General features: G+C 72.7%; 49 protein-coding genes (1 of these 49 only partly in view). 28 read left to right on the top strand and 21 right to left on the bottom strand.

Features of this window, described 5'->3' with window-relative positions:
- Positions 1–23: 23 nt before the first annotated feature.
- The gene (locus tag ACIPSE_RS23740; protein ID WP_401665349.1) at positions 24–1,253 is read right to left on the bottom strand and encodes a PP2C family protein-serine/threonine phosphatase; all 1,230 of its coding nucleotides are present in this window, start codon (positions 1,251–1,253) and stop codon (positions 24–26) included.
- A 138-nt stretch (positions 1,254–1,391) separates the two neighbouring features.
- Between ACIPSE_RS23740 and ACIPSE_RS23735 the strand changes: the two genes are divergently transcribed.
- The 5 genes from ACIPSE_RS23735 to ACIPSE_RS23715 all read left to right on the top strand — a co-directional run bounded on the left by ACIPSE_RS23735 (position 1,392) and on the right by ACIPSE_RS23715 (position 10,366).
- Positions 1,392–2,486, top strand: coding sequence for a serine hydrolase domain-containing protein (locus tag ACIPSE_RS23735; protein ID WP_401665347.1), 1,095 nt, complete (start codon positions 1,392–1,394; stop codon positions 2,484–2,486).
- Between the two features lie 107 nt (positions 2,487–2,593).
- The gene (locus ACIPSE_RS23730; protein ID WP_401665344.1) at positions 2,594–5,026 is read left to right on the top strand and encodes a PP2C family protein-serine/threonine phosphatase; all 2,433 of its coding nucleotides are present in this window, start codon (positions 2,594–2,596) and stop codon (positions 5,024–5,026) included.
- A 128-nt stretch (positions 5,027–5,154) separates the two neighbouring features.
- Positions 5,155–7,833, top strand: a complete 2,679-nt coding sequence (locus ACIPSE_RS23725) for a SpoIIE family protein phosphatase (protein ID WP_401665341.1) — start codon at positions 5,155–5,157, stop codon at positions 7,831–7,833.
- A 163-nt stretch (positions 7,834–7,996) separates the two neighbouring features.
- Positions 7,997–8,809 (top strand): chitosanase, encoded by an 813-nt coding sequence (locus tag ACIPSE_RS23720; protein WP_401665339.1) that lies wholly within the window; start codon positions 7,997–7,999, stop codon positions 8,807–8,809.
- Positions 8,810–9,001: 192 nt separating this feature from the next.
- Entirely contained in the window at positions 9,002–10,366 is a 1,365-nt protein-coding gene (locus tag ACIPSE_RS23715) for an FAD-dependent oxidoreductase (RefSeq protein ID WP_401665337.1), read from the top strand.
- A gap of 269 nt (positions 10,367–10,635) precedes the next feature.
- Here the strand turns inward: ACIPSE_RS23715 and ACIPSE_RS23710 are convergent, their stop codons facing one another.
- Positions 10,636–11,265: a GNAT family N-acetyltransferase gene (locus ACIPSE_RS23710; RefSeq protein ID WP_401665334.1), complete on the bottom strand. Its 630-nt coding sequence runs from the start codon at positions 11,263–11,265 to the stop codon at positions 10,636–10,638.
- A 110-nt stretch (positions 11,266–11,375) separates the two neighbouring features.
- On the opposite strand from ACIPSE_RS23710, the gene ACIPSE_RS23705 reads away from it, so the two are divergent.
- Together ACIPSE_RS23705 and ACIPSE_RS23700 are read left to right on the top strand one after the other, a co-directional pair.
- Positions 11,376–12,341 carry a DUF1152 domain-containing protein gene (locus tag ACIPSE_RS23705; RefSeq protein ID WP_401665332.1) on the top strand — a complete coding sequence of 322 codons (966 nt, stop codon included), beginning with the start codon at positions 11,376–11,378 and terminating at the stop codon, positions 12,339–12,341.
- Between the two features lie 102 nt (positions 12,342–12,443).
- Positions 12,444–12,938 carry a lamin tail domain-containing protein gene (locus ACIPSE_RS23700; RefSeq protein WP_401665329.1) on the top strand — a complete coding sequence of 165 codons (495 nt, stop codon included), beginning with the start codon at positions 12,444–12,446 and terminating at the stop codon, positions 12,936–12,938.
- Here the strand turns inward: ACIPSE_RS23700 and ACIPSE_RS23695 are convergent.
- A complete protein-coding gene (locus ACIPSE_RS23695) occupies positions 12,922–13,947 on the bottom strand; it encodes a hypothetical protein (protein WP_401665327.1) in 1,026 nt (341 codons plus the stop codon). The genes ACIPSE_RS23700 and ACIPSE_RS23695 overlap by 17 nt on opposite strands.
- The gene (locus ACIPSE_RS23690; RefSeq protein ID WP_401666070.1) at positions 13,944–14,306 is read right to left on the bottom strand and encodes a PadR family transcriptional regulator; all 363 of its coding nucleotides are present in this window, start codon (positions 14,304–14,306) and stop codon (positions 13,944–13,946) included. The genes ACIPSE_RS23695 and ACIPSE_RS23690 overlap by 4 nt, the downstream gene beginning before the upstream one ends.
- 136 nt (positions 14,307–14,442) lie before the next feature.
- Here ACIPSE_RS23690 and ACIPSE_RS23685 point away from each other — a divergent pair, with 136 nt between their 5' ends.
- Together ACIPSE_RS23685 and ACIPSE_RS23680 are read left to right on the top strand one after the other, a co-directional pair.
- Complete coding sequence (locus tag ACIPSE_RS23685) at positions 14,443–16,023, top strand: serine hydrolase (RefSeq protein ID WP_401665325.1); 1,581 nt, start codon at positions 14,443–14,445, stop codon at positions 16,021–16,023.
- 181 nt (positions 16,024–16,204) lie between these two features.
- Positions 16,205–18,592: an ATP-binding cassette domain-containing protein gene (locus ACIPSE_RS23680; RefSeq protein WP_401665323.1), complete on the top strand. Its 2,388-nt coding sequence runs from the start codon at positions 16,205–16,207 to the stop codon at positions 18,590–18,592.
- Between the two features lie 53 nt (positions 18,593–18,645).
- Here ACIPSE_RS23680 and ACIPSE_RS23675 read toward each other — a convergent pair whose 3' ends face one another.
- Positions 18,646–19,311: an SDR family NAD(P)-dependent oxidoreductase gene (locus tag ACIPSE_RS23675; RefSeq protein ID WP_401665321.1), complete on the bottom strand. Its 666-nt coding sequence runs from the start codon at positions 19,309–19,311 to the stop codon at positions 18,646–18,648.
- A gap of 217 nt (positions 19,312–19,528) precedes the next feature.
- Between ACIPSE_RS23675 and ACIPSE_RS23670 the strand changes: the two genes are divergently transcribed.
- From ACIPSE_RS23670 to tgmB, 4 genes are all read left to right on the top strand, one after another.
- Positions 19,529–20,575: a hypothetical protein gene (locus ACIPSE_RS23670; RefSeq protein WP_401665318.1), complete on the top strand. Its 1,047-nt coding sequence runs from the start codon at positions 19,529–19,531 to the stop codon at positions 20,573–20,575.
- A gap of 162 nt (positions 20,576–20,737) precedes the next feature.
- A complete protein-coding gene (locus ACIPSE_RS23665) occupies positions 20,738–21,025 on the top strand; it encodes a DUF1232 domain-containing protein (RefSeq protein WP_401665316.1) in 288 nt (95 codons plus the stop codon).
- Between the two features lie 177 nt (positions 21,026–21,202).
- On the top strand, positions 21,203–21,394 hold the full coding sequence (gene tgmA, locus ACIPSE_RS23660) for a putative ATP-grasp-modified RiPP (RefSeq protein WP_401665313.1): 192 nt from the start codon (positions 21,203–21,205) through the stop codon (positions 21,392–21,394).
- A gap of 16 nt (positions 21,395–21,410) precedes the next feature.
- Positions 21,411–22,394 carry an ATP-grasp ribosomal peptide maturase gene (gene tgmB / locus ACIPSE_RS23655; RefSeq protein ID WP_401665311.1) on the top strand — a complete coding sequence of 328 codons (984 nt, stop codon included), beginning with the start codon at positions 21,411–21,413 and terminating at the stop codon, positions 22,392–22,394.
- Positions 22,395–22,397: 3 nt separating this feature from the next.
- Here tgmB and ACIPSE_RS23650 read toward each other — a convergent pair whose 3' ends face one another.
- Together ACIPSE_RS23650 and ACIPSE_RS23645 are read right to left on the bottom strand one after the other, a co-directional pair.
- Positions 22,398–22,622 carry a hypothetical protein gene (locus ACIPSE_RS23650; RefSeq protein WP_401665308.1) on the bottom strand — a complete coding sequence of 75 codons (225 nt, stop codon included), beginning with the start codon at positions 22,620–22,622 and terminating at the stop codon, positions 22,398–22,400.
- 102 nt (positions 22,623–22,724) lie between these two features.
- Positions 22,725–23,180: a hypothetical protein gene (locus tag ACIPSE_RS23645; protein WP_401665305.1), complete on the bottom strand. Its 456-nt coding sequence runs from the start codon at positions 23,178–23,180 to the stop codon at positions 22,725–22,727.
- 213 nt (positions 23,181–23,393) lie between these two features.
- On the opposite strand from ACIPSE_RS23645, the gene ACIPSE_RS23640 reads away from it, so the two are divergent.
- Complete coding sequence (locus ACIPSE_RS23640; protein WP_401665303.1) at positions 23,394–24,359, top strand: GlxA family transcriptional regulator; 966 nt, start codon at positions 23,394–23,396, stop codon at positions 24,357–24,359.
- Here ACIPSE_RS23640 and ACIPSE_RS23635 read toward each other — a convergent pair.
- Positions 24,356–24,544 carry a DUF5133 domain-containing protein gene (locus ACIPSE_RS23635; protein WP_401665300.1) on the bottom strand — a complete coding sequence of 63 codons (189 nt, stop codon included), beginning with the start codon at positions 24,542–24,544 and terminating at the stop codon, positions 24,356–24,358. The two genes, ACIPSE_RS23640 and ACIPSE_RS23635, sit on opposite strands and share 4 nt — an antisense overlap.
- 239 nt (positions 24,545–24,783) lie before the next feature.
- On the opposite strand from ACIPSE_RS23635, the gene ACIPSE_RS23630 reads away from it, so the two are divergent.
- A complete protein-coding gene (locus ACIPSE_RS23630; RefSeq protein ID WP_401665297.1) occupies positions 24,784–25,140 on the top strand; it encodes a hypothetical protein in 357 nt (118 codons plus the stop codon).
- A 115-nt stretch (positions 25,141–25,255) separates the two neighbouring features.
- On the top strand, positions 25,256–26,134 hold the full coding sequence (locus ACIPSE_RS23625; RefSeq protein WP_401665295.1) for a Gfo/Idh/MocA family protein: 879 nt from the start codon (positions 25,256–25,258) through the stop codon (positions 26,132–26,134).
- Between the two features lie 28 nt (positions 26,135–26,162).
- Here the strand turns inward: ACIPSE_RS23625 and ACIPSE_RS23620 are convergent, their stop codons facing one another.
- Positions 26,163–26,489 carry a hypothetical protein gene (locus tag ACIPSE_RS23620; RefSeq protein WP_401665293.1) on the bottom strand — a complete coding sequence of 109 codons (327 nt, stop codon included), beginning with the start codon at positions 26,487–26,489 and terminating at the stop codon, positions 26,163–26,165.
- Between the two features lie 66 nt (positions 26,490–26,555).
- A complete protein-coding gene (locus tag ACIPSE_RS23615; protein ID WP_401665291.1) occupies positions 26,556–27,458 on the bottom strand; it encodes a GNAT family N-acetyltransferase in 903 nt (300 codons plus the stop codon).
- A 238-nt stretch (positions 27,459–27,696) separates the two neighbouring features.
- Here ACIPSE_RS23615 and ACIPSE_RS23610 point away from each other — a divergent pair, with 238 nt between their 5' ends.
- Positions 27,697–28,791, top strand: coding sequence for a PP2C family protein-serine/threonine phosphatase (locus ACIPSE_RS23610; RefSeq protein WP_401665288.1), 1,095 nt, complete (start codon positions 27,697–27,699; stop codon positions 28,789–28,791).
- 37 nt (positions 28,792–28,828) lie between these two features.
- On the opposite strand, the gene ACIPSE_RS23605 is transcribed toward ACIPSE_RS23610, so the two are convergent.
- Entirely contained in the window at positions 28,829–31,108 is a 2,280-nt protein-coding gene (locus ACIPSE_RS23605) for an MMPL family transporter (protein ID WP_401665285.1), read from the bottom strand.
- Between the two features lie 213 nt (positions 31,109–31,321).
- Between ACIPSE_RS23605 and ACIPSE_RS23600 the strand changes: the two genes are divergently transcribed.
- A complete protein-coding gene (locus ACIPSE_RS23600; RefSeq protein WP_401665283.1) occupies positions 31,322–31,528 on the top strand; it encodes a hypothetical protein in 207 nt (68 codons plus the stop codon).
- Here the strand turns inward: ACIPSE_RS23600 and ACIPSE_RS23595 are convergent.
- Entirely contained in the window at positions 31,525–32,658 is a 1,134-nt protein-coding gene (locus tag ACIPSE_RS23595; RefSeq protein ID WP_401665281.1) for a sulfite oxidase, read from the bottom strand. The two genes, ACIPSE_RS23600 and ACIPSE_RS23595, sit on opposite strands and share 4 nt — an antisense overlap.
- Positions 32,659–32,804: 146 nt before the next feature.
- Between ACIPSE_RS23595 and sthA the strand changes: the two genes are divergently transcribed.
- The 3 genes from sthA (at position 32,805) to ACIPSE_RS23580 (ending at position 36,939) form a co-directional block, all read left to right on the top strand.
- Positions 32,805–34,193, top strand: a complete 1,389-nt coding sequence (sthA, locus tag ACIPSE_RS23590) for a Si-specific NAD(P)(+) transhydrogenase (RefSeq protein WP_401666068.1) — start codon at positions 32,805–32,807, stop codon at positions 34,191–34,193.
- A 302-nt stretch (positions 34,194–34,495) separates the two neighbouring features.
- Positions 34,496–35,968 carry an APC family permease gene (locus ACIPSE_RS23585; RefSeq protein ID WP_401665278.1) on the top strand — a complete coding sequence of 491 codons (1,473 nt, stop codon included), beginning with the start codon at positions 34,496–34,498 and terminating at the stop codon, positions 35,966–35,968.
- A gap of 11 nt (positions 35,969–35,979) precedes the next feature.
- Entirely contained in the window at positions 35,980–36,939 is a 960-nt protein-coding gene (locus ACIPSE_RS23580; protein ID WP_401665276.1) for a hypothetical protein, read from the top strand.
- A 6-nt stretch (positions 36,940–36,945) separates the two neighbouring features.
- Here ACIPSE_RS23580 and ACIPSE_RS23575 read toward each other — a convergent pair whose 3' ends face one another.
- The 4 genes from ACIPSE_RS23575 to ACIPSE_RS23560 form a co-directional block, all read right to left on the bottom strand.
- On the bottom strand, positions 36,946–38,115 hold the full coding sequence (locus tag ACIPSE_RS23575) for a HoxN/HupN/NixA family nickel/cobalt transporter (RefSeq protein WP_401665274.1): 1,170 nt from the start codon (positions 38,113–38,115) through the stop codon (positions 36,946–36,948).
- Positions 38,116–38,245: 130 nt separating this feature from the next.
- Positions 38,246–39,100 carry a proteasome subunit beta gene (gene prcB, locus ACIPSE_RS23570; protein ID WP_401665272.1) on the bottom strand — a complete coding sequence of 285 codons (855 nt, stop codon included), beginning with the start codon at positions 39,098–39,100 and terminating at the stop codon, positions 38,246–38,248.
- A 96-nt stretch (positions 39,101–39,196) separates the two neighbouring features.
- Positions 39,197–40,135, bottom strand: a complete 939-nt coding sequence (locus ACIPSE_RS23565) for a lysylphosphatidylglycerol synthase domain-containing protein (protein WP_401665270.1) — start codon at positions 40,133–40,135, stop codon at positions 39,197–39,199.
- Between the two features lie 140 nt (positions 40,136–40,275).
- Positions 40,276–40,671 carry a YybH family protein gene (locus tag ACIPSE_RS23560; protein ID WP_401665268.1) on the bottom strand — a complete coding sequence of 132 codons (396 nt, stop codon included), beginning with the start codon at positions 40,669–40,671 and terminating at the stop codon, positions 40,276–40,278.
- Positions 40,672–40,763: 92 nt separating this feature from the next.
- Between ACIPSE_RS23560 and ACIPSE_RS23555 the strand changes: the two genes are divergently transcribed.
- Positions 40,764–41,414 carry a nucleoside/nucleotide kinase family protein gene (locus ACIPSE_RS23555; RefSeq protein ID WP_401665267.1) on the top strand — a complete coding sequence of 217 codons (651 nt, stop codon included), beginning with the start codon at positions 40,764–40,766 and terminating at the stop codon, positions 41,412–41,414.
- A gap of 108 nt (positions 41,415–41,522) precedes the next feature.
- Here the strand turns inward: ACIPSE_RS23555 and ACIPSE_RS23550 are convergent, their stop codons facing one another.
- The 5 genes from ACIPSE_RS23550 to ACIPSE_RS23530 form a co-directional block, all read right to left on the bottom strand.
- On the bottom strand, positions 41,523–43,235 hold the full coding sequence (locus tag ACIPSE_RS23550) for a hypothetical protein (protein WP_401665265.1): 1,713 nt from the start codon (positions 43,233–43,235) through the stop codon (positions 41,523–41,525).
- 2 nt (positions 43,236–43,237) lie between these two features.
- Positions 43,238–44,134, bottom strand: coding sequence for a carbohydrate ABC transporter permease (locus tag ACIPSE_RS23545; protein ID WP_401665263.1), 897 nt, complete (start codon positions 44,132–44,134; stop codon positions 43,238–43,240).
- Positions 44,131–45,048 (bottom strand): carbohydrate ABC transporter permease, encoded by a 918-nt coding sequence (locus tag ACIPSE_RS23540; protein ID WP_401665262.1) that lies wholly within the window; start codon positions 45,046–45,048, stop codon positions 44,131–44,133. The genes ACIPSE_RS23545 and ACIPSE_RS23540 overlap by 4 nt, the downstream gene beginning before the upstream one ends.
- A gap of 124 nt (positions 45,049–45,172) precedes the next feature.
- On the bottom strand, positions 45,173–46,495 hold the full coding sequence (locus tag ACIPSE_RS23535) for an ABC transporter substrate-binding protein (RefSeq protein WP_401665261.1): 1,323 nt from the start codon (positions 46,493–46,495) through the stop codon (positions 45,173–45,175).
- A gap of 276 nt (positions 46,496–46,771) precedes the next feature.
- Positions 46,772–47,932, bottom strand: a complete 1,161-nt coding sequence (locus ACIPSE_RS23530) for an ROK family protein (protein WP_401665260.1) — start codon at positions 47,930–47,932, stop codon at positions 46,772–46,774.
- Positions 47,933–48,206: 274 nt separating this feature from the next.
- On the opposite strand from ACIPSE_RS23530, the gene ACIPSE_RS23525 reads away from it, so the two are divergent.
- The 6 genes from ACIPSE_RS23525 to ACIPSE_RS23500 form a co-directional block, all read left to right on the top strand.
- Positions 48,207–49,106, top strand: coding sequence for an N-acetylglucosamine kinase (locus tag ACIPSE_RS23525; RefSeq protein WP_401665258.1), 900 nt, complete (start codon positions 48,207–48,209; stop codon positions 49,104–49,106).
- Positions 49,107–49,211: 105 nt separating this feature from the next.
- Positions 49,212–51,143, top strand: coding sequence for a phosphatase PAP2 family protein (locus tag ACIPSE_RS23520; RefSeq protein ID WP_401665257.1), 1,932 nt, complete (start codon positions 49,212–49,214; stop codon positions 51,141–51,143).
- 92 nt (positions 51,144–51,235) lie between these two features.
- Positions 51,236–52,936 carry an ArnT family glycosyltransferase gene (locus ACIPSE_RS23515; RefSeq protein ID WP_401665256.1) on the top strand — a complete coding sequence of 567 codons (1,701 nt, stop codon included), beginning with the start codon at positions 51,236–51,238 and terminating at the stop codon, positions 52,934–52,936.
- 84 nt (positions 52,937–53,020) lie between these two features.
- The gene (locus ACIPSE_RS23510; protein WP_401665255.1) at positions 53,021–53,977 is read left to right on the top strand and encodes a MurR/RpiR family transcriptional regulator; all 957 of its coding nucleotides are present in this window, start codon (positions 53,021–53,023) and stop codon (positions 53,975–53,977) included.
- Between the two features lie 436 nt (positions 53,978–54,413).
- Positions 54,414–54,788, top strand: a complete 375-nt coding sequence (locus ACIPSE_RS23505) for a hypothetical protein (protein ID WP_401665254.1) — start codon at positions 54,414–54,416, stop codon at positions 54,786–54,788.
- 85 nt (positions 54,789–54,873) lie between these two features.
- On the top strand, positions 54,874–56,832 hold the 5' portion of the coding sequence (locus ACIPSE_RS23500) for a SpoIIE family protein phosphatase (protein WP_401665253.1). 411 nt of this gene lie beyond the right edge of the window; the window shows 1,959 of its 2,370 coding nt (coding positions 1–1,959); it begins with the start codon at positions 54,874–54,876; the stop codon falls past the right edge of the window.

Genomic DNA, 56,832 nt, shown 5'->3' with positions numbered 1-56,832 from the left:
GACCGCAGTCGAGGACGGCGGGATCACAGCCGCACGATGATCAGCGCCGTGTCGTCCGTCGCCCCCTCCGGCGGCAGCAGCTCCAGCAGCACGGCGTCCGCGAGGGCCTCCGGTTCCGCGGCCCGGTGCCGGGCGAGGGAGTCGGCGAGGCGGGCGAGCCCGGAGTCGAGGTCCTCGCCCCGGCGCTCCACCAGCCCGTCCGTGTACAGCACCAGCTTGGCGCCCTCGGTGAACCCCGTCACCGCCTCCGGCCGCGCCACCGGGTCGGGGCTGGCGTCGAGCGGGGGGTCGGTCGCCTCGTCGAGGAACCGGACGGTGCCGTCGGCCTCGACGAGCGCGGGCGGCAGGTGCCCGGCGCTGCTGTAGGTGATGGAGCGGGCGTCGAAGTCGACGAAGGTGGTGACGGCGGTGGCGGACTCGGCGCCGGGCACGACCCGCGCGTACCGGCCGAGGACGTCGAGCGCCTGGGCCGGTCCGGCGGCGACCCGGGAGGCGGCGCTGAGCGCGCTGCGCAGCTGGCCCATCACACAGGCCGCCGCGAGACCGTGCCCGACGACGTCGCCGACGGCCACGCAGATCCGGTCGCCGCCGATCCGCTCGACGAGGTCGTACCAGTCGCCGCAGACGTTCAGCGCGCCCACGGCGGGCCGGTAGCGCACGGCGGCCCGGTGGTCGCGTACCTGGAGCAGCGCCGGGAGCATCGCGCTCTGGAGGGCGAGCGCCACCTCGCGCTCGCGGGCATGGGCCTTCCTGAGCCGTTCGTTGACCTCCTGGAGCTCCCGGGCCCGCAGATACAGCTCCGCCTCCAGGGCGCGCGCCCGGGTGCCGACCGGGCCGCCACGGGCCCGGACGAACTCGGTGACCTCCTCGACCCGGTGGACCAGCAGCGCGACCTTCCCGTCAGGACCGAACACCGGGGCGTTGACCGGGCTCCAGTAGCGCTCGTCCCAGCACCCCGGCTGCTCCAGCGACTGCACGTCGTAGCGCTGCACGGCCATGGTGTCGCGTTCGCCGGTGGCCAGGACGCGGTGCAGGGAGGCCGCGAGGTTGCGCATGCCGCTGGCGGCCGGGTCGTCGGGGTTGTCCGGGAAGACGTCGAAGAGGTAGTTGCCGACGAGCTGCTCCCGGCTGCGCCCGGACATCCGGACGAACTCCTCGTTGGCATCCACGTACACCAGCTCGGGAGTGAGCACCGCGACCATGCCGGGGAACGCCTGGAACACGCCCGCGTAGTCGATCCCGGGTTCCGCCATGGCTCAGCCGCCTCACTACCGTTATCGCATCACATCCCACGATATGAGGTGGCCGTCCGGAATCCACCCCGATCCCCTGATCCCCACCCGAAGGAAATCCGGTTGCCCCGGCCCTAGCGCGCGGTTTGGATGTGCCGCATGGCAGACATCCAGGGCTCGTACGACGATCTGTTCGTGGCGGTTCCGAACGTGCTGGCAGCGCTGCTGGACGCCGGGGACGCCGGTGGTTCGGTCGCGGTCCTCGTGGACGGCGAGCCCGTGGTGGACGTGTGGGGCGGCCATGCCGACGCCGCGCGCACGGTGCCCTGGGAGCGGTCCACGCTCACCTGCGTCCACTCGGTGACCAAGACGATGACCGCGCTCACCGCGCTGATCCTCGTGGACCGGGGCGAACTCGACCTGGACGCGCCCGTCGCCCGCTACTGGCCGGAGTTCGGCGCGGACAAGGTCGTCGTCCGGCACGTCCTGTCGCACACCGCAGGACTGCCCGACTTCGACGGACCGGTCGAGGAGCTGTACGACTGGCCGGCGGTCACCGCCCGGCTCGCCGCCCTGCGGCCGCAGTGGGAGCCGGGCACGGCCGCCGGGTACCACTCGCTGACCTTCGGGTTCCTGGTGGGCGAGGTGGTACGCCGGATCACCGGCCGCACGGTCGGCGAGTTCTTCGCCGAGGAGGTCGCCCGGCCGCTCGGAGCCGACTTCCACATCGGCCTGTCCCCCGCCGACGACCACCGCGTCGCGCTCGGCCTGCCGCCCCGGGGACAGGACGAGAACTACACCGCCCGCGCCGCCGGTGCACCGGGCCCAGGGGCCGGGACGGCGATCCGGCTGCGCGACGCCAACGGCATCCCCTGGCGGCGTTCCCAGATCCCCGCGGCGAGCGGCTACGGCAACGCCCGCTCGGTCGCCCTCGCCCAGTCGGTCCTCGCGTGCGGCGGAACCGTGGGCGGGGTACGGGTGCTGTCCGCCGACGCCGCGGAGCTCGCGCGGGAGCCGCAGTTCGACGGCGAGGACCGGGTGCTGGGCATCCCGGTCCGCTGGGGCCTCGGCTACGGCCTGTTCGGCGGCACCTTCGGCTGGGGCGGCTGGGGCGGCTCGCTCGTCATGGTCGATCCCGAGGCGCGCATGGCGGTGGCGTACGTGACGCACCAGATGCGGGAGCCCGAGAAGGACCAGCGGGGGCTGGAGATCGTGTCCGCCACCTACGAGGGCCTCCAGGGGCTGCGCGTCTGATCCCCCCGTCCCCGCCCGTCCGGGTGCGGGACCGGTGCCCCTGGGCGCATTCTTGCTGTGTCGCCCTCCGGCGGGCGGCCACGGGACGAGGCAGGGCCGATGGCTTGATGGCTGGAAGCGGCAGGGACGCGCACCACGCGCCGGGAAGGCTGGCCGCGCTGCTGATCGACGCCTCGACGGAGGCGATCGGCACGGCGGGCGGTCACGCGGGCGGGATCTACCTGCGCTCGCACACCCCGGGCCTGCTGAGGCTGGCGGTGCTGGCCGGGCTGCCGGGGCCGCTGTTCCGCCCCTGGTGGCGGATGCACAGCGACCGGCCGTTCCCGGTCGCCGACGCCTACCGGCTCGGGGTGCAGGTGGTGCTCCCGAACTCCACGGAGACCATGCGCCGCTATCCGCAGTTCGCGGCCGGGCTGCCGTTCCAGTTCGGGTCGCTGTACGTGCCGGTGACGGGCCCGTCGGGGACGTACGGGGTGCTGACGGTGCTGCGGCCCGCCGCCGCGGACACCGCCGAGCTGTCGCCCGCGCGCGAGCGGGTGGCCCGCGTGGCGGAAGAACTGGCCGCGCGCCTGGAGAACCTCCCGGAGGCCGTCGCCTGGGACGGCGAGCCGCTGTGCGTGCGCCCGCCGGCCGCGCATCCCTCCACCGGACGTCTCGGCCGGTTCGCCTGGGACCCGGCGGCCGGGGTGGTGACCGTCGACGCGCCCTTGCAGGCCCTGCTGGGGGTGGAGCTCGACGGCACCGTGGAGGCGCTGGCCGAGGCGGTGTCGCCCACCGACGCGGAACGGGTGCTGAGCGCGCTGCGGGGAGCGGCCGGGGACGAGCCGCCGTCGCTGCCGCTGTACGTGCGGGCGGCGGACGGCGGGCTGCGGCTGATGGAGTTCTGGACCCCGGACAGCGACCGCTCCGGCTCCGGCACCCGGCCCATCCGCGGGTTCGTCCTCGACCCCGGGCCGTCGTCGGCGGCCGACGCGGCGGCCGACCTCCTCCCGGAGGGCGTCTTCTGCCTCGACCGGCTCGGCCTGGTCGCCTACGCCAATCCGCGCGCCGCCCAGCTCCTGCGCCGCCCGCGCGACCTGCTCCTCGGACGCCCGCTGTGGGACGGCGTTCCGTGGCTGAACCAGCCAGACCTGGAGGACCATCTGCGCAGCGCCCTGCTGTCGCCGGAACCCGCCCATCTGGAGCTGCGGCATCCCACCGACGGCGACTGGCTGGCACTGTCGGTCTACCCGGGTCCGGACGTGCTGACCTGCACGGTCAAGCCGACGAGCCGCCTTGAGGAGGCCCCGGAGCCACCGGTCTCGGACACGTCGTCGCTCGCGCCCCTGTACCGTCCGATCGTCCTGGCCATCGCCCTGACCGAGGCGGTCACCGCCCGTCAGGTGTCCGAGGTGGTGATGCGGGAGCTGCTGCCCGCGTTCGGCGGCCGGCGGCTGGCCCTGTACCTGCTCCAGGACCGGCATCTGTACCTGGCGTGGGAGTCGGGCTTCCCTCCGGGGTTCCTCGCCCCGTTCGAGGGGGTGGGTCTGGACGAGCGGCTGCCCGGGGTCGAGACGCTCACCACCGGGCGCCCGCTGTTCTTCGACTCGATGGAGCAACTGGGCGCCGCCTACCCGGGCATGGACATGGACGCGACCGAGGGCGCCCGCGCCTTCCTGCCGCTGATCGCCTCGGGCCGTCCGGTCGGCTCGTGCATCCTCGGCTTCGACCGGCCCCGCGACTTCAGCGGCGAGGAACGCTCGGTGCTCACCGCGCTGGCCGGACTGATCGCCCACGCCATGGAGAAGGCGAAACGCTACGAGAGCGAGGCCACGCTCGCCCGCGGCCTCCAGCAGGCCCTGCTCCCGCGCCGGTTGACGGACCATCCGCTGCTGGAGACCGCCGGGCGCTATCTGCCCGGCACCCAGGGCATGGAGGTCGGCGGCGACTGGTACGACGTCGTCGAGTCGGGCGACGCGCTCGCCCTGGTCATCGGGGACGTCCAGGGCCACGGGGTGCAGGCGGCGGCGACCATGGGCCAACTCCGCAGCGCGGTAAGGGCCTTCGCGCTCGGCGACCATCCGCCGGACGAGGTGATGAGCGGCACGAACCATCTCCTCATCGACCTCGACCCGGGCCAGTTCGCGAGCTGCTGCTACATCCGCCTGGACCCCACGACCGGCCTCGCGAGGGCCGCACGCGCCGGGCATCCCCCGCCGCTGCTCCGCGAGCCCTCGGGCGGCACCCGCGTGCTGGAGCTGGCGGGCGGTGTCGTCCTCGGTGTGGACCCGCACGCCCGGTACCCCGTAACGGAGTTCACGGTCCATCCGGGCGCCATGCTGGCCCTGTACACCGACGGTCTGGTGGAACGGCCGGGGCAGGACATCGAGGACGGCATCGGCACCCTCCGGGTCGCCCTCACCCGGGCCGGCGGCCCCACCGGGCGGCTCGCGAGCGTCGCCGACCGGCTCACCACGACGGCCCGCAGCCTGGCCGACCGGCCCGACGACATCGCCCTGTTGCTGGCGACACGGCGGGCCAGGGCTCGGGGGAACGGGTGAGGGAGGGCGGGGCGGGGTGGGCGGGGGGTGGTGTCCGGGACGGGTGGGGCAGGTTACATCCGGCAGGTGACATGTTACTTTCCGTGACGCCTCTCGCCTCACGCCGCCGCGGAGTGTAGACATGGCACATGGCCCGACTCTCGCAGCGTGCAGCAGGTTCCGCGCGGCGCGGGCGGGGCGCCCGGGCGCGAGCGGCGCTGGGCGGACGCAGCGTGGCCGGACAGGTCTTCGTGCTCCAGGTCGTGATCGTGCTGCTGCTGGTGGTGGCCGCGGTCGTGGCCCTCGTGCTCCAGGTGCGGCGCGACATCACGACCGAGGCCCGCAACCGCTCGGTCGCCGTCGCCGAGGCCTTCGCCAACGCGCCGGGCACCGTGGCGGCCCTCGGCGCCGCCGACCCCACGGCCGTGCTGCAACCGCGCGCCGAGGCCGCGCGCAAGGCGACCGGCGTGGACTTCATCGTCGTCCTGAACACCGACGGCATCCGCTACACGCACCCCAAGCCCGACCGGATCGGCAAGAAGTTCGTCGGCGACATCGCGCCCGCGCTCGCCGGGAAGGTGGTCACCGAGCAGATCACCGGGACGATCGGGCCGCTGGTCCAGGCGACCGTGCCGATCAAGGACGACGGGAAGGTCGTCGGGCTGGTCTCCGCCGGCATCACCACCGAGCACGTCGGCGGCACCGCCGACGAGCAGATGCCCCTGCTGCTGGCCGCCGCGGCCTGTGCGCTGGCGCTGGCCACCGGCGGCACCGCGCTGGTCAGCAGACGGCTGCTGCGCCAGACGCACGGCCTGGGCCCGGGCGAGATGACCCGGATGTACGAGCACCACGACGCGGTCCTGCACGCCGTGCGCGAGGGCGTGATCATCGTCAGCGGGGAGGGCGCCCTGCTGCTCGCCAACGACGAGGCGCAGCGGCTGCTGCATCTGCCCGCGGACGCGGAGGGACAGCCCGTGGCCGGTCTCGGACTCCCCCAGGACATGGCCGATCTGCTGGCGTCCGGCCGGGTCGCCACGGACGAGGTGCATCTGGTGGGCGAGCGGCTCCTCGCCGTCAACCAGCGGGCCACCGAACTGGAGGGCGGCCCCTCGGGCACCGTGGCCACCCTGCGCGACTCGACGGAGCTGCGGGCCCTGTCCGGGCGCGCGGAGACGGCCCGTGAACGGCTGAACATGCTGTACGACGCGGGGGTCGGGATCGGCACCAGCCTGGACGTGACCCGCACCGCGGAGGAGCTGGCGGAGCTGGCCGTGCCGCGGTTCGCGGACTTCGTGACGGTGGACCTGTTCGACGCGGTGCTCGGCGGCGGCCAGCCGGAGGCCGGGGCGGATCTGCGGCGCACGGCGTCCAGCGGCATCCGCAAGGACGCGCCGTTGTACGCGGTGGGCGACAGGATCCGGCTGGTCGCCACCTCCCCGCAGACGCGCGCGCTGCGCACGGGCCGGGCGGCGCTGGAGACACGGCTCGCCGAGTCGCCGGGATGGCGGGCGCAGGATCTCGAACGCAGCGCGCAGGTGCTGGAGTTCGGCATCCACTCGCTGATCGCGGTGCCGTTGCGGGCGGGGGCGCTGGTGCTCGGCGTGGTCAACTTCTGGCGTTCGCAGAAGCCCGAGCCGTTCGACGCGGACGAGGTGGCGCTGGCGGAGGAGCTGGTGACCCGGGCCGCGGTCTCGATCGACAACGCCCGCCGCTACACGCGGGAGCACACGATGGCGGTCACGCTCCAGCGGAGTCTGCTGCCGCGCAGCCTGCCCGAGCAGAACGCCCTGGACATCGCGTACCGGTATCTGCCCGCGCAGGCCGGGGTGGGCGGCGACTGGTTCGACGTGCTGCCGCTGTCGGGGGCGCGGGTGGCCCTCGTCGTCGGCGACGTGGTCGGGCACGGGCTGCACGCGGCGGCCACGATGGGGCGGCTGCGGACGGCCGTGCACAACTTCTCGGCGCTGGACCTGCCGCCGGAGGAACTCCTGGCGCTGCTGGACGAGTCGGTGAGCCGGATCGACCAGGACGAGGTGCGGGACGGCGACAGCGCTCCGGTCACCGGGGCGACATGTCTGTACGCCGTGTACGACCCGGTCGCGCGGCGCTGCTCGGTGGCGCGGGCGGGGCATCCGCCGCCCGCGGTGATCCGCCCGGACGGGACGGTCGAGTTCCCGGAGGTGCCCGCGGGTCCGCCGCTGGGGCTGGGCGGGCTGCTGCCGTTCGAGGCGGCGGATCTGGAACTCGCCGAGGGCAGCAGGCTCGTGCTGTACACGGACGGGCTGGTCGAGGACCGGGAGCGGGACATCGACGTCGGTCTGGAGCTGCTGGCGGCGGCGCTGGCACGGGCCGGTGAGTCGCCGGAGGACACCTGCCGGGTGGTGCTGGACTCCCGGCTGACGGCGAGGCCGAGCGACGACATCGCGCTGATCGTGGCGCGCACACGGGCGCTGGACGCCGGGCAGGTGGCCGAGTGGCCGGTGCCGTCCGATCCGGCGGCGGTGGGCCGGGTCCGGGCCGCGGTGACCCGGCAGCTGGCCGCATGGGGCCTGGAGGAGCTGGAGTTCACCACCGAGCTGATCCTGAGCGAGCTGGTGACGAACGCGATCCGGTACGGCGGTGAGCCCATCCGGGTCCGGGTGCTGCGCGACCGCAGCCTGATCTGCGAGGTCTACGACAGCAGCAGCACCTCGCCGCATCTGCGGTACGCGGCGATGACCGACGAGGGCGGCCGGGGCCTGTTCCTGGTGGCGCAGCTCGCCGAGCGCTGGGGCACGCGGTACACGCCGGACGGCAAGGTCATCTGGGCGGAGCAGCCCCTGCCGTGACCGGGTTCGTGCGGAGATTTTGTGCATAGGTACGAACCTTTGACGCGGCCGGTGCTTTTCCTGAGCGCCATCTGATAGGAAACCTTCCTATCAGAGCGGGCGCCGTGCCCGCCCTGTGTCAGTACGGCCAACTCCCCACCCCCCACTCCCTTTTGGAGACGCCGTGAAACAGCCCACGCGCCGCACGCTGCTCACCCTGATAGGCGCGTCCCTGGCCTCGGCCCCCCTGCTCACCGCTTCGCACGCCTCCGCGGCCCGGGCCGCGGTGGGGCTCGACGACCCGGCGAAGAAGGAGATCGCCATGAAGCTGGTGTCGAGCGCGGAGAACTCCTCGCTCGACTGGAAGGCGCAGTACCAGTACATCGAGGACATCGGCGACGGCCGCGGGTACACCGCGGGCATCATCGGCTTCTGCTCCGGCACCGGCGACATGCTCGACCTGGTCGAGTTGTACACCGCCCGCAAGCCGGGCAACGTCCTCGCCTCCTACCTGCCGGCCCTGCGCCGGGTGGACGGCACCGACTCGCACTCCGGGCTCGACCCGAACTACCCGCGCGACTGGCGCCGGGCCGCCCAGGACACGGCGTTCCAGCAGGCACAGAACGACGAGCGCGACCGGGTGTACTTCAACCCGGCGGTCGCCCAGGGCAAGGCGGACGGGCTGCGCGTGCTGGGCCAGTTCGCGTACTACGACGCCCTCGTCATGCACGGCGACGGCGGCGACCCGACCAGCTTCCGCAACATCCGCAAGCGGGCCCTGAACACGGGCGCGAGGACCCCCGCCCAGGGCGGCAGCGAGGTCGCCTACCTCAACGCCTTCCTGGACGCCCGGGTCTGGGCGATGAAGCAGGAGGAGGCGCACAGCGACACCAGCAGGGTCGACACGGCCCAGCGGGTCTTCCTGCGCGCGGGCAACCTGGACCTGAACACCCCGCTCGACTGGAAGGTCTACGGGGACAGCTTCCACATCGGCTGACCCGCCCGGCAGGCGTCGGCCCGGGGGTGTGAGACAGTGCTCACGCGCCCCGGGCCGGCCCATAAGACGATCGACGCCCACTCATAAAGTCGCCTTATGAGCCCATAGACCGGACCCGCGTACCGACTTAGGCTTGCCTTAGCTTAGGCTTCCCGACGAGATCGTTTGTCATCGCTCGAAGGGAACCTGACCATGCCCCGCCCCCTGCGGGTAGCCATCGTCGGAGCCGGCCCGGCCGGGATCTACGCCGCCGACGCCCTGCTCAAGTCCGACGTGGCCGCCGAGCCCGGTGTGTCCATCGACCTCTTCGAGCGCATGCCGGCCCCGTTCGGCCTGATCCGTTACGGCGTCGCTCCCGACCACCCCCGCATCAAGGGCATCGTCACGGCCCTCCACCAGGTTCTCGACAAGCCGCAGGTCCGCCTCTTCGGCAATGTGAACTACGGCACGGACGTCCACCTGGACGACCTGCGCTCGTTCTACGACGCGGTGGTCTTCTCCACCGGCGCCATGTACGACCGCGAGCTGAAGATCCCCGGCGTCGAGCTGGAGGGCTCCTTCGGCGCCGCCGACTTCGCCTCCTGGTACGACGGCCACCCGGACGTCCCGCGCACCTGGCCGCTGGACGCGGAGAAGGTCGCCGTCCTCGGCGTGGGCAACGTGGCGCTCGACGTCTCCCGCATCCTGGCCAAGACGGCCGAGGAACTGCTCCCGACGGAGATCCCGGCCAACGTCCACGAGGGCCTGAAGGCCAACAAGGCCGTGGAGATCCACGTGTTCGGCCGCCGTGGCCCGGCGCAGGCGAAGTTCAGCCCGATGGAGCTGCGCGAGCTGGACCACTCGCCGAACATCGAGGTCATCGTCAACCCCGAGGACATCGACTACGACGACGGCTCGATCGAGCAGCGCCGCTCCAACAAGCAGGTCGACATGGTCGCCAAGACCCTGGAGAACTGGGCGATCCGCGACGTCGGCGACCGTCCGCACAAGCTGTTCCTGCACTTCTTCGAGTCCCCGGTGGAGATCCTCGGCGAGGACGGCAAGGTCGTCGGCCTGCGCACCGAGCGCACCGAACTGGACGGCACCGGCAACGTCAAGGGCACCGGCAGCTTCACGGACTGGGAGACCGGCGCCGTCTACCGCGCGGTCGGCTACCTCTCCGACAAGCTGCCCAAGCTCCCCTGGGACATCGACTCCGGCACCGTCCCCGACGAGGGCGGCCGGGTCATCCAGGAGAGCGGCGCGCACCTCCAGTCCGTGTACGTCACCGGCTGGATCCGGCGCGGCCCGGTCGGTCTCATCGGCCACACCAAGGGCGACGCGAACGAGACGGTCGCGAACCTCCTGGACGACTTCGCCAACGAGCGTCTCCAGGAGCCGGGTTCGCCCGAGCCGGAGTCCGTCGAGACGTTCCTCGCCGACCGCGGTGTGCGCTTCACCACCTGGGAGGGCTGGTACAAGCTCGACGCCGCCGAGAAGGCACTGGGCGAGCCGCAGGGCCGTGAGCGCGTGAAGATCGTCGAGCGCGAGGACATGCTGGACGCCAGCGGCGCGTGAGCGGATCCCGCCCTACGACGTGAGGGGCCCCGGGGTGTCTCCCCGGGGCCCCTTCGGCGTGTCCGCGAAGTCCCGCCGTCCGCCCGGAGAGCAGGCCCTGGAGCGTCCGGTGCACGCTCTCGGCACGCCGGGCACACGGCCCCGTACCGGACGCACTCGGGCCGGCGCCCGGTGCGGCCAGTGGGGGCACCTCCCACGCCCTTCGGGCAGGGGGGAACGTGCCGGGCGTCGCGGGCAGCCGGCACTTCACGGACACGACCTCGGCCGTCTCATCCCGCCGGGTCGGTCGAGCGGCCCAGACAGGCCACCGACCCGTCCATGTCGGGCACCTCGATCTCATGGAAGCCGAGCCGGTCGTAGAAGGCGCGGGCGGGGACATTGGCCCTGGCCATCACCAGGTGCACGGCCGGCACCCCGCGCACCGCGAGGGCCCGCCACAGCGTCCGCATCAACTTCCGCCCGTAGCCGCGCCCTTGCCAGTCGGGCAGCAGGTCGATGTGCAAGTGGGCCGGGTAGGCGGCGAGTTCGGCCACGATCATCCGCTCCGGGTCGTGCAGCAGCCGCCGCATCTCCGCGTCCGGGGTGCCCGGCACGCCGCCGCCCTCGGGGAAGCGGCCGATGACACGCGGGAGCCACTCGGCGCGGAACTCGGCGGCGAACCGGGGGGTGTCGGCGACGCCCACGACATAGCCGACGGCCTGCCCCCGTCCGTCGTCCAGGACGAAGGCCAGGTCCGGCTCCAGCGCGGCGTAGGGCTGCGCGAAGATCGCCGGGAGGATGCCGGGGTCGTCGTAGAACGGGCCCGCGTCCTTGCCGTTGTAGGCGGTGCGGACGCAGATGTCGTCGAGGGCGGCCCGGTCGTCGGGGCGGTACGGGCGGATCGTGGCCGGGAAGTTCATCACAGCATCCTGCACCGTTTGGGAGCGCTCCCACAAGGCGCGGGCCCAAGACGTCCGGGCAACCCGGGACGGCTGATCACGCACGGGAGTCCGCCTGTTAGGGTCCCGCGGTGTTCTCTCTCCACGAACCTCCCCTGTTCACCCGCCTGCGGACCGCGCGACGGGTGCTCGTCGCGGGCGCGGGCGGCGGCTTCGACATCTACGCCGGGCTGCCGCTGGCCCTGGCCCTGCGGTCGGCGGGCAAGGAGGTCCACCTGGCCAACCTGTCGTTCGCGGACCTGTACGGGCTCGACTCCGACGTGTGGCTGGACGGGGACGTGGCGGCCGTACGTCCCGACACCGCCGCCCGCGGCGACTACTTCCCCGAGCGCACCCTCGCCCGCTGGCTGGAGCGGCACGAACTGCCCTGCACCGTCTACGCGTTCCCCCGCACCGGGGTCCGCCCGCTGCGGGCCGCCTACCGTGCGCTCCTGGAGCGGCTGGGCCCGGTCGACGCGATCGTGCTGGTGGACGGCGGGACCGACATCCTGATGCGCGGTGACGAGCACGGGCTCGGCACACCGGAGGAGGACATGGCCTCGCTGGCGGCGGTGGCCGCGCTGGACGAGATACCCGAACGGCTCGTGGCCTGCCTGGGGTTCGGCGTCGACGCGTACCACGGCGTCAGCCACACGTTGGCCCTGGAGAACCTGGCCGCGCTGGACCGCGAGGGCGGCTACCTCGGCGCGTTCTCCGTACCGCGCGAAAGCAGGGAGGCCGCCCTGTATCTGGACGCGGTGGCCGACGCGCGGGATGCCACGCCGGACCATCCGAGCATCGTCAACGGGTCCGTGGCGGCGGCCGTGCGGGGCGAGTTCGGCGATGTGCGCTTCACCAGGCGCACCCGTGACGGGGAGTTGTTCATCAACCCGCTGATGGCCATGTACTTCTGCGTCGACGCCGTCGCGCTGGCCCGCCGCAACCTCTACCTCGACCGGCTGGAGAACACGGCGCTGATGCGCCAGATCAGTTCCCTCATCGAGGAGTTCCGCGACGAACTGCCCCGGCAGCGGCAACCCCGGGCGTATCCGCACTGAAACGTCCGGATGCCGACTTCTGGTGCGCTCGCACAGAACCGTCGTATACGCTCCAGCCTCTTCTTCACCTTTTCTTCAAGGTTTCTTCACAGGGGGGATTCTGTGCGTATACGCATCGCCGTCACCACGGCCGCGGCGGCGGGCACGCTCGTCGCACTCGGCGCGGTACCGGCCCAGGCGGCCGAGTACACGTCCGCGCTGAAGATCAAGGGCGTCCAGTACGACGCGCCCGGCAGCGACTCCAACAGCTGCTCCACGGGGAACACCGCGCATGAGTACCTGACGGTCAAGAACTACTCGAAGACCGCGACGGTGAACCTGAAGGGGTACGTCGTCAAGGACGCGGCCGGGAACACCTTCAAGTTCTCCGCGAACCACTACCTCCAGCCCGGCGACTACGTGAAGCTGCGCGGCGGGCACGGCAACGACTCCGACAAGAACAACGTCGCCTACCGGAACAACTGCAACTTCCTCTGGAACAACGACAAGGACACGATCTACGTGTACAAGCCGTCGGGCGCCCGGGCCGACGTCCACTCGTACACCAGGAGCGGCTCCGACCCGGACGGGAACGGCTACATCACCTACCACGGCTGAGCGGTGACGGCGCGGCCTCGTCGGAGGGGGCGAGGTCGCGCCGGGCCAGCAGGCCGAGGACCGGCACGAGGAGCGCGAGCGCGGCGGCCTGGACCACCGCGCCGGCCACGAGGTCCGCGGGCAGGCCGGCGCCGAGCCACGGGTACAGGGCCGCCACCCGCACGACGAGCAGCAGCAGACCGAGCGCCGCGAGCGCCAGGGCGTCGCCGTCGGCGCGGCGGGCGCGCGGCGCGAGCAGGACGAGCGCACCGAGGACGAAGCAGGCGGCGGGCGCCCACACGAGGTCGGCGGTACCGGGCAGAACCACGACGGCGGCGCCGGAGAGGACGCAGCAGGCCGCGAACACGGCGCCGGGGGTGCCGAAGGGCAGCGCGGCGGGCGGGGCGTCGCGGTGGTAGGCGGCGCACACGGCGAGGGCGGGCAGCCCGGCGAACAGCGCGTTGGCGAGGGCGAACCACGGGTCGGACGCCGTCCAGTCGATCACGAGCGGCGCGAGCAGCGGCCACAGCGTGGGCAGCGCCGCCAGCAGGACGGCGGTCCGCGCCAGTCGTCTGCGGTCGTGGACGAGGGCGAAGAAGCCGACGGTCCACAGCAGCGGCAGCACCCAACCGGCGATCTCGACCACACCGTTCAGGGCGCCCCGGCCGATGAACCCGGAGAGGAAGACCTCCCGCTCCCGTGCCCCGTGGGTGGCCGCCCAGGTCAGCCGCAGGATCTCGTCCGAGACGACGGCGGCGGCCTGGAGCAGCACCGCGTAGAGCGCGAAGCGGCGGGCGGCCGAGCCGAGCACCGCGTAGCGGCGGGGCGCGCCGGCGGCGGCCAGTCTGCTGCGGACGGCGAGGGCGGCGATGCTGGCCACCTCGCCGAGGGTGGGCCTGCTCTGGTCCTGGGTCTCCTGGTCGACGTCCCAGAGGTAGACCTCGACCATCTCCTCCTCACGGGCCCTGCGGTAGTAGGCGGGGAGCAGCCGCAGCACGGTGCGGTAGCGGGCTTCGAGCAGGGTCGTCATGCGAGACCTCCCGCGAGTCCGGGTCCGGTGACGGGCGGGGCGCCGGTGGCCCTGCGGCCCTCGGCGATCCGCCGCTTGGCGGCGACCGCGCCGGCCGCCATGCGTTCCGCTTCGGTGTCGAGGGCGCGCACGCCGTCGTCGGTGAGGCGGTAGTAGCGCCTGAGCCTGCCCTGCTGGACCTCCTCGCGGTCCAGGACGATCAGGCCGTCCGCGGTGAGCCGGTCGAGCACGCCGTACAGGGTGCCGACCCTCAACTGCACCTCGCCGTCGGAGAGTTCCTCTATCTCGCGGAGGATCCCGTAGCCGTGGCGCGGTTCGTCGGCCAGGGCGGTCAGGACGAAGAACGCCGCCGCTGTCATGTTCCTCGATGCCATGCGGCCAATATATATCGGCTGCCGATATATATCGCCTCACGAACACGCGGCGGTGCGTCCCCGCCAGGGCCCCGCACCGTGCCGACAGGACAGCCCGGCCGGTCAGGGCTTGAATGGGGACATGGGTGTTCGGAGCAGAACGGCACTCCACCGCTGGAACGCACTGGCCGTCGCGGCCGTCGCTCCGCTCCTTCTGTCGGGCGGTGTCCCGGCCGCCACCGCTCCCCCGCCCCAGCCTCCGGCGCAGCTCACCCGGCAGGACGTGGACGGGGCGCTCGGCAAGCTCGACGGTGTGGTGCGCGACGGGATGGACGAGACGGGCGTGCCCGGCGTCGCGGTCGCGGTGGTCTACAAGGACGAGGTCGTGTACCTGGAGGGCTTCGGCGAACGCGAGGTCGGCGAGCCGGGCGCGGTGGGGCCCGACACCGTCTTCGAGCTGGCCTCGCTGTCCAAACCGCTCGCGTCGACCGTCGTCGCCAAGGCGGTCGGGGACAAGACGATCGGCTGGGACGACCCGGTCGCCGGGCACCTGCCGCGCTTCGCGCTCAAGGACCCGTGGGTGACCCGGCACGTCACCGTGGCCGACCTGTTCGCGCACCGCAGCGGGCTGCCCGACCACGCCGGTGACCTCCTGGAGGACCTCGGCTACGACCGGACGTACATCCTGGAGCATCTGCGCTACGAACCGCTCACACCGTTCCGCGCGAGCTACGCGTACACGAACTACGGGGTGACCGCGGCGGGCGAGGCGGTCGCGGACGCGGCGGGCACGTCCTGGGAGAAGCTGTCCGAGGACACGCTCTACGGCCCGGCCGGCATGAACCACACCAGTTCGCGGTTCACCGACTACGACAAGGCCGGGAACAAGGCCGTCACCCACGTCCGTGACGCCGACGGGACGTGGGAGGCGAAGTACGTACGGGACGCCGACGCGCAGTCGCCCGCGGGCGGAGCGTCCTCCACGGCCCGGGACATGGCGCGCTGGCTGCGGCTCCAGCTCGCCGACGGCGAGCTGGACGGGAAGCGGATCGTCCCGGCCGCCCCGCTCGAACGCACCCACCTCCCCGAGATCGTCTCCCAGCCCCCGCCCGCGCCCGCGGGCCGCACCGGCTTCTACGGCCTCGGCTGGAACGTGAGCTACGACGACCTGGGCCGGCTACGGCTGAACCACTCGGGCGCCTTCGCGCTCGGCGCCAACACCAACGTGACGATGCTGCCCGGCGAGGACCTCGGCATCGTCGTCCTCACCAACGGCGCGCCCGTCGGACTCGCCGACGCCGTGGCCCAGGAGTTCTTCGACATCGCCCAGCACGGCAAGGCGACCGTGGACTGGCTGCCCCTGATCGCCGGGGTGTACGCGCAGCAGGAGGACGCCGAGCGCTCCCCCACGGACTACGCGAAGCCGCCCGCCGACGCGGCCGGCGCCCGGGACACCGACGCGTACACCGGCACCTACGCCAACGACTACTACGGCCCGCTCACCGTCACCGCGTCGGACGGCGTGCTGTCGATGCGCCTCGGCCCGAAACCGACGGTCTTCCGGCTGACCCATTACGACGGCGACACGTTCAGCTTCCGCACGACCGGCGAGAACGCGACGGGACTGTCCGGCGTCACGTTCAAGGCCGGTGACGACGGGAAGGCCACCGAGGTGACCGTCGAGGCGTTCGACGAGAACGGCCTGGGCACCTTCACCCGCTGACCGGGGCGACGCGCGGGCGACCGGTCAGGATCGGAGAAGCCGTCCGCCCCCTGGCCCGCCTAGCCTGAAAACCTTCGAACGACCTGACCGGGCGCGGACTACTATGCGCCACGGCCTGGGGGGGACTCGCCGACGACGACCACGCCGGCGGACCGGCCCGACGGATGGAGACGCGATAAGCATGGCGAAGACGACGGACCCGCGGACGCCGGAGCCGCACACCGCCGACAGCCACGATCTGATCCGCGTGCACGGGGCGCGCGAGAACAACCTCAAGGACGTCAGCATCGAGATCCCCAAGCGCCGGCTGACGGTGTTCACGGGCGTCTCCGGTTCGGGCAAGAGCTCGCTGGTGTTCGACACGATCGCCGCCGAGTCGCAGCGGCTGATCAACGAGACGTACAGCGCGTTCGTGCAGGGCTTCATGCCGAACATGGCGCGCCCCGAGGTCGACGTGCTCGACGGGCTGACCACCGCGATCAGCGTCGACCAGCAGCGCATGGGCTCCGACCCGCGCTCCACGGTCGGCACCGCGACCGACGCCAACGCCATGCTGCGCATCCTGTTCAGCCGGCTCGGCACCCCGCACGTCGGCCCGCCCGGCGCGTTCTCCTTCAACGTCGCCTCGGTGTCGGCGAGCGGCGGCCTCACCGTGGACCGGGGCGCCGACAGGACGAAGACGGAGAAGGTCACCTTCAGCCGCACCGGCGGGATGTGCGTCCACTGCGAGGGCCGCGGCGCGGTCTCCGACATCGACCTCGCCCAGCTGTACGACGAGTCGAAGTCGCTGGCCGAGGATCCGTTCACCATCCCCACCTACACCGGGGACGGCTGGGTGGTGCGGGTGATCCGGGAGTCGGGCTTCTTCGACCCGGACAAGCCGATCGCGAAGTACACGAAGAGGGAACGGCACGACTTCCTGTACCGGGAGCCCGTCAAGGTCAAGATCAACGGGGTCAATCTCACCTACGAGGGCCTGATCCCGAAGATCCAGAAGACGTTCCTGTCGAAGGACCGCGAGTCGATGCAGCCGCACATCCGGGCGTTCGTCGACCGGGCGGTCACCTTCGCCCGCTGTCCGGAGTGCGAGGGGACCCGGCTGAGCGAACTGGCCCGCTCCTCCCGGATCGGGAAGCTGAACATCGCCGACGCCTGCGCGATGGAGATCCGGGACCTGGCCGAATGGGTGCGCGCGCTGGACGAGCCGTCGGTGGCGCCGCTGCTGGCCAAGCTGCGGCACTCCCTGGACTCGTTCGTGGAGATCGGCCTCGGCTATCTCTCCCTGGACCGCTCCTCGGGCACGCTCTCCGGCGGCGAGGCGCAGCGCTGCAAGATGATCCGCCATCTCGGCTCCTCGCTCACCGACGTCACCTACGTCTTCGACGAGCCGACGATCGGTCTGCACCCGCACGACATCGAACGGATGAACAACCTCCTGCTGCGGCTGCGCGACAAGGGCAACACCGTCCTGGTGGTGGAGCACAAGCCGGAGACGATCGCGATCGCCGACCATGTCGTGGACCTCGGCCCGGGCGCGGGCACCGCGGGCGGCACCGTCTGCTTCGAGGGCACCGTGCAGGGACTGCGGGCGAGCGACACCGTCACCGGACGGCACCTGGACGACCGGGCCACGCTCAAGGACGCGGTGCGCGAGCCCACGGGCACGCTGGAGATCCGCGGCGCGAGCGCCAACAACCTCCAGGACGTCGACGTCGACCTCCCGCTCGGGGTGCTCACCGTGGTCACGGGGGTCGCCGGTTCCGGCAAGAGCTCCCTGGTGCACGGCTCGGTCCCGGCCCCCGAGGGCGTCGTCTCGGTGGACCAGACCCCGATCCGCGGCTCGCGGCGCAGCAACCCGGCGACGTACACCGGGCTGCTGGAGCCGATCCGCAAGGCGTTCGCGAAGGCCAACGGCGTCAAGCCCGCCCTGTTCAGCGCCAACTCGGAGGGCGCCTGTCCGACCTGCAACGGCGCCGGCGTCGTCTACACCGAGCTGGCGATCATGCAGAGCGTCGCGACGACCTGCGAGGAGTGCGAGGGCAGGCGGTTCGACGCGTCGGTGCTGGAGTACCGCTTCGGCGGCCGGGACATCAGCGAGGTCCTCGCGATGTCGGTGACCGAGGCGGAGGAGTTCTTCCGCGCGGGCGAGGCGGCCCTCCCGGCCGCGCACAAGATCGTCGCGCGGATGGCGGACGTCGGTCTCGGCTATCTCACCCTGGGCCAGCCGCTGACCACGCTGTCCGGCGGTGAGCGCCAGCGTCTGAAGCTGGCCGTGCACATGGCCGACAAGGGCGGCGTGTACGTCCTGGACGAGCCGACGACGGGTCTGCACCTCGCCGACGTCCAGCAGCTCCTCGGGCTGCTGGACCGGCTGGTGGACTCCGGGAAGTCGGTCATCGTGATCGAGCACCACCAGGCCGTCATGGCGCACGCCGACTGGATCGTCGACCTGGGTCCCGGCGCCGGTCACGACGGCGGCCGGATCGTCTTCGAGGGCACCCCGGCGGACCTGGTCGCGGGCCGTGCCACGCTCACGGCCGAGCATCTGGCCCAGTACGTCGGTGCCTGAGCGCGGGTGAGCGGGTGAGGGGGCGGCCCGCGCGGTCGCCCCCTTCGCGCGGATCAGGCGTCGAGGTCGTCGGCGAAGTGCCGGTACCCGTGCCGGTCGCGGTGCAGCTGCCACAGGGTGTCGGCGAGGACCGCGGGGGCCTTGCGGTGGTGCCCGGGGATGATCGCGCCGGGGATGACGAGCTGTGCCACGTGGATGCCGTCGGCGGCGAGGGTGTCGTGCAGCAGATGGCCGTACGCGCTCTCGGCGGCGAAGGCGATCGAGGTGCCCGCGCGGTCGGGGTGGGGGACGACGGCGGTGCCGCCGTTGACGAGGAGGATCGTGCCACGGCCCAGTTCCCGCATGCCGGGCAGGACCTGCTGGACGGCGGCGACCGGGCCGTAGACGGAGAACTCGACGGGGCCGACGAGGTCGGCGTGGGTGGTGTCGAGGACCGGCCGCATGAACTCCGGCTGCGGGACGGGGCTGTACTGGAGGACCTCGATCGGGCCGAGCGCCTCTCCCGCCTCGGCGAGGGCGGCGGCGAGGGCCTCGGGGTCGCGTACGTCGGCGACGACCCCGCGGGCGGTGATCCCCTCGCCGGTCAGGTCGGCGGCGAGGGCGACGGTCCGCTCGGGGTTGCGGGCGACGAGGGCGACGGCGTGGCCCTCGCGGCCGAAGCGCCGGGCGACGGCGGCGCCGAGTCCGGGGCCGGCTCCGATGATGGCGATGGTGGTCATGGACCCCATCTTTCCCGTTTCCCGGGAACAGGGCCCGCCCCGCTGCGGATGGTGGGCGGGCCCTGTCCGCCGGGGCCATTGTGCTGACGGTTCCGCCCGCGCGACACGGGTGAACGGCGGCCACCGGAGGCGACCCGCGCACACCCCGGGTGAACCGGCACGGTGCACGGTGACGATACTGGGGGGGCGCACCGTCCGCCCGCTCCCAGTTGGACTCATGCAGATCTCCCCCACCGTCCCGACGCCCACCACCCTCCCCAGCACCGTGTGGCAGGCCCGCGGTCGCCATGCCGACGCCGCCGCGGCGGACGTGCTGCGCGCCTCCCACCTGCGACGGCTCAAGCAGGACGAGGTGATCGACAATTTCCAGGAGTTGTCGGAGCGCCGTGTCTTCGAGGCCCGCTGGCGGGTCGAGGACGGGGTGACGGTGCGGGCCCGGCTGGCGCTGACGGACGAGGAGTGGGTCCTGACGGCGGAGGCGGAGCGCCCCTGGAAGACGGACTGGCCGTCCCCGGTCGGGATGTTCTGGCCGCTGGACGCGGACGCGTCCTGGGACGAGGACCGGGTCGCCGGTCTGCGCCCGGGCGGGATCAGCCGGCTGCCCGAGGACGACCAGGACACCCGGCGGATGTTCCGCAGCTGTGTGCGCGAGTCGTGGGCCGTGCACGTGGTCGTGCACGAGGCGATGACGCCGGACGCGACCGGTCTGCGCCCGCTGGCGCGGCTGCTGCCGCAGGGCCTCGCGCACCGGGTGGTGGAGCACCGGGCGGCCCCGCATCAGCTGCGCGGGGTGAACTGGGCGCTCAAGGAGTTCGACGTGCAGGTGCCGCGGGGCGGCGCCGTCGTGCTGCCGCCGCTGCCGGAGGGGCACACGGCGGACGAGTTCACGGTGCGCAGCGTCTTCCTCGACGGGAGCGAGCCGACCGCGCTGATCGACGCGGTGAGCCGGTACGACGCGCTGCCCAAGCTCCTGCCGGACGGTTCGGCCGAGGCGCTGACCGCGCTGCGCGAGGAGTGGGGGCTGCTGACCCTGGAGGAGGAGCTGGCCAAGCAGCGCGAGCTCGTCGCCATGTACACCGAGGCCCTCGACGCGATGACGAAGTCCCGGGACCTGTACCGGGAGGCCGCCGAGCGGGCCAACGAGGCCCTGGCCGCCTACCGTGACGCGGGCGGCGCCGAGCCCCCGGCCCCGCCCGCCGCGGCGCCCGCCTCGCCGCTCCAGCAGCTCACGCGCGGCCTCGAGCGCTTCAAGCGGCGGGGCTGAGCCCGGCCGCGCCGGGCCCGGCGGGCTCACGGGGCGGCGGTCTCACTTCACTCTCACTGGTGCACGAGTGCACCGGTTCGGCTTCTTGTGGCCATACCGGCGCCCCGAAGGGGAATCCGTGCAGACGTACGCCCCAGTAGCCGAGGCAGCCGAGGAGGGTCCGTGGACACGACCGACACCGTCATCGTCGTCGGCGCGCTGCTGGCGACGGTCGCCCTGACCGTCGCCGTCATGGTGTTCGTCCGGCTCCTGCGCACCCGGCGGGAGCTGCGCCGGGCGGGGCTGCCGACCGGACCCCGCTGGGTGTTCTGGGGCGCCTTGGCCTATTTCGTGCTGCCGGTCGATCTTTTGGTCGATCCTGTGTATTTGGACGACATCGGTGTTCTCCTGCTCGCTCTCCGTAGCATTCGGGCCTCCGCGGGCCATGACAGATACGGCGATCTCACCTGAAGTCGGCTCCCGTCCCACCCGTCCGACGAGTCGTCAACTTCCCCTGGTCACACAGAGTAAGGAAACCAACCACCCGTTCGATTCGTATAAGTCTCTGGAAGCCGAGGGAATTCGGCGGATTGGGCGACGGCGCAAGGTGACCATCGCCGATCGGCGCAGCAGCAACGAGGAGAGACGATGCAACCGTTCGCGCTCAACTACGCACGTCCGGCAGCGGAGTCGGAGGTCACCGCTCCGTACGCCTACGACTCCGGGCGGCAGTTGAACGTGCTCCCGGACGGGCGGATCGCCGCCCATGACCTGGCGCTGCTCAGAGAACTGGGGACCACGACCTCCACCGCCGGCTCGAAGACCCACTTCGACGACTGAACACGGGCCCGCGCACATGACCGTGCTGATCCTGACCTGTGAAGCGGATGTGACCGCGGACATGGTCGTCACCCATCTCCACGCCTCCGCGACACCGGTGGTGCGGCTCGATCCCGCGGACCTCACCGAGGGCGCGGCGCTGTCCGGGGAGTACGTCCACGGGGCGTTCCGCGGCCATCTCTCCGCCGGGGGGCGGCTGGTGAGCATCGGCGGGCTGCGCTCGGTGTGGGTGCGCCGGCCGGGTACGGCGGCGACCCGGGCGGCCCAGCCGTCGGACTGGCTGACCGAGGAGGCGTCACAGGCGCTCTACGGCATGCTCCGCAGTTCGGGGGCGCGCTGGATGAACCATCCCGACGCCGCCCGGCGGGCCCGGCACAAGCCGTGGCAGCTGCGGGTGGCGCAGCGCAGCGGTCTGCCGGTGCCGGCGACGCTGATCACCACGTTCCCGCAGGCGGCGCGGGAGTTCTCCGAGCGGTACCCGGATCTGGTGGTGAAGCCGGTGTCGGGGGCGCATCCGCAGGATCCGCCGCGGGCGGTGCCGACCAGCCGGGTCGCGCCGGACGCGGACTTCGCGGCGGTGGCGTTCGGTCCGACGCTGCTCCAGCGCCGGATAGCGAAGCGGGCGGACATCCGGCTGACGGTGGTCGGCGAGCGGATGCTGGCGGCGCGCAAGGCGGTGGCCGTGGACGCCGATCCCGACGAGGTGGACGTCCGGTTCGCCGCCCTGTCCGGGCCCTGGCATCCGGTGGAGGTGCCGCCCCGGGTCGCCGAGGCCGTCCGGACCTATGTAGGGAACGCGGAACTGGCCTACGGGGCCTTCGACTTCGCGGAGGACGCCGACGGCACCTGGTGGTTCCTGGAGTGCAACCAGTCCGGTCAGTTCGGTTTCGTGGAGGCGGAGACGGGCCAGCCGATCGCCCGCACGATCGCCGAGTGGCTCGCCCGGCCCGCGCTCGGACCGGACGCACGGGTCGACGGGGCCGACGGCGAAGTGGCGTGAGGGTCAGATCTGTCCGGAGCCGGGCATCAGGGCTCCGCGCTGCCAGCCGGGGGGCTGCGGCGGCGGGGAGGCGGGCAGTTCACCGAGGCTCGCGCGCCCCGAGGAGCGCAGGGGCTGCATGGCGAACTCCAGTTCCCTCCCGACGCGCTCGGCCTCCCGGCGAACCTGCAGGGGAATGTCGCCGCGTTCGGCGACAAGTCGGTCATAGATGGGGGAATCCTGGAACACCCGTCAACGTGCCTTTCGTGAAACGGCCCATGCGCATGGGCACGATCGTCGAGTCTAGGCGCCCCGGCACACCACGGGATGAATTCCCCCGTTCGGCTTGACTCAGGCTCCCGTCGTGGAACCGGGCCGGATGACCATCAGGACGGTGACCGTGGCCCACAGCAGGTTGAACACACCGGTGAACATCGCGAGTTGGGCGGTCCCCGCGCGCTCGACGGTGTGCCCGGCGCCGAGTTCGTCGAGGAGTTCCTCCTGCCGGGGCAGCACGAAGGCGGCCAGGACGCCGGCGGCGGCAGCGGTCAGGGCGATCGAGGTGACGAGCCAGCCGTCGCCCAGCACCCCCATCGCGGCGGCCGTCGCCAGCCCGAGCACCGGCACCAGAACGCCTAGCCGGGCGTAGACGCGGCAGATCCGGTGCAGCAGGGCGACGGTGCCCAGGGTGTCGGGCGCGGTCCCGGCCCGGCGCACGGCGGGCGGGAACATGCTGGCCGCGACGGTGACGGGGCCGACGGCGACGATGGCGGCCAGGACGTGGAGGGACAGCAGGAGCTTGGTCATCGGGTGTGGTCCAGGGTGGGTCGGGGGGCCGGTCGGGGTCCGCGAGGAGCTCCGGCCGGGAACGATCACCGCCCACGCTAGGGAGACCGGACCGGTGACCACAGAGGCTGGAACGACAGCTTCCGACGGATTCCCGCCAACTGCCCCGACCTGTGGTTCTCCGCGTCCACCCCCTGTCGGAGCAGTGGCGGGAACCCGCCTATCGTGGCGTTCATGCACTCCGTGGCGATCCTCGCTCTCGACCTGGTGGTGCCGTTCGACATGGCGGCGCCCCTCCAGGTCTTCGACTGGACGCGGCTGCCGGACGGCCGCGGCCCCTACCGGGTGCGGCTGTGCGCCGAGACGCCGGAGGTGCGGGCCGACGGAGGGTTCTCGCTGCGGGTCGGACACGGCCTCGACGCGCTGGCGGACGCGGACACCGTCGTCGTACCGGGCTGTTCGCCGGCGGCCGGACCGACGTCCGAGCCGGTGCGGGAGGCGCTGCGGCGGGCGGTCGCGGCGGGGACCCGGGTCGCGTCGGTCTGCTCGGGCGCCTTCGTGCTCGCGGAGGCGGGACTGCTGGACGGGCTGCGCGCCACCACGCACTGGGCCGCCGCCGGTGAACTGGCCCGCCGCTTCCCGGCGGTGAGCGTGGAACCGGACGTGCTGTACGTCGACAACGGGCAGATCCTGACCTCGGCCGGGGCCGCCGCCGGACTCGACATGTGTCTGCACATGATCCGGCGGGACCACGGCTCGGCGGTCGCGGCCGACGCCGCGCGGATGTGTGTCGTCCCCCTCGAACGCGAGGGCGGCCAGGCCCAGTTCATCGTGCACGACCGGCCGCCCGTGCCGCGCGGCTCGACGCTGGAGCCGGTCCTGGAGTGGATCGAGGACAACCTCGCCCACGAGGTCACCCTCGCGGCGATGGCGGCACGGTCCGGGATGAGCGAGCGCACCTTCGGCCGCCGCTTCCGCGAGCAGACCGGCAGCACGCCGTTGCAGTGGCTGCTGCGGGCGCGGGTACGGCGCGCCCAGTACCTGCTGGAGAACAGCGACCACCCGGTGGAACGCATCGCCCGGCAGGCGGGGTTCGGTTCCCCCACCGCCTTCCGCGAGCGTTTCCGCCGGGTGGTCGGCACGAGCCCGCACGCCTACCGCGCGGCGTTCCACGCGAGGCCGGGCGCCGCGTCGCGCTAGAGCAGGGCGTCGGCCTTGGCCACGGCGTCGTGGACGCCCGTGGTGCCCATGAGGACGCACAGGGTGTAGCTGACGTCCTCCAGTTCCCTCGCCGTGGAGGGGTTGCTCCGCTCCGCGAACGCGATCCTCAGCGACGCGTAGTCCGTCAGCAGCTTTCTGACGACATTGGGGTCCGGAACGAGCACGGGACAGCACCTCTCTCGATGTTCTGGGGGCGGAGCCTGACAGGGGGAGGCCGCGGCGTCTCCCGCCCCCGGCCCGCGTTCGACGGAATGTTTTCGCCTGCCGCCCGATTCCCGCTCGAATAAGGCCGGTGGGCAACCCTCAGGAGTGACGTTCCCGCGACCCGGTCCCCTACCCGCTTCCCCTGGGGCCGCGGGCAGTTGAACAGGGCGTATCCCCTCTAGCCGAACGGTGTACGTCCATGAACTGCCTCGACCGTCTGCTGAGCGTCCTCTATGTCTCCACCAGTGCTGGACTGGCCTGGACGGCGGTCCTCGAGTACCGCGACGGTCCGGTCTGGGCCGCGTGTCTGTTCGCCGCGGCCGCTCTCGTCCCGGTCATCGCCGTCGTGCGGGAGGCCGAGTGGCGGGAACGGGCGGCGCTGTGGCCGGTGCACCCGGCCGGTCCCGCGCTCGTCGGACCCGCGCTCGTCGGGGTCGCCGAGGACGTCGTCCGGGCCGAGCTGGAGGCCGCGTGCTGCGAGCGCTGGTGGACGAGCTGCGGCACGGACCACGACTCGGGATGCCCGCACCGGGTGCCGAGGAGCAGCGCGGCCTGAACCCCGCTGTTCCCGAACGGGTTGCGCGGCCGTCGGGTTCATGTGGCACGCTCGCCCCTGACCGGCCCGGACGGCGCCGGTCATCGCTCGTTCGGCGGCGTGGAAAGGCGGCGGTATGCGCATCGGACTGCTCGGTACGGGCCCGTGGGCCGAGGGGGCGCACGCGCCCGCTCTGAGCCGGCACGGGGACGTGGACTTCGCCGGGGTGTGGGGCCGCCGCCCGGAGGCCGCCAAGGAGCTGGCCGACCGGTTCGGCACCCGGACCTACGACGACGTCGACGCGCTGCTGGCCGACGTGGACGCCGTCGCGATAGCCCTGCCGCCCGACATCCAGGCCGCTCTCGCGGTGCGGGCGGCGCGGGCGGGCCGCCACCTCCTGCTGGACAAGCCCCTCGCGTCGACGGTCGGGCAGGGGCGGGTCGTGGTGGACGCGGTGCGCGCGAGCGGGGTGGCCTCCGTCGTCTTCTTCACGACCCGGTTCCAGAGCGTGGCCGAGGCGTGGATCGCCGAACAGGCCGCAGAGAAGGGCTGGTTCACCGCCCGCGCCGAGTGGCTGGGCTCCGTCTTCACCACCGACAGCCCCTTCGGGGCCTCGCCCTGGCGGCGGGAGAAGGGCGCGCTGTGGGACGTGGGGCCGCACGCCCTGTCGGTGCTGCTGCCGGTGCTGGGCGACGTCCGGCGGGTGGCCGCCGCGGCGCACGGTCCCGGTGACACCGCGCATCTCGTCCTGGAGCACGCCGACGGCGCGTCGAGCACGCTGACCCTGAGTCTGACGGCGCCGCCCGCCGCCGCCGGTGCGGCCGTCGAACTGCGCGGCGAGGCGGGGGCCCGTCTCCTGCCCCGCAGCCCCGACGGAGCGGTTCCCGCGCTCGAACGCGCCCTGGACGCCCTGATGACCGCCGCCCGGACCGGGGTCCCGCACCCGTGCGACGCGGCGTTCGGCCTGCGGGTGACGGAGATCCTCGCGTCGGCCGAGGCCCTGCTCGACGGCTGACGGACGGGCGGCTCCGGGCGAGGGCGGGTCAGTCGTCGAACGGGGTGTCGCTCCAGCGGAACCAGGCCCGGTCACCGTCGATGTGCAGCAGGAACTCGGGGACCGGGCCGTCCGGTGAGTGCAGGGACAGCCGCCGCCGGATCTCGTCGTAGGCCCGTTCCCACTCCTGCCAGTGGGTGTCGTCGTCCCGTTGCGCCAGGGCGAGTTCGCGGGTGAAGAGGTCGCGGACGGAGTCGTAGGCGGGGCCGGGGGTGAAGCGGCCGGAGAGCCAGGGGAAGTCGGCGTCGTCGATCAGGATCTCCCCGACCGGTTCCCTCGCGTCCCGGACCTTCCAGACCTCGCCCTCGAACCCCACCGTGTCTCCTTCACCGCGTGCCGGACGTACGTCCCCCAGACTGCCATCCGGCACCGGTGGCGGGCGTCACGCCGGAGTGTCGGCGGGGCGGTGGAAGTTGACGCGTTCCCGGGTGATCGGATAGCCGGCCTTGGCGAAGTGGGCGGCCATGGGATGGTTTCCCTGGTCGGTGGCGGCGGCGATGTGCTCGGCGCCCTGCCCGACGAGGAAGTGGGTGCACTCGGCGAGCAGGTCGTAGGCGTAGCCGTGGCCGCGCTGTTCGGGGACGACGCCGATGAATCCGATGATCGGCGAGGTGTGGTTGCGGGCCGGGATGTGGATGCCGGCGAGGTCCCCGTCCGGGGTGCGGGCGGTCTGCCACCACGCGCGGGGCGAGGGGCACCAGTGGAAGAAGTCCATCTCCTCCTGGGCGGCCCGGTCGGCGCCGCCCTCCGCGGTGGCCTTGCGCGCGTGGGCGTCCAGGGTCGCCGAGTGGATGCGGCGCAGCGCGTCGAAGAAGACGGCGTCGTCGGGTTCCGGGGCGAAGGTGAGGCGTCCGGGGCGTTCGGGCAGGCCGTCGGCGGGGGTCCAGCGGTAGGAGTAGCGCTCCACGAGGAGTTCGTACCCGGCCGCGCGGACGGCGTCGAAGCGCAGGTCGACGGCGGCCCGCAGCGCGGGGTCCTCGTGCCGGCCGGGCGGCAGGCTGAAGTCGACGTCGACCTGCCAGGGGGCCGAGCGCAGGAGCTGCGCGGCGGCCTCCGTCTCGCCGTCGGCCAGGTCGAACCGGTCGACGCACAGGGGCTCGGTGTCGTCGGGGCCGCCCCACCAGGAGGCGCGGGCGACGACCCGGCCGTCGCGGAGCGCGACACGCTGCCAGTCGGGGCGGTGCCGGGTCAGCGGGTGCGCGGCGGCCACGCCGAGCGGGTCGGGCAGGGTGTCGAAGAGGTGTGCGGTGCTCTCGTCGAGCGAGTGGATGACCACAGCGGTCATGGATTCCTCCGGGAGGCGTACGGCTGCGTGGAGCGCTCCCGGGAAGAGACTCAGACGTGCACGCCCGGGGCGACGGGAAGGGAGCGCTGGATGAAGGGGTACGGCACGGCACTCGCCTCCTTCCGTCTCGGTGATCTCGGGGCGTGACGCGCCCACGCTAGGGGGTGCCCCGTGCGGGCGTCCACCGCTTTTCGGCGCCCGGCATGCGGGCGGGGCCGTCCCGGTGGACCGTGGAGGCGTGGGCGAGGCACGTGTCCGGCTCCGGCGCCGGGACCTGGAACGGCGGGGCTGGCTGCGCGGTGCGCCGCCGCCCGGATGGGTACGGGTGCTGCCGGCCGTGCTGCTGGCCGGGGTGTGCACGGCGGCCGTGATCAGCCCGGACCCGCTGGACATCGGGTTCGTGCTGGGCGCGATCCCGCCGCTGGCGGTGCTGTCGTACGGGCCGCTGGCGACCGCGCTGCTCGGCGGGCTGGTCGTGGTCGTGCTGGTGACCCCGGCGTTCCGGCTGGACGACCCGGGCAACACGGATCTGCTGACGGTCCTGTTCGTGGCGCTGCTGAGCGTGGTGCTGTCGTTCGTGCGCAGCCGCCGGGACGCCCAGCTGGTCACCGAGCGGGCCGTCGCCGAGGCGGCCCAGCGCGCGGTCGTGCCGCCGCTGCCCCCTCGGGTGGGTCCGGTGGGCTGCACGGGGCTGTACCGGGCGGCGCAGCGCGGGACGCTGGTCGGCGGCGACTTCTTCGACGTACGGCGCTCCGCGCGCGGGGTGCGCGCGGTGATGGGCGACGTGCAGGGGCACGGGCTGTCGGCGGTCTCGACGGTCGCCTCGCTGCTCGGCGCGTTCCGGGAGGCGGTGCTGGACGAGCCGGACCCGGAGTCGGTCGCGGCGCGCCTGGACCGGCGGCTGGTGGTGGACTCGGCGGACGTGGCCCACGCGGAGCTGTTCGCCACCGCGGTCCTGCTGGACTTCGCGCCGGACGCGCGGTCGGTGCGGATCGTGGTGTGCGGGTGCCCGGCGCCGCTGCTGCTGCGGGACGGGACGGCCGTCGAGCTGGAGGTGGACGCGGGGGTGCCCCTGGGTCTCGGCCTGGCCGGGACGGGCCGGCCGACGGGCGTGACGGTGCCGCTGCGCGCGGGCGACCGGCTCTTCCTGGCGTCGGACGGGGTCAGCGAGGCCAGGGACACCGCCGGTGTGTTCTATCCCCTCGCCGACCGCCTCGCGGCGTTCACCGGGGACGCGCCGGACGTGCTGGTGCGGCGTGTGTGGCGGGAGGTCCGGGCGCACTGCGGGACGGTCCAGGACGACGTCACGATGCTGGTCCTGAGCCCCGGGTGACGCCGGACACCGGTGCGGCGGGCCGGGCCGTGCCGGGTCAGTTCCGGTGGTCCGCGGAGCCCGCCGCGACCGGCTGCTCGTGTTCGCCCTCGGCGTCGATGTGGGGCAGGAGGCGGTCCAGCCAGCGGGGGGTCCACCAGGCGTGCCGGCCCAGCAGGGTCATCACGGCGGGCACCATGAGCAGCCGCACCACGGTCGCGTCGATCAGCACGCTCACGGCCAGGCCCAGCCCGAGCATCTTGACCACGATGTTGTCGCTGACGATGAACGCGGCGAACACGCTCACCATGATCAGCGCGGCGCAGGTGATGACCCGCGCGGTGATCTCCAGGGCGTGCGCGACCGACGCCTTGGCGTCGCCGGTGCGCAGCCATGCCTCGTGCACCCGGGAGAGCAGGAAGATCTCGTAGTCCATGCTGAGGCCGAAGATGATCGCGAACATCATCATCGGCACATAGCTCTCGATGGGCACCTTCCCCGAGACGCCGAGCGCGGGTCCGCCCCAGCCCCACTGGAACACCGCGACGACGACGCCGTAGGAGGCGGCGATCGACAGCACGTTGAGGACGGCCGCCTTCAGGGCGACGAGCAGCCCGCGGAAGACGGCGAGGATGATCAGGAACGCGAGGGCGACCACCACGCCGATGATCAGGGGCAGCCGGCTCGCGACGATGTCCCGGAAGTCGACCTGGGCCGCCGTGGTCCCGGTGACATAGCCGTGGGCGTCCGTGCCGGTGACGGCGGCGGGCAGGGTGTCGTCGACCAGGCGGTTGGTGAGGTCCGTGGTGTCGGCGCTCTGCGGGGACTCCTTGGAGTACACGGTGCCGACGAGGACGTCGCCGTCCGAGGTGGGGGTCAGCGGGGTGACGTAGGCGGCGCCGTCGACGTCGTCCAGGGTCTTCTGCGCCTGCGAGGAGAGCGTGGAGCGCTGCGAGTCCGGGACGGAGGTCTGGTCGATGACGACGCTCAGCGGGCCGTTGGAGCCGGGGCCGAACGCGTCGGTCATCAGGTCGTAGGCGCGCCGGTCCGTGAAGGAGGTGGGGTCGGCGCCGTCGCCGATGTGGCCGAGCTGGATGGAGAAGACCGGGATGGCGAGGACGACGACCGTGAAGACCCCGACGGCGAGATAGCGCAGGGGGTGGTGCTCCACGCGCTGCGCGTAGCGGTGCCAGGTGCCCTGGGGCGCGGCGCCCGGTTCCGCGTCGGTCTCGGCGACGGGCCGCCGCACCCGGTAGCGGTCGATGCGGGTGCCGATCAGGCCGAGGAACGCGGGGACGAGCGTGAGCGCGCCCAGCACCGCGGAGACGACGGTGACGGCGGCGGCGACGCCGAGTTTGCTGATGAACGACACCCCGGACGCGGAGAGCCCGGCGAGCGCGACGATGACGGTGCAGCCGGAGACGAGGACGGCCCGCCCGCTGGTGGCGGTGGCCCGGCCCGCGGCGGTCACCGGATCGGCGCCGTCCATGAGGTTCTGCCGGTGCCGGGTGATCTGGAACAGCGCGTAGTCGATGCCGACGCCGAGCCCGATCATCGTGGCCAGGGTCGGCGAGACGGTGGCGAAGGTGAACGCGGCGGCGAGCAGCCCGAGGCAGGCCAGCCCGCCGATCACGCTGATCAGCGCGGTGACCAGGGGCAGCCCGGCGGCGATGACGCTGCCGAAGCCGATGAGCAGGACGACGATGGCGACGGCGAACCCGATCAGTTCGCTCACCCGGTCGTCGGGGGCGGGCCGGGCCAGCTCGCCGAGCGGGCCGCCGTACTCGACGTCGGCCCCGGCCGCCCGCAGCGGCTGCACGGACTTGTCGACGCCGCCGAGGTAGTCGTCGCCGAGCGTGGAGGGCTGCACGTCGAAGCGGACGGTGATGTACCCGGTCTTCGTGTCGGAGGAGAGCGGTCCGACGGGAGTGGTGGAGCCGGTGAGCGGGTTCTGCACGGCCAGCACGTGCGGGAGCTTGCCGAGGTCGCCGACGGCCGTGGACATCTGGGAGTCCAGCGAGGTGAGGGCCTTCTGCCCGTCGTGGACGACGATCTGGCTGCTGTAGCCGCCGGCGGCCGGGTCGTGCTTCTTGAGGACGTCGAGGCCCTCCTGGGACTGCACGTCGGGGAGGGAGAAGTTGTCCTCGTACTCGCCGCCGACGGACCGGTTCAGCACCTGGAGGGCGACCAGCGCGACCAGCCAGGCGACGATGACGATCACGAAGTGGCGGGCGCACCACCGGCCCAGCCGCCGCAGGGCCCCTGGGGCGGCGGTCCCCCGGTTCCCCTCGTCGCTCTCGCCCCCCTCGCCCCCTGCGGTGTTCCGCGCTGAAGACATGGCCCGGACCTTCGCTCAGTGCGCCCTGGTGGGACGCCCGTCCAGTACATCCTCATTAGACGCCCGGCCCGGTGCTCCGGCATCCCGGCCCCGTGCCGGCCCTCTGCCGGTCCTGTGCCGGTCCTGTGCCGGTCCCGGTCTCCCGGGATGCACTCGGCGCCCATGGGGTGAATGGTGAGAGCGGACCCCGATGACGATCCGAGGAGCCGAACCATGCCGATGTCACAGCCCGACGCGTCCGGTTCCGCCGAGGACCGCGTGACGCCGGACGACCTGCTCCACACCCGTACCGGTACCGAGGTGTCACCCGAGGACATGGTGCTCGCCACGGGCCGCGACCTCACCCCGGAGAACCTCGAATGGGCCCGGCGCAAGCTGGCGGCGGAGGGCCCGGCGGCGATGGAGAAGCTGCTGCCCTAGGGCGGGTCCGCGACCGTGTCCGTGCACAGCACCGGCACCCGCTGCACCAGGTTGTTGGCGAAGCCGCCCCGGTTCCACGGCTGTTCGAGCGGCTGGGTGTGTCCCTCGGCGTCGGTGGCGCGGGCGCTGAGGACATGCCGGCCGGGCGTCGCCGTCCAGGTGAGCCGCCACCGGCGCCAGGCCCAGCGGTGCCCGGTGCCGGAGTCCCACTCGGCCTCCTGCCAGCTGAGCCCGCCGTCCGTGCTCACCTCGGCCCGGGTCACCGGGGCCCGCCCCGACCAGGCGCGTCCCTCCAGCGCCACGGGGCCGGGCCGCACGACACGGGTGCGGGACATGAAGTCGGGGAAGCCGGGCGGGACGAGCAGGGCGCGCGGCGCGATCCGGGTGACGGGTTCGCCCTCGTCGTCGGGGTGCTGCCGCAGCCGGTAGGCGACGGACTGCTGGAAGCCGGTGAACTCCCGGTCGGTGACGGTGATGTCGCGCAGCCACTTCACCTGGGCCATGCCGTACCAGCCGGGCACGACCAGCCTCAGCGGGTGTCCGTGCTGGGGCGGCAGCGCGGCGCCGTTCATCGCGTACGCCACGAGCACGTCGGGATCGTCCCCGGCGGCCACCTCCAGGGGCAGGGCGCGCCGGTAGTCCTGTTCGACGCCGCGCTCGACGCCGTGGTCCGCTCCGGTGAACACTACGTCGACGGCGCCCGGTTCGACCCCGGCCGCCGCGAGGAGCAGCCGCAGCGGGACGCCGGTCCAGTCGGCGGTGCCGACGGCTTCGAGGAGCCAGGGCTGGCTGACCGGCCGCGGGGTGAGCAGGGCCCGGCCGTTGCCCGCGCACTCCAGGGTGACCCGGGTGGTGACCTGCGGGTGGGCCCGCAGGTCGGCGAGGTCCAGGTCCAGCGGACGGCGGACGAGGCCGCCCACGGTCAGCCGCCAGGACGTGTCGTCGGGGACGTAGGGGATGTCGTAGTGCGTCAGGACGTAGTGCAGGCCGGGCGGGGTGCGGTCGTGTCGGAGCGCCTCCAGCGGCAGGCCGTGGTTGCGGGCCGCCAGGGCGAGTTCGTCCAGGCCGATGCCCTCGTCGGTGCCGGCCAGGCGGGCCGGCGCGCTCGCGTCACCGATGCGGTGCCCCATGGGGGCATTATCCCGCCACGGCCGCCGCCGGGCACCCCTGACGGCGGCCGGTCTCAACCGGTCGTCATGACCGGAGAGTTGCCCACCCTTTCGAATCGGGCCCTCGGCCTGCCAGAATCCCTTGGGTGCCAGACTTCGACTTCGACATGCTTGTCATCGGATCCGGCCCCGGTGGCCAGAAAGCCGCCATAGCCGCGGCCAAACTGGGCCGCCGGGTGGCTGTCGTGGACCGCCCCGACATGGTCGGCGGGGTCTCCATCCACACCGGGACCATTCCTTCCAAGACCCTGCGCGAGGCGGTGCTGTACCTCACCGGTCTCACCCAGCGCGATCTGTACGGGCAGAGCTACCGGCTGAAGGAGGACATCACCGTCGCCGACCTGACCGCGCGCACCCAGCACGTGGTCAGCCGCGAGGTCGACGTCATCCGCAGCCAGCTCTCCCGCAACCACATCTCCCTCTACGCGGGGACCGGCCACTTCGTCGATCCCCACACCATCGCGCTGCGCGAGGTGACCGGCCACGAGCGGCTGATCAGCGCCGCGAACATCGTGATCGCCACCGGGACACGGCCCGCCCGGCCCGACAGCGTCGAGTTCGACGGCCGCACGATCATGGACTCGGACAACGTCCTGGCCCTGGAGCGCGTGCCGCGTTCGATGGTCATCGTGGGCGCCGGGGTGATCGGCATGGAGTACGCCTCGATGTTCGCCGCACTCGGCAGCAAGGTCACCGTGGTGGAGAAGCGGGCCGGGATGCTCGACATGTGCGACGTCGAGGTGATCGAGTCGCTCAAGTACCACCTGCGGGACCTCGCGGTGACGTTCCGCTTCGGGGAGACGGTGGCCGCCGTGGAGCGGCACGCGCGCGGCACGCTGACCCTGCTGGAGAGCGGCAAGAAGATCCCCGCCGACGCCGTGATGTACTCGGCGGGCAGGCAGGGGCTCACGGACGAACTCGACCTGGACAAGGCGGGGCTGACGGCGGATCGGCGCGGCCGGATCACGGTCGACGAGCACTACCGCACCGAGGTCCCGCACATCTACGCCGTCGGTGACGTGATCGGTTTCCCGGCGCTCGCCGCGACCTCGATGGAGCAGGGCCGTGCCGCCGCGTACCACGCCTGCGACGAGCCGGTCGGGCAGATGGACCATCTCCAGCCGATCGGCATCTACACCATCCCGGAGATCAGCTTCGTCGGCCGCACGGAGGACCAGCTCACCGAGGAATCCATCCCGTTCGAGGTCGGGATCTCCCGCTACCGCGAGCTGGCGCGCGGGCAGATCATCGGTGACTCGCACGGCATGCTGAAGCTGCTGGTCTCCCCCGAGGACCGCAAGCTGCTCGGGGTGCACTGCTTCGGCACGGGTGCCACCGAGCTGATCCACATCGGCCAGTCCGTGATGGGCTGCGGCGGCACGGTCGACTATCTCGTGGACGCCGTCTTCAACTACCCGACGCTCGCCGAGTCGTACAAGGTGGCCGCGCTCGACGCGACCAACAAACTCCGTCAGATCGACCGCATCGGGGACTGAACCGCCGCCTCGGGCCGGGGCCGGCAACGGCCCCGGCCTGCGGCGCAGTTGGGTGACACGAGTCAGGTGGAGGGCACGCTCCACCCGATCCCGCCCGGGTGGCGGCGAGGGCTATCATCACTCGCACACACGGTGTGACCGTCCGTCGACGCAACGCTGAACGGTGACCCCCGCCCCCCATGTGCCGCCCCTTGCCCGAGGCCACCCCTCGCCGTCGGGAGGCGGGTTCCACCCCCCACCCCCCAACGCCGTAGGGGCGGCCTGGTCGTCCCCGCGTCGTGCACGACGGAAAGCAGCAAGCCATGAGCAACAACCGGGGCAGAGGGCTGCAGGCAGGCGCTCTGGGCACTTTCGACACGGTGGTGATGGCCGTCGCGGGCAGCGCGCCTGCCTACTCCCTGGCGGCGACCACCGCGGTCCTCGTCGGCGCGGTGGGGCTCGCCAGCCCGGCCGCCCTCCTGTACTGCGCGATCCCGATGCTCGGCATCGCCCTGGCCTTCAGCTATCTCGGCCGTATCGACGTCAACGCGGGCGCCAGCTACTCATGGGTGGGGCGCACGCTGCACCCCTTCCTCGGGTTCCTCAGCGGCTGGGCGCTGGTGGTGTCGGCGACGATCTTCATGGTGGCCGGGTCGCTGCCCGCCGGTTCGATGACGCTCGCCCTGTTCGACGAGGGGCTCGCCGACGACACGGCGCTGGCCACCGCGGTCGGCGCGGGCTGGTTCCTGCTGATGCTGCTGGTGGTGCTCGGCGGGGCCCGGCTCACGGTCCGCGCGCAGTTGGTGATGTCCGGCATCGAGCTCGCCCTCCTCGCCCTGTTCGCGGTGCTCGCCCTGTTCCACTCCGGCAACGCCCGTGCCTTCGACTGGTCGTGGCTGGGCTTCTCCCAGTTCGACGGGGTGTCGGGGTTCGCGTCGGGGGCGCTGATCGCGGCGTTCTACTACTGGGGCTGGGACGTCACCGGCAACCTCAGCGAGGAGACCCGCAACAGCCGCCGGACGACGGGGCTCGCGGGCCTGATCGGGGTGGGCGTCGTCTTCCTGCTGTTCGAGGTGTTCACCGTCATGGTGAACGTCGTGCTGTCCGCGCGGCAGATCGAGGAGCACCAGGCCAACGTGCTGGCCGTGCTGGGCGAGGAGATCTGGCCGGGTCCGGGCGGCAAGCTGCTGGTCGTCGCGGTGATGCTGTCGACGATCGCGACGCTGGAGACCACGCTCATCCAGGTCACCCGCTCGCTGTTCGCGATGGGCCGCGACCGCACGATGCCGGCCGCGCTCGGCCGGGTGCACCGCCGGTGGAACACCCCGTGGGTCGCCATCGCCGTGGTCGGCGCGGTGGCGCTGGTGATGTTCATCGCGTCCAACGCGCTGGGCTCGGTCGGTGAGATCCTCGCCGACGCGATCGCGGCGATCGGTCTGCAGATCGCCGTGTACTACGGGCTCGCGGGTCTCGCGGTCGTCGTCGCGTACCGCAGGGTGCTGCTGAAGTCCGCGGCGAACCTGGTGTTCGGCGGGGTGTGGCCGCTGCTGGGCTCGCTGTTCATGTTCTGGGTCTTCGTGGAGTCGCTGACCGAGCTGAGCCCGGCGTCGATCGCGATCGGCGTCGGCGGGCTGGCCGTGGGCCTGGTCCCGATGCTCTGGTACTGGCGGCGGGGCAGCGACTACTACCGGCCGGCCAGGCTCGACGCCTCCCGCACGGTGGAGGCGGACTACGTCCCGAGCGGTGTGCCGGCCGGGCGGTCCCAGGTCCACGAGGGTCTTCCCACGGACTTCTGAGGGCGGCGGACATGAGCAGAGACCGCTGGACCCCCGAGTTCGACCCCGACTGCGGGGACACCGCCCTGACCGACGCCCGCCACGACATCGCCATCGGCCGCTGGCAGGGGCTGCGCGACCTGCTGCGGGACACCGGCCCCGACCGGCTCGCCCGCGGCCACCGGGTCCGGCTGCTCGCGCAGGCCTGCGCCGCGCGGTCGACGGTGGAGTCCTGGCTGGCGGCCGAGCCGCGGTCCGCCGACGCGCTGGTGCTGCGGGCGGCGACGGAGACGGTCCGCGCGTTCAACCTGGCGATCGCCGCGGGCCGCGGGGTGCCGATCGACCAGCGGCGCGTCGACACCGCCGTCCTGAGCTGTCTGAGGGCGGCCGAGGCCTGCCCGGAGGACCCCACGCCGTGGATCTCCCTGATCTCCGTCGCCCGCCTCTACCCCAAGGGCGTACGGCGGCAGGAGCTGGCGCGCTGGTGGGACGAGCTGCACCGGCGCGACCCGTTGAGCACGGAGGGCCATCTCCAGGTCCTGCACTACTACTCGGCGCGCTGGCACGGCACCCACGGGCTGATGTACGACTTCGCCCGGGACGCCGCCGGGGCCGCCCCGCAGGGCTGCGCGCTGCCCGTCCTCGTGCAGTACGCGCGGGTCGAGGAGTTCCGGTACGCCCTCGACGCGGCGCACGGCGGGCGGGCCGCGGTGGGGTTCGCCCAGCACTGGGACCACGACGGCGCGGTGAGCGACGTGCGCCGGACCTGGCAGCGGTGGATCGCGGACCGTCCACCGGTGGCGTTCGCGCCGGGTGAGCTGCGCGACCTCAACCACCTGACGCACGCGGCGTGCCAGGCGGGGCTCACCGACATGGCGGAGTCGTTGTTCCACCTCATGGGACGCCGGGCCACCCGGACGCCCTGGTCGTACCTGGGCGATCCGGAGAAGCAGATCCTGCGGTGGCGCGGGGAGTCGGCGCCGCGGGTGTGAGGGCCGTCAGGGGCGCCGGGCCGCCACGGCGTCGCCGCCCCGCGGCTCCCCAGCGGCGGCCAGGTCCCGGGTCCACTTCTCCTCGACCCGGCCGAGCTTCCACACCAGCGCGGCGACGATCCAGGTGAGGACGAACAGGCCCACGACGACGAAGCCGAGCGTGTTGAGGTCGAGGCCGGAGATCCAGTTCCAGAAGGGGCCGTCGAGGGCGAACCGGTCGGCGAGCAGGCCGAGGAGTTCGACGGTGCCGATGAGCAGGGCGACGGCGACGGACAGGCCGGTGATGGTGAGGTTGTAGTAGACCTTGCGGACCGGCTTGGAGAACGCCCAGTCGTAGGCGAAGTTCATGAAGGTGCCGTCGACGGTGTCGAGCAGGGACATGCCCGCGGCGAACAGCACGGGCAGGCACAGGATCGCGTACCAGGGCAGTCCGGAGGCGGCGCCCGAACCGGCGAGGACCAGCAGGGCGACCTCGGTGGCGGTGTCGAAGCCGAGCCCGAACAGCAGGCCGAGCGGGTACATCTGCCAGGGCCTGGTGATGGCCCGCATGACCCGGCCCAGGAGCCGGTTCATGAGGCCGCGGCTGTTCAGCTGCTGTTCCAGGGCGGCCTCGTCGAAGTCCCCGGAGCGCATGCGCCGGAACACCTTCCAGATGCCGCCGAGGACGACGAGGTTGATGCCGGCGATGAGGTAGAGGAAGGTGCCGGAGACGGTCGTCCCGACGAGTCCGGTGACGTCGTGCAGCCGGGAGCCGTCGTCGCGCACCGGGCCCGCCAGCGCCTTGACGCCGAGCGAGAGCAGGAAGGCGAGGCCGAAGACGACGCTGGAGTGGCCGAGGGAGAACCAGAAGCCGACCGACAGCGGGCGCTGCCCCTCCCCCATCAGCTTGCGGGTGGTGTTGTCGATGGCCGCGATGTGGTCGGCGTCGAAGGCGTGCCGCATGCCGAGCGTGTAGGCGGTCACGCCGATGCCGACGCCGAAGCTCTTGGTGCCGATGCTGTAGTGCCCGGGCGCGACGACGGCGAGAAGCGTGAACCAGCCGATGACGTGCAGCGCGAGGACGAACGCGGCCATCCCGCCGACCCTGATCCACTCCTCGCGTGTCATCGAGCCGCGGATGCGCCGCCACCTCCCGGAGATGGTGCGTGCGGGAGCGGAGTCAGGGGCGGCCGTCATCGGGGGAGGATCTTTCGTTCGGACGTACGGCCGCGATCAGCAGCCTTGTGCCATCCTCCGGCAGCTGCAAGTCATGTGCAGTAAAGGCCGTGGCAGGTCTTCCCCACGGGAGGGGAAAACCGCCGGTCGGTCAGGGTGCGGCGGGCGGGCCGTCCGGGCGGCTCCGGCGCTGGGCGACCGTCTCGCGGGCCAGTTCCTCGGTCTCCGGCTCGGGCAGCCGCTCGAAGCCGGCCTCGGTGATGACCGAGACGATGGGGTAGATCCGGCGGTTGACGTCGGGGCCGCCCGTCGCGGAGTCGTCGTCCGCCGCGTCGTAGAGCGCCTGGAGCGCGGCGAGCGCGGCCTCCCGCCGGGACATGCCCCGGTGGAACAGCTTCTTCAGCGCGCTGCGGGCGTACGGCGAGCCGGAGCCCTCGGCGTGGAAGTCCCGCTTCTCGTACAGGCCCCCGGCGACGTCGAAGCTGAAGATGCGGCCCCGCTCGCCCTCGGGCGCGTGCTCGTCGTAGCCGGTGAGGAGGGGGACGACGGCGAGGCCCTGCATGGCCTGGCCGAGGTTCTGCCGGATCATGCCCGCGAGGCGGCGCGCCTTCGCGCTGAGGGTCATCGGGATGCCCTCGATCTTCTCGAAGTGCGTCAGCTCGACCTGGTACAGCTTCACCATGTCCAGGGCGAGGCCGACGGTGCCCGCGAACGCGACGGCGGTGTGGTCGTCGGCGGGGTGCACCTTCTCCAGGTCGCGCTGGGCGATCAGATGGCCCATGGTCGCCCTGCGGTCGCCGGCGATCAGCACGCCGTCCCGGTAGGCGAGGGCGAGCACGGTGGTGCCGTGCGGGAACGCGTCGGGGGCGGCGCGCACCCCGTCGGGGAAGGGGCGGCGGGTGGGCAGCAGGTCGGGCCGGTGGGCGGTCAGGAACTCGTTGAACGACGAGGTGCCCGGGGTGAAGAACTCGTCGCCCAGCCGTCCCTCGTGCGTGTTCGCCGTCATCGCACTCCCCCTCGTCCGCGCCGTCCGCGGGCCGGCGGCCGTGTCGCGTGCTCCGTGTTCCTACCTGGACGGGGCGGGCGGGAAACACCGCGCGGGTCACAGCGCCTTGCGTCGCACGAGGACGCCGAGCACGACCAGCCCCGGCAGCAGGGGCAGCCACATGGTCAGCAGCCGGTAGCCGAGCACGGCGGAGGCCGCGGCCGTCACCGGGGCTCCGGCGGCGGCGAGCGCGAGGGCGAGGGCGGCGTCGAGGGAGCCGATGCCGCCGGGCGTGGGCAGCAGGGCGGCGGCGGTGCTGGCGGCGAGGTAGAGCAGCGCGACCCGGGTGGGCGGCAGGGCGAGGGCGACGGCCTGGGCGACGGCGATCAGCACGAGGACGTTGAGCGCGGCGAAGGCCAGCGATCCGCCCCACAGGGCCGCCGCGCGGGGCGGCCGGGCGTGCACGGCCCGGATGTCGGCGAGCACCGTCCCGAGGGCCCGGCGGCAGCGGGGCAGGGCGAGGAGGCCGGCCGCGCCCAGGGCCAGGGCGAGCGGGGCGGCCCACCAGGCGGCGGGGACGTCCGGGAGGCGCAGCACGCCGGGGCAGGCCGTGGCGAGGCCGACGACGAGGACGACCCGGACGACCCCGGCGGCGGTGCCCTTGACGGCGAGGGCGGTCGCGGCCCGTCCGGCCGGCAGACCGCACCGCATGAGGAAGCGGAGGTTGACGGCGCCCGCGCCGAGTCCGGCGGGCAGCAGGTGGTTGGCGGCGCAGGCGGCCAACTGGGTGGCCACCAGCCGTCCTTGGGGCAGTCTGCGCACGACCGCGCCCTGCTGGGCGAGGGCCGCGCACAGCCAGGTCGCGGCGGCGGCGACGGCTCCGGCCAGCAGCCAGCCCTGGTCGGCGACGGCGAGCCGCACGGCCCCGCGTTCCAGCACCGGCCAGTGCCGCCGGGCGAGGCAGGCGGCGCCGACGAGGACGGCCAGGGTGAGGGCGGTTTGCCAGTAGACGCGACGGCGAGCGGGCCCCACGACGACGACCGGCTCCGACGTCATACGGCGCCACCCTTCCCCGTCACCCGGGACATCCGAACAGACCGACAAGAAGAATCAACCCGAGAAACAGGGACAAAGTAACCCGGGTCGCCGGGGGACGCAGCGCGGTGTTCGCCCACGTGCCTTACGACGGCCGGGGCTCAGTCGTGCGGGAACGAGTGGTGCTCGTGCGCGACGAGCCAGCGCCCGTCCTCCTTGCGCAGACCGAACGTCAGGCGCAGCCGCAGCGTGGGGTGCGCGGCGAGTTCCCCGGGGGTCGCGCAGCGCAGCAGCGCGTGGGCGTAGGCGACGTCCTCGCCGGCGGTGACGTCGAGGGTCTCGATGTCGAAGCAGGCTCCCGATGCCTGCCAGGCGAAGAAGGGGGGCCAGGCCGCGCGGTAGGCGGCGAGCCCGTGGATGCCGTGGTGGGGTGCCGGGACGTCGTACATGACGAGGTCCTCGGCGTGGTCGGCGAGGACGCCGTCGAGATCGCCCCGGTGGACGGCGTCGGCCCACCGGGTGATCAGGATGCGGATCTGTGTGGCGTCGTCGGGCACGGCGGCGGCTCCCTCTGTCGTCCCTTCGCCATCCTCACCGGCGTTCTGCGCCCCCGCACGGCGGCAGGTGACCTGGTGGCACACTCTCCAGTGTGCAGCCGCCCTTCGACGATCTCCTCCGCCGCGCCCGGTCCCTGGTCCGGGGCGGGCGCCGTGCCGTCCTGGGCATCGCGGGCAGCCCCGGCGCGGGCAAGACGACCCTCGCCGAGACCCTCGTACGGTCCCTGAACGCGGACGGGGAGCCGTGGGTCGCGCAGGTGCCCATGGACGGCTTCCACCTCGCCGACGTGGAGCTGGACCGGCTCGGCCTCAGAGACCGCAAGGGGGCGCCCGCCACCTTCGACGCGGCCGGGTACGCGGCGCTGCTGGGCCGGCTGCGCGCGGAGGAGGACGACGACGTCGTGTACGCGCCGGGTTTCGAGCGGGTGCTGGAGCAGCCGCTCGCGGGGGCCGTGCCGGTGCCGCCGTCGGCGCGGCTGGTGGTGACCGAGGGGAACTATCTGCTGCTCGGCACGGGGGCCTGGGTCCGGGTGCGCGGGCAGCTCGACGAGGTGTGGTTCTGCGAGCTGGACGAGGCCGAGCGGATCCGCCGGCTGGTCGCCCGGCACGAGGAGTTCGGCAAGGGGCACGACGAGGCCGTGGCGTGGGTGCTGCGCAGCGACCAGCCCAACGCCGACCTCGTCGCCGCGACCCGGGAGCGGGCGGACCTGATCGTGCCGGCCGGGGTGCTGGACACGGTGTAGGGCCCGATCCGCCGCAGAGGCCCCGCGCGCGTCCGGTCCCGGCCGGCGCCGTCGCGGCGAGGCCGCCCTCGGGCGTGGGATGCCCGAGGGGCTCCTCGGCGGCCGGCGTCAGTCCTGCGCGCCCGGAACGCGCAGGGAGACGGTCAGTGTCTGCGGGCCCTGGCCGCCCAGGTAGAGGCGGTTCCCGGTCGTCGCGTCGGTGCCGCCGACCACGGTGTGGTCCTGGCCCGGGTCGTAGCGCAGCACGTCGGGGCGGTCCGGTCCGGCGAGGGGCTCGCCCGCCTCGACGTCGACGGTGACGCGGATCTCGTCGTCGCCGGCCCGGTAGGCGGCCGTTCCGGTGGTCAGGCACCAGCGGGTGTCGTCCAGGGGCAGGGCGCCCTCGACGGTGCCGCCCGGCCGGAAGGTCAGTTCGAGGGCCCAGGGCGCCCGGGGTCCGCTGATGTCGACGCGGAGGTCGGCGCCGTCGTCGCGGAGCCGTACGTCGACGCGGGTCGTGTGGGAGACGTCGTCGCGGGGGCGTTCGTCGAAGGCCATCGCGGCCGAGAAGCGTCCCTCGTCGACCAGCCGGTAGTCGCCGTCCTCGCGCCGCAGCTCCTTCGGGAGGGGCTGGTAGTAGGCGGCGGTGAGGGTCTGGGTGAGTGCGTAGTGGTCGTCGGCGAGGCGGCGCATGCCGTCGGCGCGGAACGGGCCGAGGTCGAAGAACCCGCGCGAGAGGCGGACCGCGTCGAGGACGGCCTCTCCGGCGAACAGGCGCAGGAAGGTGGGGTTGCAGGCGAGCCCGGAGCGGATGCGCCGCTGTGCGGGCACGTCGGAGCCGCCGTACACCACGGTGTGCGCGGTCGCCGAGGCGTGCGCGGCGAGGCGGGCGGTGGGCAGGTACGAGGCGCGCGGGAGGGTCTCCTCGGCCGGGGCCGGCAGGGGGCGGCACAGGTCGGGGGTGAGGAGGCTCTGGGCGAGCAGGTCGGGGTCGTCGATGCCGCCCTCGGCCGCGAGGCGGGCCGCGCGGGCGAGGTCGCCGCGTCCGGTGCGCACGGCGAGGAGCCGGTAGTGCGGCAGGTAGGGCGCGAGGGGGAAGGGGGCGTACTGGTCCTGGCGCCGGGAGTGGACGGTCTCGACCGTGCCGTCCGGCCTGATGAGGTCGAGGGTGGCGGTGAGGTTGCGGGCGACGGCGTCGAGCAGGTCGGCGCGGCCGAGGACCTCGGCCAGCAGCAGCAGCGACGGGTTGGACACGTGGGCGGCGTAGTTGGCGCTGCGTTCCGAGTACAGGCCCTCCGCGTCGATGTCTACGCCCTCGGAGAGCCACTCCTCGACGCGGGCCAGGAGCCGTGGGTCGGGGAAGGAACGGTGCAGCCGGGCCAGGGCCGCGGACAGTTCCCAGCGGTGGTTGGGGGTGTGCACCCCGCCGGTGAGGAGGCTGTCGGTGGCGGCGCCGGCGATCTCGGCGAGCGCGGCGGTGACGTCACCGAGGTCCGGTCCCCCGCCGGCGGCCAGGACGTGGGCGTCGCACACGTCGTTGACGGTGAACCCGGAGTCCGGCGGTGACTGCACGTTGTCGCCGCCGGCGAACAGTCCGGTGGCGGTCTGCGCGGCCCGCAGGGCGCGGAGATGGGCCAGGGCGGCGGTGGCGGCGCGGTCGCTGCCGTGCAGGGCCGATTCCGGGGAGCGGTGGGCGGCGACCAGGGTCTTCACCCGGTGGGCCAGGGCCCGGTGGGTGACCCCGGTGGGAACGGTGTCGGGGGCGGCGGTCAGCGGGACGGCCGTCCGGTCGGCGGCGCGGGCCACCGACCGGACGAACGCGTGGTCGTGCGGGACAGGCAAGGTCAGTCCTTCAGTCCGGCGTTGATGTCGGCGTTCATGACGTACCGCTGGAACACCAGGAAGACGGCGATCAGCGGGATCATCGAGATGACCGATCCGCCCAGCAGGACCGACCAGTTGATGTTCTGCGCGCCGACGAGGCTCTGGATGCCGATCTGCACGGTGAACTTCTCCGGGTCGTTCAGCATCAGCAACGGCCAGATGTAGTCGTTCCAGCGCCACTGGAAGGACAGGATGGCGAGCGTCAGCATGATGGGCCGGGAGATCGGCACCATGATCCGCAGGAAGATCGACAGTTCACGGGCGCCGTCGATGCGGGCGGCCTCGATGAGTTCGTCGGGGACCGTCAGGAAGAACTGGCGGAACATGAAGCAGCCGGTGGCGGTGAGCACCGCCGGGAGGATGATGCCGCCGAAGGAGTTGTAGAGGCCGAGGTCGCGGACGACCAGGAACTCGGGGGCGAGCATGACCTCGGACGGCAGCATCGTGGTGGCGAGGATGCACAGGAAGAAGAACTTGAGCCACTTGTTGTCGTACTTCGCCAGCGCGTAGCCGGTGCAGCAGCTGGCGCCCACGGTGAGGACCGTGGTGACCACGCACACGAAGGCGGTGTTGATGAAGTACTGCGAGAAGTTGGCGCTGTCCCACGCCTCCTTGTACCCCGACAGGGTGGGGTCGTGCGGGAGCACCGTCAGCGGCAGCGAGAACAGGTCGCTGGCCGGCTTGAAGGAGCTGAGGACGAACCACGCCACCGGGAGCCCGTACAGGGCGGCCAGGATCCACAGCAGTGTCGTCGCGGACACCGCGCTCCGCAGCCCGCCCTTGGCACCGGGCCGTCTCTTCGACGGGGCTTTCACGGAGCCGGCGTCGACCTTGCGCGGCGTGTCTGTGGTGGTCATCGGTTCTCCATCCGCCGGTTGACCATCAGCTGGATAATCGCGACGGCCATCAGGATGAGCATGAGCACGAACGACGCGGCGCTCGCGTAGCCGATCTGGCCCGACTTGAAACCGGTCTGGTAGATGTACTGGACCAGCAGGTTGTTCGAGGTGCCCGGTCCGCCGTTGTTGAGGGCGAGGAAGAGCGGGTACTCCTTCATCGCGTTGATCGTGTTGAGCAGGATCACGATGAACGAGGTGGGCGCGATGCTCGGCAGCGTGATGCTGACGAACTGGCGCCAGGGGCCCGCGCCGTCGAGGGAGGCGGCCTCGTAGTACGAGGTGGGCACGTTCTTGATGGCGGCGATGAACAGCAGCATCGAGAAGGCCGTTCCCCACCAGGCGCCGGCCATGACGACCACGCCGAGGGAGAGGTCCGCGTTGGACTGCCAGGCGATCGCGCTGCCGCCGAGCTTCTCGATGACGTAGTTGATCAGGCCGAAGTTCTCACCGAACAGCCAGCGCCACAGGACGCCCACGACGATGGGCGAGATGAGCCAGGGGATGAAGAACACGACCCGGGCCACCGAGGCGCCCTTGGCCATCTTGCTCACGACCAGGTTGGCGATGAGCAGCGACAGCGCGAAGTTCAGGGGCACGACGAGCACGGTGTACAGCAGCGTCCGCAGCAGCGCGTCGTAGAAGGTGGAGTCGCCGACCAGGTTCGCGTAGTTGTCCAGTCCGACGAACTGGAACGCCCCGACGCCCGTGTAGTTCGTGAAGGAGTAGACGAGCCCGATCACCGCCGGCCAGACGAAGAACAGCGCGAAGAGTACGACATTGGCCGCGATGAGGACGAGTGGCGCGAGGGTGTACTTGTTGCGTCTCCTGGTCCTGGGCGGGCTCGCGGACACGTCCGAGGCGCGTTTGGTCATCTTGCTGACTCCGTGCTGGTGAGGTGGATTGCGGTGGGCTCGGTCCCTGAGCCCGGCGTCGTGCGGGGCCCCGGGTCCGGGCGGCGGGGTCTCGTTCCCGCCGCCCGGACCCGGTGGCGCACGATCAGCCGCCGACCTGCTGGTTGTAGCCGTCCACGATGTTCTGCAGTGCCTCGTCGGAGGACTGCTGGCCGTTGATGGCCTTGCCGAGTTCCGTCTTGGTCGGGTCCTCGGTGAGGCTCTTGCCCTTCAGCACCCAGTTGGTCTGCGCGGTGTTGAAGTAGCCGGAGATCGGGTCGTAGAGCGGGATCTCCTCGTTGTAGAGCTTGAACGCCGCCTGCGCCGCCTCCGACTCGAAGGGGTACTCCGGGTTCAGGCCGCTCTCGACGGGCAGGAAGCCGGAGGTCTCGCAGAGCTCGCGGTAGTGGTCCGGCTCGTACAGCCAGGACAGGAACTTGGTGGCGGCGGCGGACGCGTCACCGTTGTTGTTGAAGCCGACGACCAGGCCGCCGCTGTTCACGTCGCTGGCCTGGACCGGCTCGGCGGGGGTGGGGACGCTCGCCCACTCGAACTTCTTGATGCTGTCCGCGAAGGAGGCGACCTGCCACACGCCGGACCAGTAGGCGACGACGTCACCGCTCTGGAACATGGCGGACGGGTCGGCGCCGCTGGTCCACACCGACTTCGGCATGACCTTGTTGTCGTTGAGGCCGACGAAGTACTTCACGGCCTTCTTGGTCGCCGCGTCGACGGAGAACGTGCCGGAGTCGTCGGCGTGGACGTACTGGCCGCCGAGCTCGTAGACCATGGCGCGCAGCCGGGACGGCGACTGGTCGAAGGTGAGGGAGTACTTGGCGCCGGTCTTCTCGCGGACCTTGTTCGCGGCCGCGATGAACTCGGTCCAGGTCCAGGTGTCGCTGGGCGTGGCCGGCACGTCGACGCCGGCCTTCTCGAACAGCGACTTGTTGATGAACAGACCGGACGCGGTGACGTCCGAGGGGATGGCGAGCACCTTCCCGGACGAGTCCTTCGCGACGAACGTCTTGTTGATCTTGTTGGTCTCGTTGTTCGCGATCGACTTGAGGTCGATCAGCTTGCTCGACCAGATGGGGTCCAGCTGCGGCACGGCGGCGACGTCGGGCAGGGAGTTGGCCTGCGCCGCGTTGTGCAGCTTGGTGTTGTACCCGTCGTAGGGGATGTTGACGAGCTTGATGGAGACGCCGGTTTCCTTCTTGTACGCGGCGACCATCTTCTTCCAGCCCGCGTCCTGACCCGGGACCGTGGAGATCCAGAACGTCAGCGACTTGGACGTGCCGCCGGAGTCGGAACCCGACCCGCAGGCGGACAGGAGCAGGGCTCCGGCCGAGACCGCGGCAGCGAGCGGAACGAGGCGGCGCATGCCGCCGCGGCCGAGACGGCGAGATCGCCGCACACCCACAGTGGTCATCTTCAATCCCTTTTCTTCGTAGCGGAAGAAGCACGGCGCCGGCCAAGGCGGCACGGGTGCATTTTGCGGAAGATTTCGCTTTCGAAGGGGGCACGGCCTCGCCCGGCCGTGTCGCCTCGCCGGGTGGGATCCCCGGCCGTCCCGGCCGGAGTCGCACAAGCACGCCCTAGTGCGGTCGCCGTACATCGCGTACGGGCTGAAGGCTCACCCGGAGTCGGCGTCCCGGCCGACGTAGAAAGCGCTTGTCCGGACATTGGCAGATCGAGTCCGAAGCCGTCAATGCCTCGTCACCACGGCCTCGGTCACGGTTTGGACTCCCCGGGCCACGGCGAGCCGGGCGGCGCCCACGACGGTGCCGAGTTCCCCCACGGTCGAGCTCACCACCTCGGTCGGCCAGCTCAGCCGGCCCAGCTCGGCCCGTACTCCGGGCAGCAACTGGGGATCGGCGCCCGTGCTGCCGCCCAGCACGAGCAGCCCCGGGTCCAGGACCGCCGTCACGGCGGCGGCCAGGCGGCCCACGTCCGCGGCGTGCCGGTCGACGACGGCCCGGGCGGCGGCGTGCCCCCGCCCGGCCAGCGCGAAGAGCCGGTCGGCCCCGCGCGGGCGCGGCCCGTCGTCGTCCCCCCACAGCTCCGCGGCCCGTCTGAGCAGCGCGCGGGAGCCGATGTAGGTCTCCAGCGCCTCGTGCCGGGGTGCCACGTCGTCGTCCCAGGGGTAGGGCAGCCGGGCGAGCTCACCCGCGGCGCCGTTCGCCCCGCGCAGCACCCGGCCGCCGACGACTATGCCGAGACCGACACCGACGCCGATCCGCAGATAGCCGAAGGTGGTGCGGCCCCGGGCGGCGCCCTCGTGCAGTTCGGCGAGGGCGGCGCAGTTGACGTTGTTCTCCAGGTGCACCGGCACGCCGCCGGGCAGCACCACCGCCACCGCGTCGAAGACCGGTCCGGCCTTGGCGGTGGCGGGCCGCATCCCGGCGCCCTCCTGCCGTTCGGTGACGTCACCGACCGCGACCACGATGGTGCGCAGCGGAGCGTCGCAGGGCAGGTCGAGGAGCGCGCCGCGGACGACGGCGGCGGCGTCCTCGCGCGAGCCGGTCGCCTCGGCCAGCAGGGTGCCGTCCAGGGCGCAGCCGCGCACCCGGGTGACGGCCGGGCCCAGGTCGACGGCGAGGACGGCTCCGGCGGCCGGGCCGAGCCGGTAGACGGCGGCGTTGCGTCCCGTGCCGCTGGAGGCGGTCCCGGAGTGCGCGGCGAGCCCGAAGCCCTCCAGTTCGGCGACGGCCGAGGACACCGTCGGCTTGGACAGCCGGGCGAGACTGGCCAGCTGCGGGCGGGTCGCGGTGCCCGCCTCGGCGAGGACGGCGAAGACAGCGCCGGCGCTCTCGGTCAGGCGGGGGGCGATTGCCACGTCGTGTTCCACAGTTCCCCCACGGGTCATGGGCCGCTCTCCCGGTTCGTTCGATCGTCCTGATCTCACGCATATCCTGCGCGATCGGATCGTCGGGATACGGCGACGGTAAGGCTCTTGACGCACTGTACTTCGTTAGTTAACTTCCTAACGAACGTCACGGTACTCGCCTGCCGTGGTCCGCTCAGAGGCCCGTCCCGGGGCTTCCCTAGTTCTTTCACGTTCCAGCACCGCCCCCTCAACCGCCCTTCCCCGGCACGGTTCGCCCGCCGTCGCAGCACGACGCAACGACGAAAGAGGACCCGTGCAGGAATCCGCGCCCCTGGTGGTCGGTATCGATGTGGGCGGCACCAAGACACATCTGCGCGCGCTCGCCGGTGACACCCAGGTCGCCGACCACGTCCGCAGCAGCAGCGGCTGGCGGCCGCACGACCCCGTGGCCGCCGCGGGCTGGCTGGCGGCGCTGACCGCGCAGGCCCTCCCGACCGGAGCACGCCCCGCCGCGCTGGCCGTGGGCGGACACGCCTGCGAGACCCCCAGGCAGTGCGCCCAGATCCGCACCGCTCTGCAACTCCACTTCGACGCGCCCGCGCTGGTCGTCGGCGACGCCGAACTCCTCGTGCCCGCCGCGGGGCTGGCCAAGGGCGCGGGGATCGTCGCCGGCACCGGTTCGGTCGCCGTCGGCCGCCTTGCCGACGGCACCGTGGTGCAGGTCGGCGGCTGGGGCGCGGCCCTCGGCGACGAGGGCGCCGCGGCCGGACTCGTCCGCGAGGCCGCGCGCGCCGTATGGGCCGCCCATGACCGCGGCGAGGAGCCCGACGCCCTCGCGCACGGACTCGTCGCCTCGCTCGGTGTCCCCGAAGTGCCCGCCATCGGCGCGGCGCTGGAGGCCGCCCGGGACATCTCCGCCGAGTGGGGCCGGCACGCCCCCGTCGTCTTCACCGCCGCGCAGGCCGGTTCACGGCTCGCCCGCACGGTGATCGACGACGGCGGCACGGCCCTGGCCGCACTCGTCGAACGGCTCGCCGCACGCGGTGTCCCGGTCGACGACGTGGTGGTGGCGGGCGGCACGATCCTCGCCCAGCCGCTCCTGTACGACGCCTTCGTGACCGCGCTCGCGGACAGGGTTCCGACAGCCCGGACACAGCCTCTGCGCGCGGCCCCCGTCGAGGGTGCGGTGGCGCTGGCGCGTTCATTCGTATGACACCCGCCGGACGCCGCGCCCACCCGGTCCCGACACGGACCGCCCGTAGATCTTCGCTCTACTCCCCCGGCCTCCACGGCCGAAGAACTCCAGAGAGGCAGACGTATGCCGTCCTCCGCCGCCGGGCACCGCTCGCACTCCCCGGTCAGTGAACACGCCGTGAACCGAAGGGGCTTCCTGCGGACCTCGCTGGGCGCCACGGCCGGCGTGCTGGCCGCCCCGACGCTCGCTTCGCTGGTGTCCGCCACGAGCGCCAAGGCCGCGACGTCGTACGCCGCGTTCGTCGACGACTACCAGAGCAACGTGCTCACGAACCTGACGCCCGAGACCAACGCGGTCGTCCGGGCCCTCGGCGGCTTCGCCGCGATCTGGAAGACCGGCGACGCCTGGAACACCGGCACGCCGCTGCTGCCCGAGGTGCTCCGCGCCAACATGCGCTACTGCGCCCGCCTCACGGCGGCCCGCACCGACGCGCAGGCCAAGGAGGCGTTCCTCTACGACCGCCAGCACCAGAGCTACGCGATGATCGGGGCGCTCGGCCCGCTCGCCGACCTGTACCGCTCGGGCGCCAAGGCGGTCACCTCGATCACCTCGGCCCCGGACGGCACCCCGTCGGGCAAGATCAGCGACACCCTGCCCGCGGACGCCCCCGCCGGTTCCGCGCTCGGCGCGGGCTCCTACGACTCGGAGCTCGGCAAGGTCGCCCTGCTCGTCGACACGGTCCGCGGCCCGTACGCCTCCGGCAATCCGGCCAAGTACGCCTTCCAGTACCCGCGTCCGTGGCGGATGAACGAGCGCAGCCAGGTCGTCGACACGGGGAGGACCGACGCGCTCGGCTTCCCCGTCTACGACTCCGCCGTGATCGTCGCCCCGCAGCTGCTGTGGCAGCGCGGCACCGCCGCGGCCGACGACGGCGGCTTCCCCAGCGGCCACACCAACGCCTTCCACCTGGCGGCGCTGGCGTACGCCTACGCCGTGCCGGAGCGGTTCCAGGAGCTGGTGACCCGGGCGTTCGAGCTGAGCCACAGCCGGATCATGTCCGGCATGCACTCGACGGTCGACGTGCTGGGCGGCCGGGTGATGGCGACGGCGCTGGCCGCCGCCGCACTCGCCGACCCCGCGAACGCCGCCCTCAAGGCCGCGGCCCGGGCGCAGGCCCTCGCGTACTTCGAGGAGCGGACGGGCAGCACGGCGGACACCCTCTACGCCCACGCCCACTCCGACGCCTCCGACCCCTACGCCGACCGCGAGGCCAACGCCCGCGGCGTCGAGCCCCGGCTGACGTACGTCCTCACCCGCAAGGGCCGCAGCACCCCGCTGACCGTGCCCAAGGGCGCCGAGGTGCTGCTGGAGACGCGACTGCCGTATCTGACGGCGCGGCAGCGCCGCGAGGTGCTGCGCTCGACCGCGCTGCCCTCCGGGTACGTCCTCCTCGACGGCTTCGAGCAGTGGGGCCGCCTCAACCTGTTCGCGGCGGCGGACGGTTACGGCTCCTTCGAGTCCGACGTGACCGTGACGCTGGACGCGGCGGCGGGCGGCTTCTCGGCGGCCGACGCCTGGCGCAACGACATCGACGGCGCCGGCGGCCTCACCAAGCGCGGCTCCGGCACGCTCACCCTGACCGGACGCAACCGGTACACGGGCGGCACCGTCGTGAAGCAGGGCGTGCTGGCCGCGGCCTCCGCGCACGCGCTCGGCCACGGCGAGGTCCGGGTCGGCGGCGGAACGCTGCGGCTCGACGCGTCCGCCCAGGTGCACGGCTCCTACAGCCAGGAGAACGGCACGCTCGCCATGACCCTGCGCTCGGGCCACGAGCCGGCCCTGGAGGTGACCCGGCGCGCGCTCCTCGGCGCGGGCAGCGTGCTCTCGCTCACCCTCGACACCGAGCACCCGCCGACGGCCGGACGCACGGTCCGGGTGCTGGCCGCCCAGGGGCTGCGCGGCCGGTTCGACCGGATCGAGCTGAACTCCGCGACGCTGCGCGCCGTACCCGTCTACACGGCGGACGGTCTGTCGGTACGACTCGTGAAGCGGTGACGCTCCCGGGGGCGGGAGCTGGTGCACAGTAGGCGCATGACGCGCCCCGGCATCCCTTCCGCCCCCGCCGGTGCCATGTCGTCGCGGGACGGATGATGGCACGTGAACAGCTGCCGGTCCTGGACCGGCCCCTCCCGTCGGAGCCGCCCGCACGAGCACTGCCCCGGGCCCGGCGATGGCTGACACCGCTCCTGGTGGGCGTCCTGCTCGCGCAGATGGCCGTCGCGATGGTGACGACCGCCGTGGAGCAGACCCCGACCATCGACGAACCCGTGTACGTCGGCACGGCGGCGGAGTACCTGCACGAGCACCGTGTCCTGCACAACCCCGAGCATCCGCCGCTGGGCAAGCTCGTCATCGCGCTCGGCGTGGCCGTCGCCGACCCGCACTACGACTCCTCCTTCACCGGCGACCAGGGCGAGACGGGCCGTCATCTGCTGTACGGGTCGGGCAACGACCCCTGGCGGCTGATGCTGTGGGCGCGGCTGCCGGTGATCGCGCTGACCCTGGCGTTCGGTCTGGTGGTGTTCGCCTTCGCACGTGAACTCGCGGGCCGCGTCGGCGGGTCGGCGGCGCTCGCGCTGTACGCGTTCTCCCCCGACGTCATCGCGCACGGCTCGCTGGCGACCCTCGACGTGCCCGCGGCCGGTTTCATACTGACGGCCGCGTGGCTGCTGTGGCGGGCGCGGCTGCGGCCCCGGCTGTACCTGCCGCTCGCCGGGGCGGCGGTCGGAGCGGCGCTCGCGACGAGGATGAGCGCACTGGCCGTGGTGCCGGTGCTGCTGGGTCTCGCCGCCTGGTCGGTGTGGCGGGCCGGGGGCGCGCGGGACCGGCGCCGGGCTCTGGTGCGGGCGGCCTGCGCGGTGTGCGGGGTGGCGGTCGTGGCCGTGGCCGTCGTCTGGCTGACGTATCTCGTGGTCGATCCGCGGCTGCGGTGGACGCCGCGTCAGCACATCCCGGTCGTGCACGGTCTGCGCGGGCTGCTGGTCGCTCTGTCGCCGTTCCCCGAGGCCTACCGGGACGGAATGCGGGTGCAGTTCGGCTTCGAGAACTACCCCTGGCAGGGCTTCCTGTTCGGACGGGTGTACACCGGCTCCCTCTGGTACTACCTGCCGGTCGCGCTGCTGGTGAAGACGCCGCTCGGGATGCTCGCCCTGTGGGCGGCGGGCTCGGTCACGGTCCTGGCGGTACGGCGGGTGCGGCCCGCCGCGCCCTATCTGCTGCTGCCCTCGGCGGTGCTGCTGCTCGCGGCGATGACCGGTGCGCGGGACCTGGGGACCCGGTACGCGGTGTTCATGCCGATGTTCCTGGCGGTGGCGGCCGGGTGCCTGCTCGTCCTGCGCGGGCGCCGGACGGGTGCGGTGGCCGGGGCGCTGGTGCTGTTCGTCGCCGTCAGCTCGCTGCGCGCCTTCCCCTTCTATCTGCCGTACTCCAACGAAGCGTTCGGCGGTCCCGACAAGACACGGCTGCGGCTGCACGACTCGAACGTCGACTGGGGGCAGGACCTCGGGCGGCTGGCCGACCGGCTGCGGCACCGTTATCCGGGGCAGCGGGTGTGGCTGGTCTACAAGGGCAGCGGGGTGCCGTCGTACTACGGGATCAGGGCGTCGGACCCGCGCAAGGTCGACCCGCGGCGGGTGCGGGGGCTGCTGGTGGTGTCCGACTCCTCGGCCGCGAAGGCCAAGGGCCGGCTCGCCGAACTGATCGAGAGAAGCCGTTCGATCGACCATGTCGGATATTCGATCACCATCTATCGGCCGGATTCCGTGACGGGCACTCGAAACCACTCGTGAGCGAATTGATCGTGTGCTCACCGGGCCCTCGGCGCCCCTGCGCAGCCGCTGGTCACAACGGTGTGTGGGCTATGTTGAGGCACTGTGGAAGACAAAGGAGGCGCTCCCGCGCCATCGCCGCCGTCGGAGCAACAGACGCGCGCACAGGCATCCGCGATCACTTCGGGCAAGTCGGCCCCGGAGGCCGAGGCGGCACCGACTTCCCAGATCAGGACCCTTTTCGACCGGCCCAGGCTGTCGCCGGGACAGCGGCGCATCGCCCAGTACCTGATCGAGCACCTCACCGAGGCGGCGTTCCTGTCGATCACCGATCTCGCCGACCGGGTGGGGGTCAGCCAGCCCTCGGTGACCCGCTTCGCGGCGGCGGTCGGCTTCAGCGGCTACCCGGCGCTGCGCGAGAAGCTCCAGTCCATCGCCCTGGGCACCCTGGCGAGCGGGCCCGTCGCGGCCGAGGAGACGCGGGGCAACGAACTCCAGGCCGCCGTCGACGCCGAGATCGAGAACCTGGAGAACCTGCGGCGTGACTTCGCCGACCCGGACCAGGTCATCGACGTCGGCCGCGAACTGTCCCGGTCGACGCCGCTGACCGTCCTCGGGCTGCGCATCTCGGTGTCCCTCGCGGAGTACTTCGCCTACGCCGCGCGCCGCGTCCACCCCGACGTGCGGCTGGTGACGCTGGGCGGCAGCGTCGCCTACGACGCGCTGCTGCAGTCCCGCGAGGCGGGCGGCACCTGGGTGCTGGCGTTCTCGATGCCCCGGCACGCACAGGAGACCCTGACGGCGGTGCGGGTCGCGCGCAGCGCGGGGCTCAAGGTCGCCCTCATCACCGACCTGGCGCTCGGCCCGGTGGCCGACGAGGCCGACGTCGTGTTCGCCACCGGCACCGGCTCCCGGCTGGTCTTCGACTCCTACGCCGCGCCCGGCGTGATGGCCTCCGCGCTGCTCCAGGCCATGACGGACGCCGACCCCGAGCGCACCCAGGCACGCCTGGAGGAGTACGAGCAGATCTCCGACCAGCACCAGTTCTTCCTGCGCGACTGACCTCCGTCGCCGCTTCCCGGCCCTTCGGCCACACCAGACGAACCTGCCCCAAAGGGATCATTCGCATCACATCACACATGAATGTTTTCATACGTCTTGCAAACCGGACGGCATATATAAATACTTCTCAACGGATCGCCACCCGGCCGCTCCCGGGTCCCGTTCCGCACCCCCGTCCCCGTCTCCGCCTCCGCCCGTAGAAAGCCGACGGTCCGCCCATGCGCACGCCGCACCTTCCGCCGCGCCGGCGCCGTCCGCTGCCCGGGCCCCCGCACGGACACCCGTCACCGCCGTCACCTACCCGCGTCGGCATGCCGGGTGTTCCTCGGGCCTCGCCTGCGCGAGCGCCCGTGGCGGCCCCGGTCATCCCCTAGACCGGGGCCGCCCAACCCGTCGGACCACCCCTCACGACGCCGCACACCCGGAGCCGCCCTCCATGACTGTGACGACCACCCACATCGCCCAGGACTGGCCCTGCCAGGTCAAGACGCCCGGCAGCTACGACTGGGAACGCTCGGCGGCCAAGTGGCTGCGTGAGCTGGTGCCGGCCCGCTACGCCAGCTACCCGGCGCTGATCCGCCACCCCGTGCTGCTCGCCCGGCACGCGCAGATCCAGGTCCAGCACGAGATCCGCGTCGCCCGCACCGCGCTCCAGACCGCGCGCGCCGATCTGCCCGCCCTCGGCCTGCCGGAATCGGTCATCGAACACACCATCAAGCTGTACGCGGCGGAGGTCCTGCAGCTCCAGCACATCGCGCGCAGCGTCCGGGCCGTCAGCCGCGCGCTCATCGACCACAACGCGGGGCGCTGACCAGGGCACGCCCGGTGCCGGCATCCCCTGATCCGGTCCGCACGAGACCGCCGACGAACGCGTCGCGCTGTGCGATGCTCATCGCGTGACGAGCGAGCCCGCCCTTCCGGCGGAGTCGGGCGCCGCCCCGGACACGGTGGCGCTGGCACGGATCGTGGCCCACCAACGTGCCGAACTGGAACGCCTGCGCGACGAGTCGGCGACCGCGGCAGTCGTCGAGCGGGCCCGGGGCGCGGTGATGGCCCTGACCGGCTGCTCGCCCGACGCCGCCCGTGACATGCTCGCCCAGCGCGCCGGAGCCGCGGGCCGCACCCTGCTGGAGGAGTGCTGGATCACCCTCGGCGAGCTGACCCCGCCGACGGACCCCGCCCCGCCGCCCGACGCGCGCCGCCGGGCCCGCCTCGTGCCCACGTCGCGGGAGGCGTCCGAGTCCGGCTCCGTGGACCTCGGCCGGCTCGGCAGGGCGCTCGTCCGGGTGGGCACCCCGCAGGACCTCGCCCGCTGTCTGCTGAACCATCTGTCGCCGGGCCCGGACGCCGACGCCGTCATGATCTTCGCCCGGCTGCCCTCCGGCGGCCTCGAACTGATCGGGCACGCGGGCATCGACGACCGGCTCGCCGCCCAGTGGCGCCAGGTGCCGCCGCTCGGCGGGATCGCCGCGCTGGACGCGCTCCGCTCCGGAGAGCCCCGGTGGCTGGAGGACGTCCGCCGGGAGCGGGAGCAGCACCTGCTCATCGGCGACCCGCCCGACCGCTGGCTGTCGCGGGCCTGGCTGCCCATGACCGCCCGGGACAGCGCCGACATCTGCGTCGGCTTCCTGCGCGCCCGCGGCGGCCCGTTCACCCCGCGGACCCGGGCCCATCTGCTGGCCGTCGCCCGGCTCTGCGCCGGACGGCTGCGCGCCTTCGGCAGCCCGCGCGACCCGGCCGACGCCGACTCCGTGCAGGCCGTCCTGGACGCGCTGCCCGGGGCGACCCTGCTGCTGGCCCCGGAGCGCGGACCGTCCGGGGAGGCGGAGGACTACCGGGTCACCGCCGCCACCCGGGAGGCGTTCGACGCCTTCGGCCGCACCGGCCACGAACTGGTCGGCCTGCGCCTGCTGGAGTGCTTCCCGACGCTCGCGGGCCGGCCCCTGTGGCAGGCCTGCCACCGCACGCTCGCCACCGGAGAGCCCTACGACAGCGAGCCGTTCGCCCAGGAGACGGTGGCGGGCGGGGTCGCCGAACTGTCCACCCACACCGTGCGGGTGGCGCGTCTGGGCGGTTCGCTCACCGTCAGCTGGCTCCGCCACGCCTCCTCCGACGTGCAGGAACAGCGGCTCGCCGACATGCAGCGGCTCGGCAGCCTCGGCTGGGTCACCTGGAACCTCGTCACCCAGGAGGCCACCTGGTCCTCCCAGGTGTACGCCGCCCTCGACCGGGACCCCGCCGACGGGCCGGTCCGCCTCACCGCGCTGCCCGCGCTCGCCCTGCGCGAGGACGTGCCCGCGCTGACCCGCGCCGTGACCGAACTCGTGCGGCACGGGCGGCCGTCGGCCGTGCCGTTCCGCACCGGCGAGGGCGACGCCGTGCGGCATCTGCGGCTGGTCGCCGAAGCGGTGACCGACCTGGGCGGCACCCCCGTCGAGGTGCACGGCTTCGTCCAGGACGTCACCGCGCAGCGCAGCGCCGAACTGGCCCTCGTCGAGAGCGAACAGGCCATCCTGACGCAGTACGACGACCTGCGCGCCGAACGCTCCCTGGCCGCCCGGCTCCAGCACGCGCTGCTGCCCCTGCCCACCCGGCTGCTGCGCCCGGCCGGGCTGCGCGTCGAAGTCGCCTATCTGCCCGCGCAGTCGGGGATACACGTGGGCGGCGACTGGTTCAGCGCCATCGAACTGCCCGACGGCGACGCCCTGTTCGTCGTCGGCGACGTCGCGGGCCACGGCATGGACGCGGTCGCCACCATGGCCCAGCTCCGGTTCACCGCCAAGGGCATGCTCATCACGGGATCGTCGCTGACCGGCGCCCTCGCCCGCCTCAACGCCCTGCTGCTGCACTCCCGC

It is taken from the genome of Streptomyces sp. NPDC090106 (genome assembly GCF_044747265.1).
Taxonomy (GTDB): Bacteria; Actinomycetota; Actinomycetes; order Streptomycetales; family Streptomycetaceae; genus Streptomyces.
The sequence above is the reverse complement of the archived record's forward strand: the minus strand, read 5'-3'. Positions and strand labels throughout refer to the sequence as shown.

Excerpts from the sequence above, each read along its gene's own strand:
- ACIPSE_RS23740 (WP_401665349.1), bottom strand. The coding sequence starts at position 1,253 with ATGGCGGAACCCGGGATCGACTACGCGGGCGTGTTCCAGGCGTTCCCC.
- ACIPSE_RS23735 (WP_401665347.1), top strand. The coding sequence starts at position 1,392 with ATGGCAGACATCCAGGGCTCGTACGACGATCTGTTCGTGGCGGTTCCG.
- ACIPSE_RS23730 (WP_401665344.1), top strand. The coding sequence starts at position 2,594 with ATGGCTGGAAGCGGCAGGGACGCGCACCACGCGCCGGGAAGGCTGGCC.
- ACIPSE_RS23725 (WP_401665341.1), top strand. The coding sequence starts at position 5,155 with ATGGCCCGACTCTCGCAGCGTGCAGCAGGTTCCGCGCGGCGCGGGCGG.
- ACIPSE_RS23715 (WP_401665337.1), top strand. The coding sequence starts at position 9,002 with ATGCCCCGCCCCCTGCGGGTAGCCATCGTCGGAGCCGGCCCGGCCGGG.
- ACIPSE_RS23710 (WP_401665334.1), bottom strand. The coding sequence starts at position 11,265 with ATGAACTTCCCGGCCACGATCCGCCCGTACCGCCCCGACGACCGGGCC.
- ACIPSE_RS23695 (WP_401665327.1), bottom strand. The coding sequence starts at position 13,947 with ATGACGACCCTGCTCGAAGCCCGCTACCGCACCGTGCTGCGGCTGCTC.
- ACIPSE_RS23690 (WP_401666070.1), bottom strand. The coding sequence starts at position 14,306 with ATGACAGCGGCGGCGTTCTTCGTCCTGACCGCCCTGGCCGACGAACCG.
- ACIPSE_RS23685 (WP_401665325.1), top strand. The coding sequence starts at position 14,443 with ATGGGTGTTCGGAGCAGAACGGCACTCCACCGCTGGAACGCACTGGCC.
- ACIPSE_RS23680 (WP_401665323.1), top strand. The coding sequence starts at position 16,205 with ATGGCGAAGACGACGGACCCGCGGACGCCGGAGCCGCACACCGCCGAC.
- ACIPSE_RS23675 (WP_401665321.1), bottom strand. The coding sequence starts at position 19,311 with ATGACCACCATCGCCATCATCGGAGCCGGCCCCGGACTCGGCGCCGCC.
- ACIPSE_RS23670 (WP_401665318.1), top strand. The coding sequence starts at position 19,529 with ATGCAGATCTCCCCCACCGTCCCGACGCCCACCACCCTCCCCAGCACC.
- tgmA (WP_401665313.1), top strand. The coding sequence starts at position 21,203 with ATGCAACCGTTCGCGCTCAACTACGCACGTCCGGCAGCGGAGTCGGAG.
- tgmB (WP_401665311.1), top strand. The coding sequence starts at position 21,411 with ATGACCGTGCTGATCCTGACCTGTGAAGCGGATGTGACCGCGGACATG.
- ACIPSE_RS23645 (WP_401665305.1), bottom strand. The coding sequence starts at position 23,180 with ATGACCAAGCTCCTGCTGTCCCTCCACGTCCTGGCCGCCATCGTCGCC.
- ACIPSE_RS23640 (WP_401665303.1), top strand. The coding sequence starts at position 23,394 with ATGCACTCCGTGGCGATCCTCGCTCTCGACCTGGTGGTGCCGTTCGAC.
- ACIPSE_RS23630 (WP_401665297.1), top strand. The coding sequence starts at position 24,784 with ATGAACTGCCTCGACCGTCTGCTGAGCGTCCTCTATGTCTCCACCAGT.
- ACIPSE_RS23625 (WP_401665295.1), top strand. The coding sequence starts at position 25,256 with ATGCGCATCGGACTGCTCGGTACGGGCCCGTGGGCCGAGGGGGCGCAC.
- ACIPSE_RS23615 (WP_401665291.1), bottom strand. The coding sequence starts at position 27,458 with ATGACCGCTGTGGTCATCCACTCGCTCGACGAGAGCACCGCACACCTC.
- ACIPSE_RS23605 (WP_401665285.1), bottom strand. The coding sequence starts at position 31,108 with ATGTCTTCAGCGCGGAACACCGCAGGGGGCGAGGGGGGCGAGAGCGAC.
- ACIPSE_RS23600 (WP_401665283.1), top strand. The coding sequence starts at position 31,322 with ATGCCGATGTCACAGCCCGACGCGTCCGGTTCCGCCGAGGACCGCGTG.
- ACIPSE_RS23595 (WP_401665281.1), bottom strand. The coding sequence starts at position 32,658 with ATGGGGCACCGCATCGGTGACGCGAGCGCGCCGGCCCGCCTGGCCGGC.
- sthA (WP_401666068.1), top strand. The coding sequence starts at position 32,805 with ATGCTTGTCATCGGATCCGGCCCCGGTGGCCAGAAAGCCGCCATAGCC.
- ACIPSE_RS23585 (WP_401665278.1), top strand. The coding sequence starts at position 34,496 with ATGAGCAACAACCGGGGCAGAGGGCTGCAGGCAGGCGCTCTGGGCACT.
- ACIPSE_RS23580 (WP_401665276.1), top strand. The coding sequence starts at position 35,980 with ATGAGCAGAGACCGCTGGACCCCCGAGTTCGACCCCGACTGCGGGGAC.
- ACIPSE_RS23575 (WP_401665274.1), bottom strand. The coding sequence starts at position 38,115 with ATGACGGCCGCCCCTGACTCCGCTCCCGCACGCACCATCTCCGGGAGG.
- prcB (WP_401665272.1), bottom strand. The coding sequence starts at position 39,100 with ATGACGGCGAACACGCACGAGGGACGGCTGGGCGACGAGTTCTTCACC.
- ACIPSE_RS23565 (WP_401665270.1), bottom strand. The coding sequence starts at position 40,135 with ATGACGTCGGAGCCGGTCGTCGTCGTGGGGCCCGCTCGCCGTCGCGTC.
- ACIPSE_RS23545 (WP_401665263.1), bottom strand. The coding sequence starts at position 44,134 with ATGACCACCACAGACACGCCGCGCAAGGTCGACGCCGGCTCCGTGAAA.
- ACIPSE_RS23540 (WP_401665262.1), bottom strand. The coding sequence starts at position 45,048 with ATGACCAAACGCGCCTCGGACGTGTCCGCGAGCCCGCCCAGGACCAGG.
- ACIPSE_RS23535 (WP_401665261.1), bottom strand. The coding sequence starts at position 46,495 with ATGACCACTGTGGGTGTGCGGCGATCTCGCCGTCTCGGCCGCGGCGGC.
- ACIPSE_RS23530 (WP_401665260.1), bottom strand. The coding sequence starts at position 47,932 with ATGACCCGTGGGGGAACTGTGGAACACGACGTGGCAATCGCCCCCCGC.
- ACIPSE_RS23520 (WP_401665257.1), top strand. The coding sequence starts at position 49,212 with ATGCCGTCCTCCGCCGCCGGGCACCGCTCGCACTCCCCGGTCAGTGAA.
- ACIPSE_RS23515 (WP_401665256.1), top strand. The coding sequence starts at position 51,236 with ATGATGGCACGTGAACAGCTGCCGGTCCTGGACCGGCCCCTCCCGTCG.
- ACIPSE_RS23505 (WP_401665254.1), top strand. The coding sequence starts at position 54,414 with ATGACTGTGACGACCACCCACATCGCCCAGGACTGGCCCTGCCAGGTC.